Genomic DNA, 54443 nt, shown 5'->3' with positions numbered 1-54443 from the left:
CCAGGCTGGCCGCAAGACGCAGCACCTCATCGTTCGTAAAGCCGGGTGCTGCGACGACCTGATCGAAAGCAGGTCGGCCTTCGGTCAGGGTTCCTGTCTTGTCGATGACGAGGGTATCGACCTTGCGAAGATTCTCGATCGCCGCGGCATCGCGGAACAACACGCCCTGCGTGGCGCCACGGCCCGTTGCGACCATGATCGACATCGGCGTGGCCAGACCCAGCGCGCACGGGCAGGCGATGATCAGGACGGCCACCGCATTGATCAGTCCATAGACCCAGGTGGGCTGTGGCCCGAAGAATCCCCATACAAAGAGCGTCGTGACCGCAATGGCGACGACGGCCATCACGAAGTAGCCGGCAACGACATCGGCCATGCGTTGCATCGGTGCCTTGGAACGCTGCGCCTGGGCGACCATCTGGACGATCTGCGATAGAACGGTGTCCGAGCCGATCCGCTCCGAACGCATGACCAGCGCGCCGTTGGTGTTGAGTGTGGCCCCGATGACCTTGTCGCCCGCGCGCTTGCTGACGGGCAGCGGTTCGCCGGTCAGCATGGATTCGTCAATCGAGCTGCTGCCCTCGTGCACGATGCCATCCACCGGCACCTTCTCGCCGGGTCGGATGCGCAGCAGGTCGCCGACGTGCACATGGCTGAGCGGCACGTCTTCCTCGCTGCCGTCCGCATTGATGCGCCGCGCGGTCTTGGGCGCCAGCCCCAGCAGCGACTTGATGGCCGCCGAAGTCTGGGAGCGGGCCTTGAGTTCCAGCACCTGGCCGAGCAGTGTCAGCGAGATGATGACGGCGGCGGCCTCGAAATACACGCCGACCCGTCCCATGGACATGAAGGAGGCTGGAAACACTTCCGGCGCAACGGTTGCCACGACGCTGTAGATGAATGCCGCACCCGTTCCCAGGCCGATCAGTGTCCACATGTTCGGGCTGCGGTTGACCACGGACAGCCAGCCGCGGGAGAAGAAGGGCCAGCCGGCCCACAGCACGATCGGCAACGACAGCACCAACTCGACCCAGCTCTGCGTAGCCATGTCCATCAGGTGCAGCCGCTCGCCCAGCATCGCCAGCGCCAGGACCACGAGCGTCAACGGCAAGGTCCACCAGAAGCGACGCGAGAAGTCACGCAACTCCGGGTTGTCGTCGTCGAGGTCGGGCAGCAGGGGCTCCAGCGTCATCCCGCACTTGGGGCAGGTTCCCGGATGATCCTGGCGGATCTCCGGGTGCATCGGGCAGGTGTAGATCGTTCCGGGTGCGGTTGGCGATGCCGCCGGGGCCGGTGAAACTGCGGTGCTGGCATGGTGATGCGGCGCATGGCCGCTGCCTGTGCCTATGCCCGCGCCACCGCTGGCATATCGCGCCGGATCGGTGTCGAATTTGGCCTTGCATCCGGTGCTGCAAAACAAGTACGTGTTCCCCAAGTGCGTGGAGCGGTGCTCCGACGCCGCCGTGACCGCCATGCCACACACCGGATCGCGCGTCGCGGCATCGGGCTGCGAGTGGCTTGAGGACCCGCCCGCGTCGTCACTGCCGGCATGGCTGGCGTGATGGTGGTGCGTATGCGGGCCGGACGTTGTGGCACCCGCCGCCATGCCTGCGTGCTCATGTCCTGAAGACTTGCTGGGTGAATTCATAGTGACAAGTGCCCTCCGCCGTTAACCGTTGGTGTCTGGTGATCGCAGCAGGCCGCAGGCGCGCAAGGAGACAAGCGCGGCGTCGCGTGCTCGCACGGTGCGAGCACGCGACTCATTGCTTCTGCTCCTTGGCGGGTGCGGCACCTTCCTCACCCTGACGCGCGGCATGATCGTGTCCGCCGTGGCCGTGACCACGGTGCATGAACAGGTGCATCAGCGGACAAGCCGCCAGCAGCAGGAAGGGGAGATAGCCGGCAACATGTGCCGTGTGCTCCTTGAGCAGGAAATACGCGGCGACAGCGGCGATGATGAGGAACGCCACGCCGTAGCGCGATCGCCAGAACCGGGGACGATCGCTGGGGGTCTGTGTGTGCTGATGCTGCATGGCATATCTCCACGGAAAAGGGTTGATGGATGGTCAGCGATGCGACTGATAGACCGTGCTACTACCGTTTTTCCCGATCAGCAGCACGTCGTAGGCGTCCTTGCGTCCACCATAGGCCGGACCATCCATGCCGGGCGAACCGACCGGCATGCCCGGCGCCGCGAGGCCGATGGCCTGCGGGGCTTCGCGCAGCAAGCGTTGAATGTCCGAGGCAGGCACATGACCCTCGATGGCATAGCCGCCGATCTGCGCCGTGTGGCACGAACCGTACTTCTGCGGGATGCCCAGCCGCGTGCGCGCTGCCGTGTTCCCGGTGTCAAGAACCTGCACATCGAAGCCTGCGCCTTGCAGGTGTGAGACCCAGTCCTTGCAGCAACCGCAGCTCGGGTCCTTCCACACCTTGGCGATCGGTCGGCTCTGCGCCAGGCTCGGTCCTGCGAGTGCCATCACCAACAAGCCAGCGATCAATGCTTGGCGTCTCGGCACTTTGCCCTGGCTTCTGTCGTAGTGCATGTTCATAGATTGCCTCTCATCAGATGATCAAACCCACAAGGTTCTAGAACCAGAATCGCACGCCAGCCACCCAGCGCGTCTGCTGCGCGCGGCCACCTTCGGCGCGCACATAGTCCGCGGTGCGTCCGAAGCTGCCCGCCCGTTCCACGCCGATGTAGGGGGCGAACTGGCGACTGAATTCATAGCGCAGGCGCAAGCCAGCAGACGCTTCGGCCAAGCCCTTGCCGATACCGCGTTCCGGGTCGTCCTTGCCATAGAACTGCAATTCGGCACGAGGCTCCAGAATCAGTCGCTGGGTCAGCAGCAGCTCGTAGCTTCCTTCGACACGCAGCGCCGTACGTCCGCCACTTCCCACGTAGCCCGTCGCCTCCAGCTCGAACCAGTAGGGGGCGAGGCCCTGGATGCCGAAAGCCAACCATTGACGGCTCGGGCCTTCTCCGTTATCCACCCGAACGCCGAGCTGGGTGTCCCAGTACGGTGCGACGGCGTGCCCCCAGAGAAGCTCGGTACGCGATTCTTCGAGCTTTCCTTTGGCGATATCGCCTTCGGCCTTCACGACGGCCTTGTTGTAGGTCGTCCCATACCAAGCCTGGAGGTCGTAGGCCGTGGAATCGTCCCCTTTGCGCGTGAAGCGGCGTTCCAGGGTTTCGCCGCGCAACGAGAAGAACCTGTGTTCGTCGGCCAGCATCAGCCGCGGCACACCGGGTACGGCGTAGTCGCCCGATCCCAATGTCAGGCCATTGGAGTAGCCATGCGGATCGCGGGCGTCAGGAGGCGCCGACCCGCCCTGCATCTGCATGTTGCCGTGATCCATGGCCGGGGCCGCGGTCGAGCCGCTCGCCGACGTCGCGTGACCCGCGTGCGGGTCGGCGGCAGGAGCCACGGTCTGAGTGGATGGCGCGGCCGTTTGAGCGTCGGCCTGGCCGTGCGCTGCATGGTCGTTCTGTGCTTGTGCCTGGGCGGCGACGCTTACCAGGGCCAGAAGCGTCGTGGCCAGTGCGCGAGTGGGGAGTGCTTTGGACATTCTTGGTCTTCCTTGTGCGCTGGGTTCAAGACACCACGACTTCGCGGAACATGCCGGCATCCATGTGGAACATCAGGTGGCAGTGCCACGCCCAGCGGCCGAGCGCGTCGGCTGTCACCAGGAAGCTGATGCGTTGTGCCGGCTGCACCGGCAGGGTGTGGCGGCGCGCAAGGAAGCGACCGTCGGGGCTTTCCAGCTCGCTCCACATGCCGTGCAGGTGCATGGGATGGGTCATCATGGTGTCGTTGTGCAGAATGACCCGCAGCCGCTCGCCGTGTTTGAAGTGCACCGGCGTGGACTTTCCGAACTCCAGCCCGTCCAGGGACCATGCGTAGCGTTCCATGTTGCCCGTGAGGTGCAGTTCGACCTCCCGGCCAGGGCCTCTCTTGTCCAGCGGCCCCGACGGGGTATGCAGATCCGCGAGGGTCAACACGCGCCGACCGTTGTTGCGCAGTCCGATGCCGGGGTCATCGAGGTTGGTGCGCGCCATGTCAACGCGCATGTCCGTGCTGGCACCATACTCGGTGCGAGCGTGGCGAGCAGTAGTGCTGGGCACGGCCAGTCCCCCCGCAGCCGCGGCGTGTTGGCTGTGATCCATCGCCATGCCACCGTGGTTCATGGCGCCGTGATTCATGCCAGCCATCGCCCCATGATCCATCCCGGTCATCCCGGTCATCCCGGTCATGCCCGTCATCTCCATGGCTTGGCCGGACCCGCCGTGGTCCATGCCCCCCATCATGCTGCCCATCATGTCGTTCATGGTCAGCCATTCGACCGGATCGAGGGCAGGCACGGGAGCTTGAAGACCTTCACGCACGGCCAGCGTGGCCCGCGCGTAGCCTGTCCGGTCCATCGCCTGGGCGAAGATCGTGTAAGCGTCATCCCGTGGCTGGACGATCACATCGACGGTTTCGCCCGGACCGAATCGGAACTCATCGACCGTCACCGGCTCCACGTCAACACCATCGACGTGCACCACCGTGAGTTTCAGTCCGGGAATGCGTACGTCGTAGAAGGTGTTGCCCGCACCGTTGACCATGCGCAGCCGCACGCGCTCACCCGGTCGGAACAGCGCCGTCCAATTGCCGGCGGGGGTGACGCCGTTGGCCAGATAGGTCAGCGTGGCGGCGGACAGATCGGCGAGATCCGTCGGATTCATCCGCATCTCGTTCCACATCTTGCGCTTGTCGATCGCAGCGGCCATGCCGTCGCGCGAGGCGTCCCGGAAGAAGTCGAAGACGGTAGGTTGGTTGTAGTTGTAGTAGTCGCTTTGGGACTTGAGCTTGGTGAACACCCGCATCGGGTCTTCGTCGGTCCAATCCGAGAACAGCAGCACGTGGTCACGGTCGGCGCGGATGGTCTCGGCACCAGCGGGGTCGATGATGATCGCCCCGTACATGCCCGTGAGTTCCTGGAAGCCGGAGTGCGAGTGGTACCAGTAGGAGCCGCTTTGCTGAACCTTGAAGCGGTACGTGAAGGTCTCGCCGGGAGCGATGCCATTGAAGCTGATGCCCGGCACGCCATCCATCTGATACGGCAGGATGATCCCGTGCCAGTGGATGGATGTGGCTTCACGCAGCTTGTTGGTCACACGGATTGTGACGGTGTCACCCTCGCGCCAACGCAATGTCGGTGCCGGCAGCGAGCCGTTGATGGTCGTAGCCACGCCTGGCTTGCCCGTGAAGTTCACGGGCGATTCGGCGATCACCAAGTCGAACTCGGTGCCCTTCAGCACAGGGGCGGCACCGCGCGTCGCGGAGCCTTGTTGGGCAAATGCCCTGAGCGCCGGGGTGGACAGCCCGGCCAGGACGCCGCCAGCGGCCAGCCCCTGAACAAAACGCCGACGAGACAGGCCCAGTGGGGGCGCGATTACAAAGGGCGAACGAGGCGGCATGGCCTGAAATCCTCCATAGATAACTTGAAAGTCGTCTTTAGAGCCGCCTTTGGTCTTGGGCGGCACGGTTCGACGCATGGAGGTCATGCTATGGAGTGACCACTTTCGGATGAATGACCCTTGGATTACATTCATGTAATGGTCGCGTCATCTTCGTGGCAGGAAGCGACTATTACATTGCCCCTAAGAAGCAGATGAATGGGGCATCGTGGGCGGCAAAATTCCTTACGCCGCAGCGATTTCATGGGGCATGCGATGAAGCTGTTGGTCGTTGAAGACGAGAACAAGACGGCGGATTACGTCCGCCAAGGTCTCATGGAGGCAGGGTTCGTCGTGGATCTGGCGCGTAACGGATTGGACGGACACCACTTGGCCATGAGCGAGACCTACGATTTGGTGGTCTTGGATGTCATGCTGCCGGATGTCGATGGCTGGCGCATCGTGCGTTCGCTGCGAGATGCTGGCAAACAAGTCCCTGTGCTATTTCTAACCGCACGTGGCAGCGTAGATGACCGCGTCAAGGGGTTGGAACTGGGGGCAGACGACTATCTCGTCAAGCCGTTCGCGTTCTCGGAATTGCTGGCGCGGGTGCGGACGCTGCTGCGACGCGGAAGCGCTCCGAGCCAGCCTGATCGCATCCAAGTTGCCGATTTGGTGCTGGACTTGCCGCGCCGACGTGCAACGCGCGCTGGTCAGCGCATCAATCTCACCAGCAAGGAGTTCGCGTTGCTCGAACTGCTGGCACGCCGACAGGGTGAAGTTCTGCCGCGTTCGTTGATTGCGTCTCAGGTATGGGACATGAATTTCGACAGCGACAGCAACGTCATTGATGTGGCCATCCGTCGTCTGCGCGCAAAGATCGACGATGCGTTCAATCCAAAGCTCATCCACACTGTACGTGGCATGGGATACACGCTCGATGCGCCTGATGATGACCTCGCGCCATAAGCCACGGCGAAGCCGTCCCGCGTCGCTTGCATTGAGGGTCACGGCCCTGGTTGGCATTGCCACTACCTTGGTATTTCTAGCGTTCAACTGGGTTGTCGTTAGATCCCTGGAGCACCACTTTGCCCAACAGGACGCCCATGAACTGGACGCAGTGGTCACGGCCTTGGCAGAGCCGTTGCGACAGATCGCTAATGACATGGACAAAGATGAGTTGCGGCAGCATTTAGCCAATGCAGTGGCAGGACATCATGGGATGACCTATGGTGTCTATGATCGGCCGGGCAATACCATCTATGCCACGCCGGGTCCTGACCTGTCGAAACTTGCCAGCAGCAAAAAGTTGGTCAACCGCATCACCGCCGACGATTTGACGGTGTGGCAAGAGAATCAGAGGTCTTATCGAGGTGTGGCGCTACAACTGCCTGCCGACGATTCGGCGGCACCTGGCTACCGCATCGTCGCTGCCATGGACATCGGCTTTCATCTCGATTTCTTGGCAGAGTTCAAGCGCATGCTCTGGTGGGCGACCTGCCTTGTTCTCTGCATTGCGCTCGGGGTGGCTTGGCTGGCCGTGCAATGGGGCCACCTTCCAATCCGCAAGGTCAACGAGGAGATTCGCACGATCCGCTCTTCAAAGCTAGATGTGAGACTTGATCCTCTGGACGTACCTATAGAACTGGCTGAACTTGTGGTCGCCTTCAACGACATGCTGGCCAGAATCGAGGAAGGGTTTGTCCGCCTGTCGCACTTTTCCGCCGACATTGCGCACGAGTTGCGTACACCCGTTACCAACCTGATTACGCAGTCCCATGTGGCGCTCGGGCAACCCCGCAGTGCAGAGGAATATCGGGAGATCCTCTACTCCAACTTGGAGGAGTTTGATCGCATGAGTCGCATGATCGGCGACATGTTGTTTCTAGCTCAAACGGAAAATGACCCTCGAAATCTCCGCCTCGGCGAAATCGACTTGGCTGAGTTGATCCGAGGTTTGTTTGACTACTTCGAGGCATTAGCTGAAGACCGCAACATCACACTTTACGCAAAGGGTGCTGCCGAACCAATACGAGCGGATCGTGAGATGTTGCTGCGGGCGCTCAACAATCTTCTTTCCAACGCAATCCGTCATACTCCCTATGGGTCGCGTATTACAGTCGCTTTGGCGCAAGATGAACGATGGACAACGATAAGTGTCGAAAATCCGGGCGAGCGAATTTCGGAGGCTGATCTGCCGAAGTTATTCGATCGCTTTTTCCGAGTAGATCCTGCCCGCCAACGAAAGAACGCAGGTGCAGGGCTAGGGCTGGCCATCGTCAAATCAATTGCCGAAGCTCATGGTGGACATGTGCAGGCAACGTCCAGCGATACAGCGACTAAATTTGATCTAACGCTGCCTCGCATCGCTTAAGTTGGCCTCTCGCCATTGCGGGAGAATGCAGATCGTGGATGGGCGCAGTTTCGACTCGTCGGAAGCAGGTTGCTCGTCAGATGATGGACATGCCTTTCTGCCGTCCAATCTCCCATGACACGCCACCGCCGCGTACAGTGGCAGCAAGTTGCTGACCTAGCCGTTGCTCGATCACTGGTTTCCACGGCACTAGGCTGAATCCCATGCCGTCATCGAGCATCGCGTAGCGCCCGCTGGCGAGCATGACGCTGCGCCGGTAGATGCCGGCCACGCGCTGCCCATCGGCCACCGGGCGATGCTCCAGGCCGGTTTCGCCGGCAATGTCCTTCGCGGCCTGTGCCAGTTCCCGGTTGCGCAGCGTGCCCAGCAGGTTGCGCGCCAGGATCACGCGCTGCCCGCGCCGCTCGGCCAGTCCCTGTTCGGCCAGGAAGTCGGCGCGCTGCTGCATCGCCTGCTTGGCCTCGCCGCCAAAGCCCAGGTCGCCCAGACCCGAGCCGCCGCCGATCAACTGCTGGTCGAGCCAGGTGGCCCCGATCACTCGGGCCTGCCGCTCGATGGGCAGGTGCGATTTCAGCTCCACGGCCACGCCGCCCAGGCGCTGCGCGTCGTAGCGGCGGCCCTGCTCGGGCAGATCGTCCGGCACCTTCCATAGACCTTCGGCCACGCGCTCCACAATGCCGGCGCGGCGCAAGGCTTCCAGCCGACGGACATGGGCTGCGACGACTTCCTGTGGATCGCGGCCGGGCATGGCCTGACCCTGCGCGATGGCGAGGTGGTGGTCGGTGCGGTACAGGCCATCGCTCGCCAGCGCGGCGATGTTCTTGTCGGCCGCGCGCACATCGGCCGATCCCTTCACCTCCACCACCGCGCCGGCCGGATAGTTCGCCAGTTCGTCGCGGGTGTTGAGCGCGACGTAGTGGGCCTTGCCGTCCACGCCGTCGATGACCAGATAGCCCCGGTCGCGCAGCTCGTCGGCCAGCCCCTTCGCGGCCACGCGGCCGAGGATGGTTCGGCCATCGTCGCCCGCCTCGAACACCGCCAGCTCGCGCGGCTCGCCGCGCATGGCCCGCTGCATGGTGCGGATGATGTCGCCACGCTCGCCCAGGGCGCGCAGCGTCTTTTCGGCATCGGCGTGGACGGCCCAGGTGCCCGGCTGCATCTCGTCGGCCAGGCCCAGGCGCTGCAAGCGTTGCAGGCGGCCGATCAGCAGCAGGCGCTGGCGTTGCAGCCGCGGTTCGTTGAACCGTTCGACATGCACCAAGCCATCGTCGCCCAGTTCGCGTTTGAGCGTGCGATCCAGGCTCGTCCATCGCTCCTGATCCACTTCACGCTGCAAGGTCTGCTGGATCTCCAGCTCGGTGCGTGGCCCCAGCCATTCGGTCGCCAGCTCGGACGCGCGATGCCGGAAGCCATCGGCGATGTAGTCGCCCGCGATGATGAGGTCTTTGCCGGTGTCGTCGCGTCCGCGCACGATCAAGTGGGTGTGCGGGTTGTCGGTGTTCCAGTGATCGACCGCCACCCATTCCAGCCGTGTGCCCAGGTCGGCTTCCATGCGGCCCATGAGATGCCGCGTGTAGGTGCGCAGGTCGTCCAGTTCCGCGCCATCCTCCGGCGAGAGGATGAAGCGGAAATGGTGCCGGTCGTCGGCGCAGCGTTCCTTGAAGGCGTCGAGGCCGGCAGCATCGGTCTGCGGCCCATAGGCTTGGCCTGGCTCGCCGTCGCGGCCGGCGCCGTCGCGCTCGATGTAGCGCAGGTGCTTGGCGAGCGACTGCGGACTGGCCCGCTGCTGATTGACCAGCAGCGTCTTGATGGTCACGCGCCGCGACATGGGCGTGAGCTTCGCGCCCGCGAAGCGCGCCGCCGTGTGGCCGCGTCCCAGCCGCGAGCCGGGCCGCTGGCCGATGCCGGCGCCCTTGCCACTGCCGCCAGGACGGCGCACCGCCGACTTGCCGCTGCTGGCCTTTCCTGCCTGTTTGAGCACCTTGGAAACGAAGCCCTGGCCCCGGTTCTTCGGGGCGCTGGGGCGGATGCGGAAATCGTCATCGCGGCGGTTGGTCATGGCTGGGCTCCCTGCAAGCTCTGGCGTGTCCGGGCGTGCGAAGCACGTGGACATGACTGCATCGGCGCGGGCTTCGCGCCCCAAGCGGCACGGCGGCAAAGCCGCTCCGTGCCGCGCCACCCCCACGTGCAGACAGGCTTTCGACGCGGCCCGGTGCCGCGTCCTTTTGTCTTGCCTTCCGCATTTGCCTCCCGCATCCGCTCCCGGCAATCGCGGCCCGGTGGCGCTGCTGCACCAGCAGCCAGCGCGCCGGCGAACGCGGATACGGCCGCAGGCCGGGCGCGTTCGAGGCAAGACGCCTGCACGTTGGACGGCTGCGCCGGAGACAGCGCGAAGTGCGGTGCGAATGCACCCGCACTGCACGCGCGACGACACGGCGACGACCAGCAGGACGACACGCCCGATGGCACGATGAGATGCATGGCAACGTGCAGCGAATCGACGGCCATCATGGGCGGGATTCCAGCCAGATCGGATGCGCGACGCCGATCACGGCGGATGCGCTGACCGGCCCGAAATACCGGCTGTCGAACGACGCCGGGTTGGTCACGCTCAAGAGGAACAGTTCGCCAGGCCGAAGCTGGCGGCACTGCCGCCAGGAAGGCAGCGGACGGCCCAGCCGGTCGGCGGGCAGCACGGCGGCCACCGGCACGCCGTCGATCCAGACCAGCGCATCAAACACGCACACCGTTTGCGGCGCGACGGCGCCCACGCGCTTGAGCAGCGGCACGCGCGCCGGCAGGTAGCGGCGCTGCGCGGCCAGCGCGGCGGTGTCTGCCGGCAACGTGGTCAAGACGATGCTGCCAACGGACAAAGGCTGGTGCAGCGAGTCGGTACGCTGGTGGAGCGGTTCCACGCGATACCAGCCGACCGCCACGCTGTCGGACGGGTTGTAGATGATGCGCGGCAGCGGATGCACGAAGGACGCCCAGGCCAGCGCAGCGAGGCCGCAGGCAGACAGGCACGCGAGCACGATGCGAGCGCGCAGGCGTGAGCGAGGACGCGGCGCGGTGCCGACAGTCGAAACGGCGGTCATGGCAGCGCCCTCCCGATGAGCCATCCGGCGTGCCGCTCGGCGGTGTATTCGGGCAGCGGCAGGCGCGCAGCGAGCCGGTTGGCGAGCGTGCGCCAGTACGCGGGTGAAGCGGCGGATGGCGCGATCCCCAGCGCCTCGATGGCGTCGATGCGCTCCAGCACGGCGCGCACCTGGTTCTCGCCCTCGGTGTGCAGCAGCAGGCGTGCGCCCGGCTGCACACCGGGGATGCGCTGCGCCGCGTCCAGCGGCGTGCAAGCCTGCATCACCATGAGCTGCCAGCGAACAGTGCCGTAGTCGGTGGACTGCCAGCGAATGCGGCAGAACATGGCATTCGGCATGAATACGGCGAGACTGCGCCAGCGGTCGAGCCGCAGCGTGCGCGCCGGTTCGCCGAAGCGCAGGTAGAGCTTGAAACGGTGCTCCAGGAAGGCCAGCGAAACGCGCGTTAGCGGCGTTGATGTTGGCCCCGTCGCGTGTGCTAGGAGTGGCGGCGACGGTGCAGCCGTGGCCGCGAAGGCAACAGGCGCGGGGGCAGACGAAGCGGATGCGGTCATGGTGTGTTCTCCCTGCGTTGTTCTGGAAACTCGCGCTCCAGCAGGCCGCGCAGCAGTTCGGCCACCGTCACGCCTTGCGTGAACGCCGACACCTTGATGCGCGCCCGCATTGCGGGCGTGATGTCGAGCGTCAGGCGTGCGGTGTAGAGGTCGCCCTTGCCCAGCGCATCGGCGTCGCCCTGGCGAATCCACGCCTCGGCGTGCGGATTCGCGGGCGGACGCGCGCCGATGCCGACGCGCTTTGTCGTGCGCTTGCTGGCGGGGCTGCTCATGTCGGCCACCGCAGCAGTTCGTCCACCAGTGCGGTGATTTCGCGCGCGGCGACGCTGTCCGGCGCCGTCTCGCGTGCCAGCCGGCCAGCAGCCACGCTGTCGGCGAACACGATGCGTTGATGCACTTCCGCGCGCAGCGCAGGAAGCGGCTGCTCGGCCAGCGCGCCGCGTGCTTCGCGTCCGATCACCGTGGTGCTCACGCGCCGGTTGATGACGAAGGCCGCGCGCAGCGCAGGCCGAAACACCTGCGCCTCGCGGATCAGCGCCACCATCTCGGCGCTGGCCCACAGGTCGTAGGGGCTGGGCTGCACCGGGATCAGCACGCGCTCGGCCGCCAGCAGCGAGGAGCGCGCCAAGGCGGCGATGCGCGGCGGCCCGTCGATGACGACGTGATCGGCCCGCCTGGCGAGTTCTGGCGCTTCCTGGTGCAGCGTTTCGCGTGCGAGGCCCACGGCGCTGAACAGCCTTGGCAAACCTTGCTGGCTGCGGCGCTGCGTCCAGTCCAGCGCGGAGCCTTGCGGGTCGGCGTCCAGCAACACGACGTGTTGGCCGCGCATCGCCAGCTCGCCAGCGATGTGGGTAGCCAGCGTGGTTTTGCCGACGCCGCCTTTCTGGTTGAGCAGCGCGACGATCATGGCCTGGCCCTCCCTGTTGGAAAGCCCGGTTGTTGCCGCTGTGCTTCGCGCCGCGTGGCGGTTTTCCACCGAGGTGCGGCGCTTCTACTACCAGTTAGATGTTTTAAGTTAGGGAAGTTAGGGGAGGCCGAAACCCGCGCCGTTATTGGCTTTGCGGCCGATCCGTACTCCTGATAGCACGAGAGTCGTACTCCCGATAGCACGATACCTCGTACTCCTGATAGCACGAGCCCGTCCACAAGCTGCGCACCGTTTATCCCCGTGCCGCGAACGGCACGGGCCGGAAGGTCAGCAGCTCGGCGCTGTTGTCCGGCATCCGCTCGATGCCTAGGACGTAGCCGGGCAGCGACTGCCGCGCGACCAGTGCGCGCAGGTCGTAGGCGAAGTCTGAGAAGCGCGTGGCACTGCCCGATTTCCGATACAGGTGTCGGAAATCGAATTGCCAACCACCCGGCTGTCGCCCGCCGTGTTTGCGCACCAGCCGGTACAGCCATCGCTCGATGCCGCCCGTGAGCCGGAAATACGCTGGGTCGATGGTCAGCACCAGCGCGGCATCCATGACGCCCGCGTAAAACCAGTCCGGCAGGATCAGCTCCAGCCCTAAGGGCGTGCCCTTGGTATCGGCCAGTTCCTTCCATTCGTTGATCCACGAGAAGCGGTGCAGCCGTCTTCCCGTGGTCTCCCGAATGGACGTGGCCACCGTCGTGGATTGCAGGCGATCCAAGGCCGCCTTGAGGCGCTGGTAGTCGCGCAGCGACGTACCGCGCCCAATGAATCGCTGGATCTCGTAGGGCGTGGCCTGCATGAGCCGCGATGGACGCAAGCCCGCGTCGCGCGCCTCCACAATCTGCGAAGCCGCCCAAATGAGCACATCTGCATCCCAAATCGTGGCGATGCCATGCTCCTGCGTTCCCTCCACGCGGATCGTGATGCCGCTGGCGCGGAAGTCGATCGGCGCCACGCGCCGCGACTTCGCCAGCGAGAAGAACGGAAAGGCCATCAAATCCTGGCTGTCGCGCGGCGCCATGTCGCCCGGCAGGGCACGGAACAGGTCGAGCTGTTCGCGCTCTGGCACGAGCCGCTGCCGGGACGGCAGCGCAGGGCTGGACATGGCGAAAGCCACCCGCGCGCCAGCGGTCAGCGCGCACGGCTGTCCGCCGAATGCTGCTCGGCGTACTCGGGATCGGATGTGCTCTCGAAGCTGCGCTCGGAAGCCCAGGCATCGAGATCGGCCACGGCGTACATGACGCGGCGGCCGAATTTGCGGAACTTGGGGCCGCCGCCCAGCACGCGCTGCTTTTCCAGCGTGCGCGGTGACAGTCGCAGGTAGTCGGCGGCTTCGTCGTTGGTGAGATAACGCTGCGGTTGCGCGACAGCGGCCGAGGTGGTTGCGGGAGCGGCGGCAGGCCGCAAGGGAGCAGGACGCATGGTGAGAACCTCCATCGGTTGCAGGGCTCCGGCCACACAGCGCAACCGGATGGAGGCAGTCTCAGAAAATGAAGCTCTCTTGCTCAGGGTCGTTTTGCGTGGCCTTCAAAACGACCCTTCTCAAGCGGCGCAAGCTGTGCTAGGCGGCGATAGCCGCCGCGCATCAGCGCATCGCCGCGCCGCGTCAGGCGGCGCACCTTGGAGCGCAGGCCGCCGTCGCTGTACCAACCGGCTGCGGCATCCACGCCGAACAAGCCTTCGGCCACATCGCGCAAGGACGCACCCGCCAGGGTTGCGTCGAGCGCCTGCAAGGTGTGCAGTTCCAGCAAGGCCGAATGCGATGGCCGGGGCCGAGCATTGGCCAGCGCCGCACCGGGCGCATGGCCGCGTGCAGGTGCGGCAGCACCGCCGTGATGGGCATAGGCGACAGCCATGCCGTCCTCCAGGCCGGGTGCCAGCGCGAAGCGCAGGCAATGGCCAGGGCTGCGCGCGATCAGCACCAGCCGCTTGCCATCGTGGATCAATTGCTTGTGACCAGGGATGCGCCAGAACGCGAAGGCGGTGGCATTCTGCGGTGGGTCGGCATCGGGGTAGAGCTGCACCACGCCGGCATGGCCGGGGAGCCAGGCCGGATGCGCGTCGCGCGCATCCAAGGCTGGGTCTTCCAGCAGGCGTAAGCCCCAGCGATGCGCCGCGTGCTGTGCCGCCTGCGGCCGGCGATGACGGTGCAGCCAGTCGAGCCGGTAGTCGGGATGGCGCCGCAGGTACTCCCAGGCCAGTGCGAGTGCATCGAGCCGCAGAACGTAGAGGTAGGCGGCGGTGGGATACCAGTGCGGGAAATGGTGAGGGCTGACCATGACGAAAGCTCCTGTCGAACAGCAGGAACGTCGCCACGGGCCGATCAAAACGAAGCTATCGCATCCAGATCAAAACCATCATCTGCATCAATTCAAGCATGTAACATGCGGTGTCAAGACTGATTGGCTCCGGTGTATTGCGAATCCCGTCCGAATGCGACGACCGCCCGACCCGACAACGTCATGCGGCACAAAACACCGTGCCCGTACCCGCATAAAAGATCGTGACTGATTGGGTCACACCAGCACGGGTTGAATGCAAGAGTGCGGATTCAGACCGGACAGGTCTGGAATAAGACTGAAATAGTCCCAATACGCCCCGCTTGGCCGCAGTGCGAACGGTTCAATCGAGGATGGAACCATTCTCCTGGGCCAGCCGCAGATATTCCGACAGCGGGCGTGCCGCCTGAAAATACCGATCCCGCATCACGGGCTGCTTGCGTGGCCCGACGATGGATTCCAGATCGGACAGCTTCACGGTGCCCAGCTCGGGCATTCCCAGCCCCAGGTCGATCAGGCCAAAGGCCGTATCGCCATCGGCCGGATCGAGCGCGGCCAGCAGCCAAGTGAGATGCGCGTCCGGCGTGAACAACCGCACCACGGGCAACGGGTCGATGGAGCCGCCAGCGGCGCGATTCTGGCCGTGGGCCAGCAACTGCCTGCGCTCGTCCTCGGTGATGAGTCGGTTCATGGGCAGCCCTTTCTTGGAACAAATCCACCGAAGCGTGAAAGCGTAAAGCCGTATCGGCGGATTTGAGGAAATGCACGGATTCGGTTTTGTGCTTCCGTGAAAAACCGCAAATGCGTATTTCTGTAAAGACGTAGAAGCACGAAAAAGGATTGATTCGGAATGAATGAGTTAAAGATAACGTGGTTTTAATTGTGCTGCGAATTGACGCTTCTGTCTATGCAGAAGCGAACCGTCCAGCGCGGCCGACCGGCCGGCTCCACCACCCATGACGCCGAGCTGGCCCACGCCTTCGGCGCGGCGGTGCGTGCTCTGCGGATGGAGCGCGGCATCGCGCAGGAATCGCTGGCACACCAGGCCGGCATCGAGCGTTCCCACATGGGGAAGATCGAGCGCGGCGAGCACATGCCCACGCTGGCGATCATTTTCAAGATCGCTGGCGCGCTCGAATGCAGCACGGCAGTGCTAATGAGCGAGGCTGAAAGCCAGCTCGCAGCGGCGGCCCCGCCGTAGGCGCTGGCCCGGCCGATCCGGCGCAAGCCGGTTCGGCGGTGTTCAAGGGGCGCCAAGTGCAGCGCGGCGGGGATGGGCCTTGCGCCGATCCCCTGGAGCAAGCGACGCGCGCAGCGCCGCAGGCGCGAAGGCGTGAGGGATTGGCGCCGAATGGCCGTGACGACAAAGACGGCACGGGGCGCAGCCAGCTAAGCCCGGCGGTGCAAGGCACCGACACGCCCGGCCGTTCTTGCAGCCGCAGACTCGCCCCATGCCTCAACAGAAGCGGCCCAACATGGGCCACGCTCCTGCAATGACCAGGCTTCCATGCAGCTCTGCGAAAGCGGCACGGCGCCCCGCCGCGTGGGCGGGGCGCTGGCGGCCATCAGGCCGCCTGGGGCTTGCTGCGCGACCAGATCAGCGTGTGCGTGCCGTCCTCTTCCTCGATCAGCCGGGCATAGACCGTTGCTGGGAACGAAGGATCGTCGAGGGTCACGGACACGTAGGGCCGTTCGGCCTTGCTGACTTTCTTCCACGCCGCGCCGATGTCGAAGCCCGCCGCCTGCACGCGGAAGTCGGGGGCGTGTTCGTTGTCCCCCTTGTCGTTGGGAACCAGCTTGGCCTTGACGTTGAGGGTCAGGGTGCGCAGCGTGCCGGTGAAGCCGTCTTTGTCCGCGGTGAAGGTGCCGATGGTTGCCATGATGAATCTCCTTACGATTGAACAAGGTTCGCGCCCATCGCGTCCTTGTTGTGATCCGACCGGCGGGAGACGGGCTGGCTGCACCGCTTGCGGTCGCAACGCAGTGGAGAACCGGGAGGCGAAAAGAATTTGTCCCGCGAGGAATGCGCGCAGCGCAGGGGGAAATTGTTTTCGCCGGACGGTTGCAGCCATAAAGCCCGAGGCGCAGCCGTGCCACCGCCAGGATTCACAACAAGACAAGGACGCCTTGGGCCGAACCGCTTCGAAAGGAGACAGGGCTGACTCGGCATCCCCGCGCGAACGCTGCACTGGCTCGCTCCCAGACGCGGGCCAGGTCAACACCCCAATGACGGGCGAGAACGCCCCGGTCACACCTTGCGGCGCCAGTCTTGAGGCGTGGCATGGAAGCTCCATAGCGATGCCGGGCGGGATGCCCGTGAACCGTCCTTCGTAACGTGATGGGCAGGAACCGTCAGCGTCGGGGACGGCACGCATCCGTACAACCTGCCGCAGCAAGCTCCAGCGTATTCGCCAGTTCCCCGCCCATCGCGGCGGGGGCGCCGGCTTGGCCGATCCGGCGTTGCCGGTTCGGCGGTATTCGACGGGCGTCAAGCACCGCGCGGCAGGGATGAGCCTTGCGCCGATCCTCAGGAGGCAAGCGCAGGCGCGAAGGCGTGAGGGATTGAAGCCGAATGGCCGTAATTCGGCACGAAGCACGGGACGCAGCTCGAAAGCCCGGCGGCGCTTCGCGCCGACACGCCCATGCCATTCAATATGCCCTCAGGAAAAACTAAAGATGCGGCATGAGCCAGAACCACAATGCCACCCCCATCACCAGCCACAGCGCCACGATCATCACTGCCCCGAACCGGCTCCGCGGCTTGGCGCCTTCCGCCAGCATCCATTCATCGGCCTGAATACGGCATTGCGCCAGCACATCGGATGGCAGCAGCTTCACAGTCAACCAGATCAGCACGGGCAACAAGATCACATCGTCCACATAACCCAGCACCGGAATGAAGTCTGGAATCAGGTCAATGGGACTGAGCGCATAGGCCACCACGAACAGCCCCAGCGCCTTGGCATACCAAGGCGTGCCGGGATGCTTGCCGGCAAACCACAGCGTCACGCCATCACGCTTGATCCGCCTGGCCCAAGCCTTCAAGGTGACGCCGATGCTCATGCGGCCCCGCGCTGCACTTCGATCGTGACATGCGACAGTTCGTGAATATGCGCGAGCAGTGCCTTGTAGTGCGCGGGCTCCTGGGGCTCCCGAGCCACCAGTGAGACGATGGCCGCGAAATGCCCTGGCCCCACCTGCCAGACATGCAGATCTGTAACCTCGCTTCCCGTCGGCTCCACGGCCTCCCGAATCTCCTGCCGCACTTCCTCGCCCTCGACTGCCGCATCGAGCAACACGCTGCCGGAGTCCCGGATCAGCCCCCATGACCAGCGGGCAATCACCAGCGCGCCCACCACACCCATGACCGGATCAGCCCACAGCCAGCCGTAGCTGCGGCCGAGCAGCAGCGCGACGATGGCGAATACGGATGTCAGCGCATCGGCCAACACATGGATGTACGCGGCGCGCAGATTGTTGTCGCGGCTCTTGCCTGGCACATGATGGTCGTGATCGTGGTGGTGATGTCCATGATTGTGACCGTGATGCGCATGGTCGTCCTTCAGCAGCCAAGCGCAGACCAGGTTGACGCCCAGGCCCACGACAGCCACGGCGATCGCCTGGTTAAAGTCGATATGGATGGGTTGGGTGAGCCGTACCAGACTTTCCCAAGCGATCAGCAGGGCAATCAAGGCCAGGACGATCGCGCTGGCGAAGCCGGCCAGATCGCCGAGCTTGCCCGTGCCGAAGGTAAAGCGCGGATTGCCCACATGCTGGCGCGCAAAGCGGTAGGCCAGCGCGGTAATCAGCATCGCGCCCGCATGGGTGGACATATGCCATCCATCGGCCACCAGCGCCATGGAGCCGTAGATCGAACCGGCCACGATTTCCACCAGCATCATGCTGGCCGTGAGAGCGATCACCAGCCACACCTTGCGCTCATTGCGCTGGTGGTCGCTGCCGAGAAAGAAATGGTCGTGGCCTGAGGCCGAGGGGGTATAGGTCATTGTCATCGGGGAGTCCCTGTCATCTGGAAAAGGTCGCCGGCGGGCGGCGGGTTTATTTCATGTAGGCTCGGATGACCTCGACCATTTCCTCGCCGCCCTGGCGGCGCTCCTTGTCCGTTTCAACTTCCAGGACGTGCTCGCGCAAATGGTCTTCCATCACCTCGGCGGTCAGGCCATTGACCGCGCCGCGCACTGACGCGATCTGGCGTAGCACTTCCACGCACGCCGCGTCTGATTCCAAAGCGCGCTCGATGCCTTCCAACTGCCCTTTGATGCGGCGAACACGGGCGACCAGCTTGTCTTTCTGGCGAGAGGTATGGGACATGACAGCCGACAATTAATATAGTCTAGGGGGCTATATTATAACAACAGCAAAGACGGCATGAGGCGCAGCCGGAAAACCCGACAGCGCGTTGCCGGGCGTGACGCCCGGCAATTTCAACGCCGCCGCCTGAGTGCCAGCGAAGGCGGCGGCGTTCTGATGGAGCTGTTGGGCCTTCAACACCGGGCGCGGCCACCGCCGCGCCCGGATTGGGCTTTTACCGCGCCCAGGACGGAACGGCCTGGGCGCGGTGCTGATCGCGGTTATTCCTTCGTTTTGATGAGCCACCACACGGCGCGCGGCAAGGCGCGTCCCGTGATGGGGTGAATGTCGGCGAGGTCGGCGCGCGTCGTCCAGCCCGAGGGCGGGAGGTAGCCGCACACGTCGCCATCGCCGCGCCAGCGGCGGGCGCGCACCGTGCCGGGCGCGTAGATCGCCTCCATGCGCGGGCGGCTGGTCGTGGTGCGGGTCATGGGGCGGTTCTCCTTCCAGCGAAGCGCCCCGGTCAAGGCCGGGGCGATTGCCATTGGCGCGGGTCAAGCAGCCAGCGCCTCGGCGGGTTCATCCGCCATTACCTCGGCATCCTCCGGGGCGTCCTGTTCCGGGCCTTCCTCCTGCGCAGCTCCCTGCGAGCCTATGGCCTTGAAGATGGCGGGCATCCAGCCCGTACCATCGGCCAGTCGTTCGGCTTCGCTGGCAATGTCGGCTTTCTTCAGCTTTGCCAACCGGGTGACGTGCTCGGGCGCGTACTCGCCCACGGCTCGCAGAATCACGGCCTTTGGAACATGCCGGAAATACCCCTCGGCAGTCGGCTGCCACCACGCGGCCATGTCCAGCCCCACGGCCTGCGCTAGTTCCGCGCCCGGCTGCTGCACCGTGGCACGCGGCGTCACCACGTCCACCGTCGAAGCCACGCACACGGCCAGCAGCTTGACCAGTTCGCCTTGCTCCATCGCCAGCAGCGCAGCGAACAGTTCGGCGCTGTCCTCGGGCAGCTTCTCGCCCCATGCCTGCTGCGCCTCGTGCAGAGCCACAGCAGCAGGCGATTCCGGCCAGTCCGGGGCCATGCCTTCCAGCCTGTCCTGCACCGTGAGGCGAACCCCCAGCGGCAGATCGTGGCCGTAGTGACTGCCCTGCAAGATGGTTTGCACCATGCCATGCACCAGCGCCGCCAGCGCCACCTGCGGATGCCGGGCGACTTCGGTTTGCAGCGCGGCGGTGCGGTGGGCGCTCAAGCGTTGGGCCAGCCGGTCGGACATGGCTGCGGCCTTGGGTGCTTCGTCGGCATCTTCGCCGTCGTCGTCGCCTTCGATTTCCGCGCCGCTAAAACCTTGGCGCAGCTTCTCCAGCGTGCGCAGCGCCTTGGCCTCGGCTTCGCGCAGCAACCCGCGATGAATGACGGCTTCGCCGTTGCGGTCGATGGTGACGATGGCACCGGCTGCGGCCTTCACGCTCGCGGCATAGTCCAGCAAGCCATCCTCCAATGCCTGCAACTGCTCGCCCAGGCGCTCGCCTTCTTCCTGCAAGGCTTCGGCCTTGTCCTCGTCGTCGGCGTCCATCGCGGCATCAATGGCTTCGGCCACTTCCTGCATCTTGGCCTGCAACTTCTCGATGCGCTGTGCGTCGCGCTTGCCCGGTGCGCGGCGCTCCCTCGGCGCACGCTGAAAGGCGTGCAGGTCGGCATGGGTCACGCCCGGCGTGGCATCCACCCATGCCCAGCCCTCGGTGCGGATTGTGTCGGCAATGCTCGCCAGCTTCTGGCGCACCAGCGTTTCCAGCAGAGCGGCATCGTTGAGGTACACGCCCGCATCGCCTTCCGCGAACAGGTCGCGGCGGATGCCTCCGCCTGCCTGCTCGTAGGTGTCCAACCCGACAAAGCGCACCAGCGGATGCGATGCCCCAATCTCGCGCTCGGTCAGCCGCTCGCGCAAGTTGGACGGGTTGCGCTGCCACTGTGGCGCATCATAGAACGCGGCCTCCTGCGCGGCGTGGTCGTCGGTGATGGACAGCGCCATCAACTGATCCAGCGTCACGGCATCGGCGCGATAGTCGGCCATCAGGCGGGGCGAGACATTCGCCAGCTTCAAGCGGCGCTGCACCACCAGCGGCGTGACGGAGAAATCCGCCGCAATGTCCTCGATGGGCCGGCCCTCGGCCACCAATGCCGCAAACGCTTCAAACTGATCTGCGGGGTGCATGGCTTCGCGCTGCACGTTTTCGGTGAGGCTGGCCGTGCGGGCCGTGCCATCGGCCACCTGCAGGCAAGGCACCTCCCAATCCTTGGCGATGCGGTGTTTCTTCGCCAGCAGCTTGAGGGCTGCAAGGCGTCGGCCACCGGCCACCACCTCGTAATGCTCGCCATCAGCGGCGGGAATCACGATCAGGTTTTGCAGCAGGCCAACGCGCTGGATGCTCGCGGCCAGTTCGGGGATGGACATGCGCGGGGTCTTGCGCACATTGCGGCCCGTGGGGCGCAGCACCAGCCGCGACAGCGGAACCAGAATCATGTGCTTGCTCGGGTCGGCGGCTTGCAGCACGTTCGCTGCGCTGCTGGCTGCGGTGTGGACGGCGCGGGCTTCGGTAGTGGTAACGGCGTTCATGGTGAATCTCCAATAAGTGAAACAAGGAAATGGAGGGGAACCGCCCCTCCGGCGGGGGAACGGTTCAAGCCTTAAGCTGGCGCATACCATCGGCCAGCAGCCACAGGGCACGGTTCAGCCGAATGTCGGAATCAATGCCCTGCACGGGGCGGGTCTGCTGCCTGCGTCCGTTGGTGCTGCGCCCGGACAGGCCGCCTTTGGTGAGGTTTTCTTGAGTGCGGTTGAACACGCTCCACAAGTCCGGGCGGCGGTCGTCGAAGCGGCGCGGCATCAGAATTTGCGATTCGGTGACAGGCGCTGGCTTGTCCGGGTCGTCGTACTTCAACGCCAGCGCAGCACGGGCGAACACCTCCGATTCGCCATCGTCCAAGGTGATGCCGCGCATCAGGTCGCGCGATTCCTTCACCCGCTCGAAGCCGCTCAACACCTCATAAGCGCCTTCGATGACGTGCCCGGCCACGTTGCCTTTGTGGGGTACGCGCACATCGGCCACGGTGTCACCGCACACCAGCCCATTGCTGCACACGAAGCGGAACATTCCGGCCAGCATCTGGTAGCTGCTCGTGCCGTCATGGGAGTTCAGCAGCACGATTTCGTTAGCTTCCGCGCCGTTGATCTGGCTGGCATGGCGCAGGCGCAGCATGTGTTTCGTGTGCTCGCGCTTGCCTTCATCGCGCACGCGGGTCTGCGTCACCATGAAGGGTTGAAACCCCTCTTTGCGCAGTTCGGTCAGCACGGCGGCGGTGGGGATATAGGCGTACCGCTCGGAACGGCTCTCATGCGGTGCATCCGCGAAGATGGACGGGGCCACCCTGCGAATCTGGTCATCGGACAGCGGGTAGCCGCTGCGCAGCGCCGGGGAGTGGGAAGCGAAACGGGTTGCAAGCATGTCGTTCTCCTGAACAAAAAGGCTGTTGAAGAAAACCGCACACCGGATTCCTAGATTCGGAGCCCAGCCTTTCGGCTGTTCGGTGCGGTCGGCACGAGGAACCCGGTTGGCCCTGTTGCCACCGTCCTTCCTGAGTTCATCGCCCGCGACGGTCAGGAGCGCGCGGACGGGGGCCGTCAAGGAGACAAGCGCAGGGTTGGTGCGGCCCGCAGGCGCAGCCGAGGACACGGCCCTGCGCGCCTTGACGGCACACAGCCGCGGGCTACAGTCGCGGTGAAGGTGATGAAGTCAGGGAAGACGGCTGGACATGGCAACGGCCGTCCCTACACACCGACCGCACGGCAAGCGAAGCGCGCAGGCCCGAAGCTGGAAGCCGGGCCGGAGGCGTCAGCCGAGCGGAGCGAGGGAACGATGGAAGCCCGAAGGGGCGAGACGCCGCAGGCGGCTCGATGCGCCACGCGCACGACAGCGCGACCGGCTATCTCCCAGGTGGCCGGGGACGCCCAGCCTTCAAAGTGGAATGAACAACTGGATCAGGATGAGCAAACGCGAGGCATCGTCGATCTGCGGCTGATGTTGTCTGGCCGATCCGGCGCAGCCGGTTCGGCGGTCTTTGAGGGGTGCCAAGCATCGCGCGGCGGGGATAGCCCGCAGGGCTTTCCCCTGGAGGCAAGCGAAGCGCGCAGCGCCCCGTCAGGGGCGCGTAGGCATCATGCCGAGTCGTCAGGACGCAGGCTGGATTCCGCAACCGGCATCCACGGCGATGACGAGTCCAGCAGGTATCGCGCACCGCGCGCGTACAGACCCGACAGCCCGGTGGGCTGGTAGAACCCGGTGACGCGGCGCCGGAACTGTGCGCCGTACTCGTTGGTGTAGATCACCGCGTCGCCGATCTTGAAGCGCAAGGGCTGGCCGTTCTCCGGCGCGAACGGCTTGAGCGCATCGTGCTGCGCCGTGATTTCGATGATGTAGTCGTGATGGCTGCTCATGGCATTGATCTCCTTCGATGGTCGAGAAAGCACAAGGAGCGCCTTGCGGCGCTCCCAAGGCCAGGTCAGACAGCGATCCGCCCGGCCAAGCGCGCATCGCGCGCATAGGCGCTCAACCGCTTCTCGGCGCGGAAAGACAGGTCACGCTCGATCGGCAACCCCAGCCGCCCGCGCACCGCTGCCAGCTCGCCCAGGCTGACCCAGCCGATTTCCGGCATCCCCAGGCCCAGGTCGCAAAGACCAAAGACGTGGTCGTGGTCGTCGGGATCAATCTCGGTCAGCAGCCAGGTCGCGCCCGCATCGGGCGTGAACAGCTTGACTACGGGCGCCGGATCGAAGTCCGGGTTCTCCAAGGATGCGCGGCCGTTGGCCAGCAGCAGCGCACGCTGCTCGTCGGTGATGAATGCGTAGTTCATGCTGAACTCCTGAAAGGATGCCGGGCGGAATTGCCCAGCCCCTGCGGGTCACGGCGCAGCGCAAGCCGTCAAGGGGCACGACGGCCGCAGGCCGCAAGCGCCCATGGCGCGCCGCCCTTTACGGCGCGAACGCCGTGGCACCATGGGGAGACAGCAAGCCGCCACACCCCACCATCCAGCTACACCCGGTCTTGGCAAGCGCAGCGCGCAGGCCCTGGTCAGCAAGTTGGGCCGGAGGTGTCAGCGATGAGAGCCCGCATGGGGCGAAACCCGCAGGGGTTCAATGCGCAGCACGACAGCGTGGCCGGCCATGCTCCAGTGGCCGGGATCGCCCTGCATCTGCGGTGAAACAGAAAAACGCCTTGGGTGACGATGCTGATCACCTTGATCAATTTGCAGGAAGGATGCGACTACGAAACGCGTGCGCGTTCACCGTAGTCGCAGGCTCACATCGTCTGCGGCGCGTTATTTGACCGAGGTCACGACGTAGCCGTCACCCTCTTTCTTGAACCCGACGTGGACTTTCGCGCCCACGGCGAGTTTGTCGTACAGGGCCTTGTCCTTGACGCCAAACGCCATGGTCATCGCGGGCCACCCCAGGCTCTTGACGGGGCCATGCGCAAGGGTGACCTTGCCCTGGACCGCGTCAAATTCCTTCACCACGGCATCGGCCTCATGGGCCGCGGACTTGGCGGTGCCTTTGGCGTCCATGCCTTTCATCATGTCCTGGCACTTCTTGGCATCCATGTCCTTCATGTCCATGCCCTTCATCCCCTTCATGTCCATGCACTCCTGCATGCCCTTACCCTCCATCTTCATGCTGCCCATGTCGCCGGATTGGGCGAAGGTGGCAGCAGAAAACGCCAAGGCGGCGATCAGCGTTGCGGTTGAGACGAGTTTCATGATGGATTTCCTTTTCTGAGCTTTAAAAATGGGGCCGGCCTTCTGGCAGGCCCCGGATGGAACGCGGCCACTGGGAATGGCCAGCGTTGGAGAGTCATGGGCTGGTGCTCACGACCCGGGGTTCGTGCATGCCTTGACCTGGGCCTCGTAACGCGCCTTGCGCATCCGGTTTTCTCCAGGCGTCGTTTGGGCACGCGGGCCGTGATCCAGCGGCAGCACCAGCGGGTCGGTCGGGCAGTTCACCCGCTGACCTGTGGTGCCGTCGACTCGGGTGGTACTGGCCGTTTGCGATGCTGCTGCCGCCTGTTTGGCTGCGCGTGCCTTCTCGATGGCCTGGAAGTCGGGGCCGGCCAGTGCAGGCAGAGAAGCGCCCAGCGCCAGGGCGGCGATGAGGGGGAGCAGTGATTTTTTCATGATGGTTTTCCAAGGTTGGTTGATCCAAAAAGTCCGAGAGGAGCCTCATCGGATCAATCCAGCCACCGGCAGAACGCTAGGCGTACAGGCCATCGCAGTCGACCGCCTCCCGCATCAAAGAACCAGGTCGGCGCCGGCGCCACCGTCGCAAGCGCGAGCCAGGCCACCGGAGCCTGCTCTCGCGCTTCGCCTTCGCCGGTGAATGCGTGAGCCGCTGGTGCCGGTGCGATGGCACAAGCCGGGCATACCTGGCAATCGTCGGCGCTGCTGGGCAACGGGCGCGAGGCCACCATTGCCGTCATCACCGGGCCGGCGTGCTGAATCTCCTGGGCGGAAACGGCAGCGCGTGTCGCTGTGCCCAGCAGCAGCGACAGGCAAAGCACCGCCGCACCCCATGCGCGGCCGCCACCGGAGCGTTCAAGTGGCCGCATGACGACGCCTCCAGAACATCCGCCGCGATGCCTTGCGCTCGCGCGGCCGCCGCATCAACAGGTAGGCCGCGGGAATGACGAACATCGACAGCAACGGGGCCGTGACCATCCCTCCCACCATCGGCGCGGCGATGCGCTGCATCACCTCGGAGCCGGTGCCCGTGCCCCACATGATCGGCAGCAGGCCGGCCAGGATGACGGCCACCGTCATCGCTTTGGGCCGCACGCGCAGCACGGCGCCCTCGCGAATGGCATTCAGCAGATCGGCCTCGCTGGTCGTGCCGCGGCCGACTCGCTCCTGCCAGGCGTTCTTGAGGTACAGCAGCATGATCACGCCGAATTCGGCGGACACGCCAGCCAGTGCGATGAAGCCCACCGCACCCGCGATCGACAGGTTGTAGCCCAGCAGGTACAGCAGCCAGATGCCGCCCACCAGCGCGAATGGGAGCGCAGCCATGATCAGAAGCGCTTCACCGAACGCGCCGAAGGTCAGGTACAGCAACACGAAGATGATGAGCAGCGTGAAGGGCACCACTACCTTGAGCTTGGCGGTGGCCCGCTCCAGGAACTCGAACTGTCCCGACCAGGAGATTGAGTAGCCCGGCGGCAGCTTTACCTGCTTGGCCACGGCCTGCTGCATGTCCTGCACCGCGGAGCGCAGGTCGCGGTCCCGGATGTCGACGTACACCCAGCCCGACAGGCGCGCGTTCTCGCTGCGCAGCATCGGCGGCCCGTCGGCAATGCGGATGTCGGCCACGTCGGACAGCACCAGGCGCTGGCCGCGCTCGGTCACGACGGGCAGGGAGCGCAGTTTTTCCAGCGAATCGCGCATCTCGCGCGGGTAGCGCAGGTTGATCGGGAAGCGCTGCAGGCCTTCCACCGTCTCGCCGATGTTCTCGCCGCCCACGGCGGACGAGACCACCGACTGCACGTCGGCGATGTTCAGGCCGTAGCGGGCCGCATCGTCGCGCCGGATGTTCACATCCACATAGCGCCCACCCGTGAGCCGCTCGGCCAAAGCGCTGCTGACGCCGGGCACGTCCTTGAGCGTGCGTTCGATCTCTGCGGTGATGCGATCGATGGTTGCTAGGTCGGTGCCCGCGACCTTAACCCCCACAGGGCTCTTGATGCCCGTGGCCAGCATGTCAATGCGGTTGCGGATCGGCGGCACCCAGATGTTGGACAGGCCCGGCACCTTGACGATGCGGTCAAGTTCCTCGACCAGCTTGTCGGTCGTCATGCCGGCGCGCCACTGGTCGCGCGGCTTGAACTGGATCGTCGTCTCGAACATCTCCAGCGGAGCGGGGTCGGTGGCGCTCTCCGCGCGGCCGGCCTTGCCGTAGACGCTCGCGACCTCCGGCACCGTCTTGATCAGGCGGTCGGTCTGCTGCAGCAGCTCTCCCGCCTTTCCTGCCGACAGTCCCGGCAGCGCCGAAGGCATGTACAGCAGGTCACCTTCGTCCAGCCGCGGCATGAACTCGCCGCCGATGTGCTGCAGCGGCCACAGGCTGGTGGCCAGCACCACGACCGCCACCACGAGCGTGAGCTTTGGGGCGCGCAGCACCCTGTCGAGCAGCGGCCGGTAGACCGCGATCAACAGGCGATTGAGTGGATTGTTTTTCTCATCGGGGATGCGGCCACGGATCAGGTAGCCCATGAGCACCGGAATCAAGGTCACCGACAGGCCGGCCGCAGCCGCCATGGCGTAGGTCTTGGTGAACGCCAGCGGCGAGAACAGGCGTCCCTCCTGCGCTTCCAGCGTGAACACAGGCACGAAGGACAGCGTGATGATCAGCAGCGAGAAAAACAACGCCGGCCCCACCTCCGCCGCCGAGTCACCGATGACCCGCCACCGGGCCGGCCCTTCGAGCACCTCGCCGGGGTGCTCATGGCTCCAGTGCTCCAGATGCTTGTGGGCGTTCTCGATCATCACCACCGCCGCGTCGACCATCGCACCGATGGCGATCGCGATACCCCCCAGCGACATGATGTTGGCGTTGACGCCCTGGTAGTGCATCACGATGAACGCCGCCAGGATGCCCAGGGGCAGAGAGATGATCGCGACCAGCGCCGAGCGCAGGTGGAACAGGAAGATGAAGCAGACCACCGCGACGACGATGAACTCCTCGATCAGCTTGTGCGTGAGGTTGTCGACCGCGCGTTCGATCAGCCCGGAGCGGTCGTACACCGGCACGATCTCCACGCCCCGCGGCAAGCTGGACGCCAGGCCCTTGAGCTTGTCCTTGACCGCGGCAATGGTCTGCAGCGCGTTCTTGCCTGAGCGCATGACGATCACGCCGCCGACGGCTTCGCCCTCGCCATTGAGTTCGCCGATACCGCGGCGCATCTCCGGACCGATCTGCACCCGGGCCACGTCGCCCAGGCGCACTGATACGCCGGCGGCTGTCGTCATCAGCGGCACCTTCCTAAAATCCTCAAGACTCCCCAGGTAGCCCGAGGCGCGCACCATGTATTCGGCCTCGCCGAGTTCGAGCACCGAGCCGCCGGTCTCCTGGTTCGCGCGCTGGATCGCCTCCACGACCTTGGTGTGCGGGATGCCGTAGGCCGCGAGCTTGTCCGGATCAAGCACGATCTGGTACTGGCGCACCATGCCGCCTACCGAGGCAACCTCGGCCACGTCGGGCACGGTCTTGAGCTCGTACTTGAGGAACCAGTCCTGCAGGGCGCGCAGTTGCGAGATGTCCATCTTGCCGCTGCGGTCGACCAGTGCGTACTCGTAGATCCAGCCCACGCCGGAAGCGTCCGGACCGAGCGAGGCCTTAGCCTGGGCCGGCAACCTCGACTGCACCTGGTTGAGGTATTCGAGGACGCGGGAGCGCGCCCAATATTGGTCGGTCCCGTCCTCGAACAGCACGTAGACGAAGGAGTCGCCAAAGAACGAGTAGCCGCGCACCGCCTTTGCGCCCGGCACCGAGAGCATCGTCGTCGTCAACGGGTACGTGACCTGGTTCTCGACGATGCGCGGCGCCTGGCCCGGATAGGTGGTGCGGATGATGACCTGCACGTCCGACAGGTCGGGCAGCGCGTCCAGCGGCGTTCGCTGTACCGCATAGATGCCCCAGGCGCTGAGTGCCAAGGTGGCCAGCAGCACGAGGAAGCGGTTGGCGATGGACCAGCGGATCAGCTTGGCGATCATGGCTTGCCTCCGGCCGCCATCGGCGTGACGTGCGTGAGCTGCGGCAGGTCGTCCGCGCCCATGAAGAACTCGAAGCGCACGCGATCACCGACCTGCACGTTGCGCGCCGCGCCGTCGGGCGGCAGTTTGAAGTCCATCGTCATCGGGCCCCACTTCATTGTGGGAATGGCGCCGTGCGACAGGGTCAACGCGTCCTTGCCGACGCTGACGACCTTGGCCTCACCGACATGCCGTGGCGCGCTGGCGGCCACCGGGGCCGAAGGCGAAGCTGGGGCAACCACGGCCGGCTCGCTGTTCAAGCGGGCCTCGACACCCTTGAGGCTGGCCTCCGAGTCGATCAGGAACTGCGAGGACACGACGACGCGCTGCCCCGCCGACAGGCCGCGCTTGATCTCGGTCTGGCCACTGTTCTCCAGGCCCGCCTCGACATCGACCGGACGGAAGCGCCCGTTGTCTTCGGCCACGATCACCACCGTGCGTTTGCCGGTCTGGATCACCGCCTCGGTGGGCACGAGCAGCGTCTTGTCGGGCCGCATGTCCACGAAGTTCATCGTGACGAACATCCCCGGTACCAGCCGGCTGCCAGGATTGGCGAGCTCCAGGCGAGCCTTCAGTGTGCGCGTGCTCGGATTCACCTCGGGCAGGATCGCCTGCACCTTGCCATCGAAGCTGCTGCCGGGCGCGGCCGGGCTACGGGCCTGCACCTTGGCGCCCGGGCGCAGCAGCGCGGCCTGGCTCTCGGGCACCTCGGCGTTGGCCCACACGGTGGACAAGCCGTTGATGCGGAACAGCGTCGCGCCCGGCATCACCGTCATGCCTTCACGCGCCAGCAATTCGACCACCACGCCGCCGATGGGCGCGCTCAGCGTGATGCGTGGCTGGGTCTTGCCGCTGCGCTCGACCAGCGCGATCTGGGCATCGTCCATGCCGACCTGGCGCATGCGCTGGCGCGCACCGTCGACCAGCCCACCCAGGTCCGTGCCTTTCATGCGCCGTACTGACAGGAACTCTTCCTGCGCAGCAACCCAGTCCGGGACATAGAGGCTGACCAGCGGTTGCCCCTTGGCGACCGGGTCCAGCGTGGCACGCACGTACAGGTGCTCGACGTACCCGGTGGCACGCGCTTGCACGATCGCCTGGTCACGCTCGTTGAAGGCGATGCTGCCCACCGCCGACACCTGCGGCGACAGCGTGCCTTCGGTCACTTCGGCGGTGCGAACGCCGAGGTTCTGCTGGATGCGCGAGCTGACAGTGACGTTTCCCTTATCTGCATCCCCGTCGGCATAGACCGGCGACATCATCATGTCCATGAAGGGTGACTTGCCCGGCTTGTCGAACTTGTTCGCCGGTACCATGGGATCGTTGTAGTACAGGATCTTCTTGCCATTGGCGGGATCGACGTCGCCGGCCTTGAGGCCGGCCGCGATATGCCGCCGCGTGGCGTCCTCGCCCGACTCATTGGCAGGCGCAGCAACAGCGGGAGTCGCCGCTTGCGGCGATGCCATGCCACTGGGATTCGAAGGCGTGGCCGGCATGTCGGCTCCGTGGCGCATGCCGAGGGTGTAGAGGCCGTAGCCGGCGGCGCCCAGCACGCCGGCGGCGACGAGGGCCATCACGAGGTTTTTGGTTTTCATGGGAGGTCTCTCGGTTGTGCTCAGGGGCGGGGTGCGGCCGTGTCGTGACCAGCCGGCACCAGGTAGTTCAGTTGTGCCCACAGGCGCGCCGCGCCCATTTCCAGGCGCAAGCGTTCGACGCGCGTGTCAATCTCGGCGCGGCGTGCCTCTAGCACCGCGGTCAAGGTGCCCGCGTTGCCGCGGTAGGCGGCGATCGAGGCGCGCGTGCGCTCGGTGGCCAGTGGCAGCAGCGAGCTGTCGTAGCGCGCCAGGCGCTCTCGGTCGCTGCGCCATTCCTGCAGCATCGCCAGTGCCTCGGCCACATGGGCGCGCGTGGCTTCCTCGCGCTCGGCGCGCTTTTGCTCGACACTGGCGAGCTTGGCGGCCAGCTCGCGGTCCTGGCGGTTTTTCTGGTCCCACTGCAGCGGGATCGAAACATTGAGCGAGACCATGTTCGAGTAGGCCGGGCCGCGCTGGCTGTACATCAGCTCGACGCTCACATCGGTCTTCTTGTTGGCTTGCGCGATGTCGGCTTCGGCCTGCGCGACCTCTTCCTGCTTTTGCATCACGGCGATTTCAGGGTGGTGGGCCAACTGGGCTTCCAAATCCTGCGGGCTCAGGCGAACCGTATCCAATGCCGGAACCGAGCCCAGGGGATCGCTTGCGACGGAGCCAATCCAGCGCGCCAGTTGCGTGCGGGCCGTGGCGACCTGGCGCTCGGCCTGCTCGATGCGGTCGTCGATCTGGGCGACCGCCGAACGGGCGGCGAACACATCGGCTTGCGTGCCGCGCCCGCCCCGGTAGGCGGCATCAGCGGCGTCGATCTGCAGGCGCGCTTCGTCGCGCTGGGTCACCAGCATGTCGCGCACACGCTCCTGGAAGAGACGGTCCAGCCAGGCCAAGGCGGTGTCGCGCTGCAGGTTGGCGAGCGCCAGGCTGCGCCCGGCCTCGGCGACTTCGGCCTCGCGCTCGTAGCGCCCGGCACGGGCCTTGAGTTTGTCTTCGCGTGTGAACTCCTGCATCACGCCGATGGAGCGCATGGTCATGAAGTCGCGCGTCGGGCTGAACCGATCCGCGCCGTTGACGGGCAGGTTGTTGATGCCGAGCTTGAGGGTGGGGTCTGGCCGCTGTCCGGCGGCGACCGCCATGTCCCGTGCGGCCGATGCCGTCGCATCCTGGGCCACGAGCGCGCGAGAACGGGTTTGTGCCAGGCGCAGCGCCTGATCCAGCGTCAGGCCGTCGGCGGCATGGGCTGCACCGGCGCCCATGGCGAATGCCGCAACGATGCCGGCAGCAAGCCTGCGCCATGGCACAGCGCCGCCCGGCGTGCGGAAAGAAAAAGAGTCGATGAACATGGGATCTCCAGTTGACGAATGCCATCAGGTCGAATGGAGCTTGGCGGGGGCGAGCGGAAACTCGCGGACACGCGCAAGCGCGACCGATCGGTCTGGTTCAGCCGGCTCAGGCCGGCCGCACCAGCGTCAGGAGATCAAATGCGAAAACAGCAGTGCAGGATGGCGTGCGGCGGAGACGCCGCGACGCGCCGGAATATCACGTCGGCCGAAGGCCAGCCATGCCCGAGAGGCTCGGGTTGCACCGGAAGGGTGTAGAGGGTCGTCAGCAGCGCCGCGGGTACGGTCGGGGCCGACGCATGGTCGGCGCTTTGCTGGCCGAAACGGCAGTGCTCTACGCACAAGTTGGCGGCGTTGTCGTCGATTTGGTCGCAGCTCGCCATGGCGGCCATGTCTGACGTTGCGACCATGTCGGGCGACACGGCCATCGCAGCACCGGCCTCATCACCGGGCATCGCCGCGGCCGACGCATTCAGGGCCATCGTCGGAAGCGACTGCGGCATGCCCGACAGTGCGGGGCAGGCGTAGGCAGCGATGGCCAACTGGCCGAAGACCAGCACACCGAGCATCAGCCGGCAGACGAATCGCCTGAACATGCGCGTCATCGTCATGCGGCCACCCCATCAGTGCGGTGATAGGCTTCAGCGCCCGGCCGCACGGATCTGCGTCGGCCGGCAACGCTTGCCTGCGCAACGAGGCTCGGATCGGCGATGGCCGGATCTAAGTCCTGCTCCCCGGTCAGCGCGGCGATGATCGAACAGGCCGAACCTTCTGGCGCTTTGGCGCAGCAATCGGCCAGATTTTCCAGCGCCGAGGCCATCGACTGCAGGTCGGCCACGCGCTCCCGGATCTCCGCGATGCGTTCGCGGGTGATTTCCCGCACGCGCAGCCGATCACGCTTGGTACTCAAGGACATCAGTTCGGCGATGTCCTCCAGCGAGTACCCCAATGCCTGAGCCCGCTTGATGAAGCGCAGACGACGGACATCGTCCTCCGAATACTGCCGGAAGCCGCCGTCCACGCGATCCGGCGCAGCCAGCAATCCACCGCGCTGGTAATAGCGCACCGCCTCCACGCCAACGCCTGCCGCGTCGGCGAGTTTGCGTATGGTGAATGCATGGGTCGGCATGGGGAAAAGAATGGCTCAGGCGATCGAACGACGAAAAGACTCTATGTCTGTTGTTTGGTACGTAGTTTAGGCGGTCTTGCCGGCGCATGTCAACACAGCCTTCGCCTGCTGCCAGTGCTTGCGCACAGGCGTCTTGCCCTGCGCCATCGATAGATCTGTTTGACTACGCTTCCCGCTGCGCTGCAGAGACCAGCTCGCCAAGGATGCCGCACTCTTTCGCTTGATGTCCTGCGGAGCAGCGGGCGCGCAGCGTCGTCAGTTGCCTTTCCAGTGCTTTCAAGCTGGTCAGGCGGGCACGCACCCTCGCAATCTGCTCGTCGACCAGCCGGTTGATGTCCGCGCAATCCTCATCCGGACGGGATGTGAAGTTCAGGAGCCGCCTGACATCGGCCAGAGGAATGTCCAAGGCCCGGCAGTGGCGGACAAAGGACAGTCCATCGATGTGTTCCGTCCCGTATACCCGGTATCCATTGGTCTGCCGAGCTGGCGGCGGCAACACCCCCGTCCTCTCGTAGAACCGGATCGTGTCGGTGTCCACGCCGGTGGCGTGGCTCAACTCGCCAATTTTCATCGCAGAACACTCACATGTTGTCAGGACATGCATCGTAGCCGCTTGACCTTGGAGCTACTCCAAGGTGTGAAATAGCCCTTGTAAATGAAAGCACAAGGGGAACGGCACCTGTCGCAACGCTGTCGGCGTCTGCGCTTTGGCTCTCCTGCGCGGAGACTGGCAAAGCTGGCCCGTCTCACCACCTGACTCTTGAAGAAGAACGGATCGATCCATGAAAGCAGACACCGAAACCTCCTGCACCACGGCGTGCTGTTCAGCGAGCGCCATGAGCGCAGCGGCGACCGTTGAGCCACTCGTGACCCACTTCGGGATAGCCAACATGGATTGCCCCAGCGAGGAGGCTCAGATTCGCAAGCGCTTGGCGCAGGTCGATGGCGTCCGGGATATGGCTTTCGACTTGACCCGTCGCCGCCTTGAGGTCACACACGAACCAGCTGGACAGAACGCCATCCTGCGCGCGCTGCACGACATCGGCATGCGGGCGGTCGTGGAACCCGCGCCGCAGCAGGTCATCTACTTCATCAAGGAGATGGACTGTCCCAGCGAAGAGCGCCAGTTGCGCTCGATGCTGGAGCCACTGGCGGGCGTGCAGGCGGTGGACTTCGATCTGAAGGCCCACACGCTGACGGTGACCCATTCGCTGACCGATACAGCCCCGATTGCCAGGACCATCGAAGGCCTGGGAATGAAGCCGGTGGAAAAGACGGCGGGCAGCATGCCAATCGCTGTCGAAGCCCTCATCCCCAGCACGGCGGCGTCGCAAACCCCGGCACCGGCGACAGGGAACGGTACACGCTTCCTTATTCCGAACATGGATTGCCCTACCGAAGAGGCAACGATCCGCAAGCGCCTTGGTGCGGTCGATGGCATCGAACGGCTGGATTTCGACCTGATGGGGCGACGGCTCGATGTCCAGCACCGTCTGCCCGACCCCGCGCCGATCCTCAAGGCCCTGAACGATGTAGGCATGAAGGCCAGCATTGAGCACGCTGACGACACCGGGCCGCAGGGCCAGGCCGTGTACCTGATCGAAAAAATGGACTGCCCGACCGAGGAGGGCCTGCTGCGCAAGGCGCTCGAAGGCATGCCTGGGGTGAAGGCCCTGGATTTCAACCTGATGGGCCGCACGCTGACCGTGAGCCACGAGCTTGTCGATCTGGCTCCGGTGACCAGCGCGATCGAGCGGCTCGGCATGGCTCCAGTGCTCCAAAGCGCCTCCGACCCGGCGCCATCCGCTCCCCGTGAGTTCGGCACCGGCATCTCGCGCGGGCAATGGATTCGGATGGCGGTCTCCGGCGTGCTGGCGCTCGGCGCGGAGGCCATGGTCTTCGCGGGTGCTCCCGAGGCCTCCTGGCCCATCATTCTTGCTTGCCTCGCGGCCATCGGCCTGGGTGGGGTCGAGACCCTCAAGAAGGGCTGGATCGCGCTGAAGACGCGTTCGCTGAACATGAACCTGTTGATGACGGTCGCCGTCATCGGCGCGGCGCTGATCGGCCAGTGGCCCGAGGCGGCGGTGGTCATCTGGCTCTTCGGCATCGCCGAGATGATCGAGGCCTTGAGCCTGGATCGGGCCCGCAATGCCATCCGCAAGCTGATGGACCTGGCGCCAGAGAACGCATTGGTGCGCCAGCCCGACGGTCAATGGCGCGAGGTCAAGGCGGATACCGTGCCACTCGGAAGTGTTGTGCGGGTGCGTCCGGGCGAACGCATCGCACTGGATGGCGAAGTCGTCGCGGGACAGTCGTCGGTGAACCAGGCGCCGATCACCGGCGAAAGCATGCCGGTGGAGAAGACCGCCGGTGCCACGGTCTTCGCCGGCACCATCAACGAGCGCGGCACGCTGGAGTTCCGCGTTACCTCGCGCAAGGGCGAAACCACCCTCGACCGCATTGCACGATCGGTCCAGGAAGCGCAGGGACAACGCGCGCCCACGCAACGCTTCGTGGACAAGTTCGCCGGCATCTATACACCCGCGGTGTTTGCGCTTGCCCTTGCCGTGGCGGTCATTCCTCCGCTCGCTTTCGGGCAGCCCTGGTTCGAATGGGTCTACAAGGCGCTGGTGATGCTGGTCATTGCCTGCCCCTGCGCATTGGTGATCTCCACGCCGGTTACCGTGGTCAGCGGCCTGGCAGCTGCCGCACGCCGAGGCATCCTGGTCAAGGGCGGTCTTTACCTCGAACAAGGGCGGCACCTGAAATCGGTGGCCCTGGACAAGACCGGGACCCTGACCCATGGGCGCCCCGCACTGACCGATGTCATATCGCTGCGCGGCCTGCCGAAGGAAGAAGTTCTGCGCATTGCAGCGAGCATCGATGCTCTGTCGGAGCATCCTGTGGCCACCGCCATCGTGGCGGGCTACAACCAACCGCATGCCCAGGTGGACAAGTTCGAGGCGATCCCTGGACGCGGCGTCAAAGGCAACGTCGATGGAGATGTCTATTACGTCGGCAACCACCGGCTGATCAAAGAGCTGGGACTTTCAACACTTGAGGTCGAGACTCAGCTCGATGCGTTGGAGTACCAGGCCAAGACCGTTGTGCTCCTCGCCACGGACCAGCAAGTACTCGCCCTGCTGGCCGTGGCCGACACAGTGCGCGACACCAGCCGGCAAGCGATCGCCGAACTCAAGTCGCTGGGAATCGAACCAGTCATGTTGACTGGCGATAACGCGAAAACCGCGCAAGCCGTGGCTGCCCAGGTCGGCATCACCAGCGCCAAGGGCGAGTTGCTGCCGCAGGACAAGCTGCAGGCAATCGAAGAACTGCTCTCACGCGGGCCAGTCGGCATGGTGGGCGACGGCGTCAACGACGCACCGGCATTGGCCAAGTCGAGCATAGGCTTCGCAATGGGCGCAGCTGGCACCGACACGGCAATCGAAACGGCCGACGTCGCATTGATGCAGGACAACCTGCGCAAGCTTCCAGAGTTCATCCGGCTGTCACAGCGCGTAGCCGGCATCCTGACGGCCAACATCGTCTTTGCGCTTGGAACAAAGGCGGTGTTCATGGCCTTGGCCTTTACTGGACATGCAAGTCTGTGGCTGGCGATTCTGGCCGACATGGGTGCCAGTCTGGCGGTCGTTTTCAATGGGATGCGCTTGCTGCGGTCGTCTGAGGACATCAAGCCACATGGCCATTGATAGGGCTGTCTTGCGGATGTACCTGTTGGCCGTGACGGTGCTTGCCGCCGACGTAGCGACCAAGGCGGCCATCGTCGCGTGGATTCCCTTGTATGGCTCCCATGAAATCACGCCATGGTTCAACATCGGGCATTGGCTGAATCCAGGCGCGGCCTTCAGCTTCTTGGCGCAGGCGGGTGGGTGGCAACGCGGCTTTTTTATTGTTATTGGCGTCGCTGCTTCTGCCTTTCTCACCTGGCTCATTGCCCGCGAGAAGACTGCAACACCTGAGGCCGTGGGCTATGCAGCAATTCTCGGCGGCGCGCTCGGCAATGTTCTTGATCGAGTGCGGCATGGGGCCGTGGTGGACTGGCTCGATTTTCATTGGGGCGATTGGCACTGGCCTGCGTTCAATGCAGCCGACGTTGGCATCACCCTGGGAGCGGGGCTTCTGCTGATCGCCGCGTTTCGCGGCCGCGGCCGAAACGGCGCAGATTCCCATTCGCCAGCACGATGATCCAGATTTTCATTGACACATGCGGAGCCGTGAGCACGGCTTCGGAGAAACCGATGTCCCACTCGGCGCTACCACTGCCGCCTGCAAATGCACGCTGAACTCGTTCTCAAGACGCTAATGATGGGCGTCGTCGAAGGCATCACGGAATTCTTGCCAGTCTCCTCGACGGGGCATTTGATCCTAGCGGGCAATGCGCTCTCATTCCTTGCGAAAGAGAAGCGCGACGTCTTTGAAGTGTTCATCCAGTTCGGCGCGATGCTCGCGGTCATCTGGGAATATAGGGCTCGTCTGGCAAGCGTTGTTGTCTCAGCGCATGCCGACCAAGGCTCCCGCCGGTTTTTAGTGAACCTTGCCATTGCATTTATGCCCGCGGCAGTGCTCGGACTGCTGATTGGATCTCATGTGCAGAGGCTGCTTTTCAGTCCGGGGCCGGTGGCCGTCGCACTCGTTGTCGGTGGCATCGCGATCCTGTGGGCTGAGCGACGCCCCGTGCAAGTGAAGGCTGAGCGTGCCGAACAGATCAGCCGAATCGACGCACTGAAGATTGGTTTCGTGCAGTGCCTTGCGCTCTGGCCGGGTACTTCGCGCTCAGGCGCGACGATTATCGGCGGGCTATGGTTCGGGGCTTCGCGGCAGGCTGCGACGGAGTTTTCGTTTTTCCTCGGCATTCCAATCTTGGGGGCCGCCTCGGTATACAACCTCTTCAAGCACTGGGGCGCATTGTCGAGCGACGACATCGGCGTTTTTGCAATGGGTTTCATTGCTTCTTTCGCATTTGCGCTGCTTGCGATACGCCTTCTGATGCGTTATTTGACCGGACATGGATTTGGAGTTTTTGCGTGGTATCGCATTGCACTGGGAACGCTAATCTTGGTAGCGGTCGCCACGTAACCTTTCACTGGCGATGACGACGACCCATGTGGACGCTGTTGAAGGCCTTCTGCACAACAGGCCGTGGCGCAGGGCCATACGTGCAGCGAAAGGTGCGCGGCGTAGTTAGCCCCATCATTTTTCGCCGGCAACAGGCAAATCTTCGTTTTAGAACCTTCGCTCGCACTGCATCGTGCAACGCCCAGTGGTCCGAGTCATCGATAAAATGAGAATCAATAACATTTATACATCATGAAAATGCTTTCTCTTTGCGCCAGGCGATTCCTGGCAATAGCCGCGTTGTTCGCACTCTGGTCGGCTTCTCCCGCCTGGGCTGCCGCCCCTGCCGCCAGCGACCAGGCCAAGCAGACCTGGCAATTGCTGGACTACCTCGCGGTTGACTACGGCGGCGCGGTGAGCAACGGCCAGATTCAAAGTGCCAGCGAGTACGAGGAGATGAAGGAGTTCGCGGCAACCGCCGCACAGCAGCTTGCCGCACTGCCGAGCACTGCGGCGCTGCCCGAGTTGCAGCGGCAGGCCAAAGCGCTCGGAGACCTCATCGCCGCAAAGGCGGACGCCAAGGCCGTGGCCGACAGCGCCCATTCGCTGGCCGCAGCGCTGGTCAAAGCCTATCCGTTTCCGCTCTCGCCGACCCAGCCGCCGGATCTCGCACGCGCCAAGGTGCTGTTTGAAGCCAACTGCGCGGCATGCCACGGGGCAACCGGTGCAGGCGACGGCCCGCTCGGCGCCAAGCTCGAACCGCCGCCGATCGCCTTCACCGATCGTGATCGTGCCCGTTCGCGCAGCGTGCTCGCGCTGTACCAGGTCATTTCTCAAGGCGTGACCAGCACGTCGATGCCCAGCTTCGCCACGCTCTCCGACGAGGATCGGTGGGCATTGGCATTTTTCGCCGGCACACTGTCGCATGACGATGCCATGCGCGCACGCGGCGAACAGTCCTGGGGGCGAGACGCCAGCGCCAAGGCTGTCTTTCCCGACCTGGCTGCTGCCGCCACCTTGACCGAAGCCGCCTTGTCCGAGCGGATGCCCCCGGACGCAGCCCGCGACCTCACCGCCTATGTTCGCCGCCACCCGGAAGTCACCGCTGCCGCGAGCGGCTCGGGCGGACTGGCCTTGGCCCGCACACGCCTTCAGGAGAGCCTTGCCGCGGCGCGCGCGGGCGACCGGGCCAGCGCAACGCGCCTGGGCCTGTCGGCCTACCTGGATGGATTTGAGCCTCTGGAGCCGGCATTGCGCGCACGCAACCAGACACTTCTCACGGAAGTCGAAAACGCCATGCTGGCCTATCGCGGCGCGCTCGCCGGCGGGAAACTGGAACAAGCCGATGCCACGGCGCAGAAGCTGGACTATCTCTTTGCCCAGGTGGACGCCGAACTCGGCGCGGACAAGGCAGACCCGCTGACCACGTTCATCGCCTCCCTCACCATCCTGCTGCGCGAAGGGGTTGAAGCGCTGTTGATCGTCGTGGGCATGCTGGCCTTCCTGAAGAAGGCAGAACGGCGCGATGTGCTGGGCTATGTGCATGGCGGCTGGATGGCCGCACTGGCTTGCGGTGGCCTGACCTGGGCGGTGGCCACCTACTTCGTGAGCATCAGCGGCGCAAGCCGTGAGGTGACCGAGGGGGTTTCATCCCTGTTTGCGGCCGTTGTGCTGCTGAGCGTCGGGCTCTGGATGCACCAGAAAAGCACGGCGGGCAAGTGGCAGGCCTACCTGAAGGAAAAACTCTCCGCAGCCATGACGCGGCGTTCGGCATGGGCATTGTTCGCCTTGTCGTTCATTGCGGTCTACCGCGAAGTTTTCGAGACGGTGCTTTTCTATTCGGCCCTGGCCGGCGACGGCAACAATGGAGCCCTGCTCGGTGGATTGGTGGGCGGAGTGGCCGTTCTGGCCGTCCTCGCATGGTTCATGCTGCGCACCAGCGCCCGCATGCCGATCGGCAAATTCTTCAGTCTCAGCTCGATCCTGGTAGCGGTGCTCGCGGTCGTGCTCGCCGGCAAGGGGGTTGCCGGCCTCCAGGAGGCCGGCCGGTTGAGCGCCAGCCCGATCCATTGGCCGCGCATCGAAGTGCTTGGCATCTATCCGTCAGCGGAAACCGCCATTGCGCAAGCCGTGGTGCTTGCCGTTGCTCTGGCAGGCTTTGCCATGAACGCCGTGAAGGCGCGAAATCCCCGGCCCGCGTGAAACAAGCCGGCGTCACTGCCGAGCGTGACTCCTGGAAAAAATCGCGCTCAGCAAGAGATGACGCTATCCGGCACAGCAGGACAGCTGCTTCACGTCCTTGCTGAAGGTCTGCGCCGCGAGCTTCAGGCCCTCGACCATCGTCAGGTAGGGGAATAGCTGATCGGCCAGCTCCTGCACGGTCATCCGGTTGCGGATCGCCAGCGCCGCCGTCTGGATCAGTTCGCCCGCTTCCGGCGCGACCGCCTGCACGCCGATCAGCCGTCCGGTGCCGGCCTCGGCAACCAGCTTGATGAAGCCGCGCGTGTCGAAGTTGGCCAGCGCCCTCGGCACGTTGTCGAGCGTGAGCGTGCGGCTGTCGGTCTCGACGCCGTCGTGGCGCGCTTGCGCCTCGCTGTAGCCCACCGTCGCCACCTGCGGATCGGTGAACACCACGGCCGGCATCGCCGTCAGGTCCAGCGTCGCGTCGCCGCCGGTCATGTTGATGGCGGCGCGCGTGCCGGCCGCCGCCGCGACGTAGACGAATTGCGGCTGGTCGGTGCAGTCGCCGGCCGCGTAGATGTGCGGCGCGCTGGTACGCATGGTGTGGCTGACGAGGATGGCCCCCTGGGGATTGACCTCGATGCCCGCCGCTTCGAGGTTCAGCGTGCGGGTGTTCGGCGCGCGCCCCGTGGCAATGAGCAGCTTGTCGGCGCGCAGCTCGCCGCGATCCGTCGTCAAGATGAACTCTTCCTCTGCATGGGCGACTCGACTGGCCTGGACATGCTCCAGCACCTCGATGCCCTCGGCACGGAACGCGGCCGTGACGGCTTCGGCGACGGCGGGGTCTTCGCGAAAGAGCAGTGTGCTGCGCGCGAGGATCGTGACCTGGCTGCCCAGCCGGGCAAAGGCTTGCGCCAATTCGACTGCCACCACCGACGAACCGATCACGGCCAGCCGCGAGGGAATGGCATCGCTCGCCAGCGCCTCGGTGGAGGTCCAGTAGGGAGTGCCCTTCAAGCCAGGAATCGGCGGGAGCGCGGGGCTCGCACCAGTGGCGATGAGACAGCGGTCGAAGGCCACCGTGCGCTCACCGCCTTCCGCCAGTTGCACGGTCAGGCAGTTTTCATTCATGAAACGGGCCTCGCCATGCAGCACGGTGATAGCCGGGGTGCTCTGCAGGATGCCTTCGTACTTGGCATGGCGCAGCGCATCGACGCGGCCTTGTTGCTGGGCCAGCAGCCGCTCGCGCAGAATGGACGGCGGCGTGGGCGGCAGGCCGGCATCGAACGGGCTTTCCCGGCGCAGATGCGCAATGTGCGCGGCGCGGATCATGATTTTGGACGGCACGCAGCCGACATTGACGCAGGTGCCGCCGATGGTGCTCCGCTCGATTAGCGTCACGCGCGCGCCTCGCTCGACCGCCTTGAGTGCCGCCGCCATCGCCGCGCCGCCACTGCCGATCACGGCCACATGCAGCGCCCGCTCGCCACCACCGTGACTCGGTTCGCTGCCCAGCCAGCCCAGCGCCTTGCCCAACAAGCCCGCAGCCTTGTTCGGCGTGTCGGACACCCGTGCGCGGTAACCGAGCGCGGCCATCGCCGCGACCAGCGGACCATGGTTCATGTCCGCATCCGCCTCGACCTCGGCCCGTCGCCGCGGATAGGACACCGAGGCCGAGCGCACCCCGGGCACCTTCTCCAGCGCCTCTCTGACGTGCTCGGCGCACGACGCGCAGGTCATGCCGTCGATGTGCAAGGCGATCGCTTCGGCCATGGCGGGCAACCTCACTGCTTGACGGTGGCGGGGTAGCCCGCGTTTGCGGTGGCCTTGGCCAAGGCCCCGGCGTTGGTCTTGGCATCGTCGAAGGTCACGACGGCTTCCCGCTTTTCATAGCTGACCTCGGTCTTCTGGACCCCGGCCACCTTGAACAGGGCCATCTTGACCGTGATCGGACACGACGCGCAGGTCATATCGGGCACCGACAGTGTGACGGTCTTGGTGGCGGCCCACGCCGGAGCGCCCAGGGTAACGGCCAGGGCAATAGCGGTGGCAAGTTTCTTCACGGTGGATTCCTCTCAATAGAACAACGGCAGGACGTACGGAAAAGCGAGGGCAATCAAGACCAGCGCGACCACGATCCAGAAAATGATCTTGTAGGCCGTCCGCACGCGGGGCACGGCGCAGACCTCATCCGGCTTGCAGGCGTGAACCGGCCGGAAGATGCTGCGCCAGGCGAAAAACAGCGCCATCAGGGCCGCGCCGATGAAAATCGGCCGGTAGGGTTCCAACACGGCCAGGTTGGCGATCCAGGCGCCCGAGAAACCGAGCAAGACCAAGATGAGGGGGCCGAGGCAACAGGCCGACGCAAGAATGGCGGCGAGGCCGCCAGCGGCCAGGGCGCCACGCCCGCTCTTGGGTTCCGACATATGGTTTTCCTTCCGGGACTTCGCTTGATGCTGTAAGGTTACTTCCGTAGTCAACTACGGAGTCAAGCGTCATGGAAAGCGCCTCGGACAATCTGACCATCGGCGCCTTTGCCAAGGCGGCCACAGTCAATGTGGAGACGATCCGGTTCTATCAGCTCAAGGGCTTGTTGCCCCAGCCGGAGCGGGCCTACGGCCGCATCCGCCGCTACGGGCCGGCAGATGTGGCGCGGGTGAAGTTCGTGAAGTCAGCCCAGCGCCTGGGGTTCAGCCTGGATGAAATCGGCCAGCTTCTGAAACTTGAGGACGGCACCCATTGCAATGAGGCGGCGGAGCTGGCCTCGCTGCGGCTGGCCGATGTGCGCGCCCGCCTGGTGGACCTCACACGGATTGAGGCGGCATTGTCGAAATTGGTGGGTGAATGCGACGCGCACCATGGCAATGTGTCCTGCCCGCTGATCGCGGCATTGCACTGCTGTTGAGCGGAGAAGTTCGGCCGTTCACCTCGCGGCGAAGGGGCGGACAGGCAAGCGCGGCGCGCGAACCAGATTTAAGGTATTGAGCCGGAGGCGCGATGGGATCAAGACCGGATGGCCACAATTCGGCGCGATAGTGCCCTTTTGCACATTAATTCAATAAATGTTGTATTATCGAAATATGAAAGAGACCCAAGCCGTTTCCGCCCTCGGCGCCCTGGCCCACACCCAGCGCCTGCGGGTTTTCCGCGCCCTGGTGGTCGCCGGCCCCGAAGGGCTGACACCCAGCGCCCTCGCCGACCAGCTCGACGTGGCCCGCAATTCCCTGTCCTTCCACCTGAAGGAGCTGGCCCATGCCGGCCTGGTCACCATCGAGCAGCAGGGCCGCAACCTGATCTACCGCGCCGACTTCACCCAGATGAACGGACTGCTCGGCTACCTGACCGAGCACTGCTGCCAAGGCAGCACATGCGAGGTCAGTGATTCCTCCTCTGCCTGTACTTCCTGCTGAAAGGATCTCCCCATGAAGCGCTTTCACGTTCACCTGCACGTCGATGACCTGAACCGCAGCATCGGCTTCTATTCCCAACTGTTCGCCGCGCAGCCCGCGCGTGTCGAGGGCGACTACGCCAAGTGGATGCTCGAAGACCCGCCGGTCAACTTCGCTATCTCCACACGGGGCAACAAACCAGGCATCGACCATCTGGGCATCCAGACCGACGATGCGGAGGAATTGGCCGTGCTGAAGGCACGCGCCGAGGCGGCCGACATGGCGCTGCTCGACGAAGGCACCACCACCTGCTGCTACGCGCGCAGCGAGAAGCACTGGATCACCGATCCGCAGGGCGTGGCCTGGGAACACTTTCATACGCTGGGCAGCATCCCGGTCTTCAACGAAGCGGCGCCTGCAACGGGTTCTGCCGCAGCCTGCTGCGCCCCGGCGCGCGGCAAGCCGGTGGGCGTTGCGGTGAAGCCGGCTTCGTCCTGCTGCTGATGTGAGACATCCATGACCACCAACAAGACCTACAACGCCCTGTTCATCTGCACGGGTAACTCGGCCCGCTCCATCCTGGCCGAAGGCATCCTCAATGAATTGGGCCAGGGGCGCTTTCGCGCCTACTCGGCGGGCAGCCACCCCAAGGGCGAAGTCCACCCGCTGGCGCTTGCCACGCTGGAACGGCTGCATATGCCGATCGTCGGCTACCGCAGCAAGAACTGGGACGAGTTCGCGGCGCCCGGTGCACCGGAGCTGGATTTCATCTTCACGGTGTGCGACAACGCCGCCGGCGAGGTCTGCCCCGTATGGCCTGGGCGCCCGATGTCAGCGCATTGGGGTGTGCCTGATCCTGCAGCCGTTGAAGGCACCGACGAGCAGAAGCGCAAGGCGTTCACGGATGCGGCGCTGACCTTGCGCCGGCGCATTGAGCTGTTCCTGTCGCTGCCATTGCAGCGGCTCGATGCCATGTCGCTGCAGCACGAGCTGCGCAGCATTGGTACGAAGTGAGGTCTGCGCGATGAGTGTTGGAACCCAAACGGCCGGCCGCGTGCCGGCCACCTCCACCATGAGCGTCTTCGAGCGCTACCTGAGCGTGTGGGTGCTGCTGTGCATCGTCGCCGGCATCGCGCTGGGCCAGTTCGCACCCAACGTATTTCAGGCCATTGGCCGCATGGAGATCGCCCAGGTTAATCTGCCGGTCGGTCTGCTGATCTGGATCATGATCGTGCCGATGCTGCTGAAGGTGGACTTCGGTGCGCTGGGCCAGGTCAAGCAGCACTGGCGCGGCATCGGCGTGACGCTGTTCGTCAACTGGGCGGTCAAACCGTTCTCGATGGCGCTGCTGGCCTGGATCTTCGTCCGCCAGGTCTTCGCTCAGTGGCTGCCGGCCGACCAGCTCGACAGCTACGTTGCCGGCCTCATCCTGCTGGCCGCCGCGCCCTGCACGGCGATGGTGTTCGTCTGGAGCCGGCTGACCGGGGGCGATCCGGTATTCACGCTGTCGCAGGTGGCGCTGAACGACACCATCATGGTGTTTGCCTTCGCGCCCATTGTCGGCCTGCTGCTGGGCCTGTCGTCCATCACGGTGCCGTGGGCCACGCTGCTGGTATCGGTCGGCCTGTACATCGTGATTCCGGTCATCCTGGCCCAGCTCTGGCGCCGTGCTCTGCTGAACAAGGGCCAAGCCGCCTTCGACCGGGCGCTGGAGCGCATCGGCCCGCTGTCGATCGCGGCGCTGCTGCTCACGCTGGTGCTGCTGTTCGCCTTCCAGGGCGAGGCCATCATCCGCCAGCCGCTGGTCATCGCCATGCTGGCGGTGCCGATCCTGATTCAGGTGTTCTTCAACTCCGGCCTGGCCTATTGGCTCAGCCGCAAGGCCGGCGAGCAGCACAGCATCGCTTGCCCCTCGGCGTTGATCGGCGCCTCCAACTTCTTCGAGCTGGCTGTAGCGGCCGCCATCAGCCTGTTCGGCTTCCAGTCCGGCGCGGCGCTGGCCACCGTGGTCGGCGTGCTGATCGAGGTGCCGGTGATGCTGCTGGTCGTTCGGATCGTCAACCAAAGCAAGGGCTGGTATGAGTGCGGCCCGAACCCTGCCCGCAGATAAGCAAGGCATTTCCCATGAGCAGTATCACGATATATCACAACCCCGTCTGCGGCACGTCGCGCAACGTGCTGGCCCTGATCCGCAACAGCGGCGAGGAACCCACGGTCATCGAATACCTGAAGACACCGCCCGACCGCGAAACCCTGCAACGCCTGATCACGGACATGGGCGTGCCGGTGCGCGCGGTATTGCGCGAGAAGGGCACGCCCTACGCGGAACTCGGCCTCGATGACCCGAAGTGGAGCGATGCGCAGTTGATCGACTGCATGCTCCAGCATCCCATTCTGATCAACCGCCCTATCGTGGTGACGCCGCTGGGCACGCGGCTGTGCCGGCCTTCGGAGGCCGTGCTGGACATCCTGCCGCAATCACAGCGCGGCGCGTTCAACAAGGAAGACGGCGAAGCGGTCGTGGACGCGGAAGGCCGCCGTGTCTGAATCCAGAATCGACCTACCCAATATCGACACCGCGCTATTCCAACTGCCCGATACCCAACGGCTGCTGACACCCGAGCGCGCCACGCACGCGCCGCGCTTCCTATTGCTCTATGGCTCGCTACGCGAGCGCTCGTTCAGTCGCTTGGCCGCTGAGGAAGCGGCTCGCATCCTGCGCGCGCTCGGCGGTGAGACGCGCATGTTCAATCCCTCGGGCCTGCCACTGGTGGACGATGCACCCGCCGACCATCCCAAGGTCAAGGAACTGCACGAGCTGGCCCAGTGGGCCGAAGGCATGGTGTGGAGTTCGCCCGAGCGCCATGGGGCCATGACGGGGTTGATGAAGACGCAGATCGACTGGATTCCGCTGTCGGCCGGCGCAGTGCGCCCGACGCAGGGCAAGACGCTGGCGGTGATGCAGGTCTCGGGCGGCTCGCAGTCCTTCAACGCCGTCAACCAGATGCGCGTGCTGGGCCGCTGGATGCGGATGCTGACCATCCCCAACCAGTCCTCGGTCGCCAAGGCGTACCAGGAGTTCGACGAGGCCGGGCGCATGAAGCCCTCGGCCTACTATGACCGCATCGCGGACGTGATGGAGGAGCTGATGAAGTTCACCCTGCTCACGCGCGATGCGGCGCCGTACCTCGTGGACCGCTACAGCGAGCGCAAGGAAAGTGCGGAAGCACTGAGCCGGCGCGTCCAGCAGACGGCTATCTGAACACTCCCCCTAAAAAACAAGCACTTCACTCACCAATCCGTCGTGACGCTAATCTGATGCGCCATCGCAGCGACAGAAACGGATCGGAGAACAGAATGGGAATTTCCAGCAGCAAGGTCTACAAGCAGGCCGATGAGGCCGCTGCGTTTGCGCATATCAGGGAGCTCGCAGAAAAGGAACCCGTCGATGACGAGACGGCTTCGGAATTGTGGCTTGAGGCAGAAGCCATCGTGGACACCTACATCGAGGCCGCTGAGTCGCGGTCCATAGAGGACTTGCCCTCCAGGCAGGAACTGGGCGAGTCCTGCTTTTGGCTGTTGTTCCAGACGAAAGTTTTGCGGGAGGACGAGCATTACCGGCTGATCGTCGAACTGCTGTCGCCACAGCTCGGGCTGTCCCTGTTCGATTTGCTGCCCCGCGTCCGAAAGCTCCGCGAAGCGGCCCTTGACGCACTGGAGGCCATGGTCAAGAAGCCATCAATGGATCGTCCGACAGCGCCGCAAGCGTGCGAGGACGACCTTTTCTGATGGGAAGCTGGTGGCACCTCCGAGCCGAAATTCTCGTATCAGCGATACGAGAATTCATCGGCTGCGGAAGATCGAGCGTCAGCACCGAACGTCCGCGCCATCTGGCGCAGCACAGTCGGCAGTTCGGCCTGGTCGCCGTCCTCCAGAACACCGTTGATGACTTCGAGCGCGAGCGCCGGGTCGCTGCGGTACAGCTCGGCCATCGCTTCGTCATGGGGTCTGCTTTTCATCAGCCCACCAGCGCTTCCAGTTCCTCGAACGCCAGGCGCGGCAAGCGCCGGCCTTCCTTGGCCACGTTGACCTGCAGGGCGGCCCGCGCCACGTCCAGCACCTCCCGCGCCAGGGCATAACCGCCCTTGGCCTGCATCCAGCCCAGCACATCCGCCAGATGCCAGATCGACGCGCTGCCCTCATGCACCGGCGCCGGGAAGCTACCCGGATGGGCCAGCATCAGCTTGCGCATATTCTGCCGCGACACGCCCACGATGTCGGCCACATCGGTCAGCCCAACCAGATCAGGCGCCACTTCGATCAGCCGGGCCGAGGGTGCGGCACGGCGCACATCGGCCAGCGCGCTGCGCACTGCCTCATCTGCATCCACCGCCTCGCGGGTAAATTCCAGCGCCAGCCGCCCCGGCTGCCCGATGCCGACCAGGGCATCGTCGCAGCCGGCTTCACCCAGGCGCTCGACCAGTGTCTGCGAATCGCGGTCGTCATCGGTGAGCTGGTATTTGAGGGTAAAGGTGTATTCCATCGCGCTATTCCTGGGTGCCATCGTCATCCGCCTCGCGCTGCTGGCGGTCCATGGTGCAGTTGTCCACGGCGCGCCGTAAGGCGCGGGCATGGTTGCCGGGGTTCTTCGGCGTGCTCCATACACTGGTAATGCAGAACTCGCCGCAACGGCATTCCTCATCGTTGTACGGGCAGTACATCCGCCCCCAGGCATGGCTACCGCCGACTTCGACACGCCAGCCTTGCCCTTCGGCGTGTCGCAGCGCATCCTCGACCTCTTTCTTCGGGTGAGAGGAACGGGCCATCAGCGACCTCCAGTATGGGGATGATGCGCAAGGTTGTCAAGTGACAACCTTGCTGCAAGGCTTGGTGACCCACGCTCGAATTGTCGCGACAGCGTCGCGACAATTCGGCGGGCCTGATTTCCGACACGAAAGGCTGGCAACGCCGCGCCTGCCGCAGCCGACGGCATCTTGCCGTTCATGCGGACGCCTGCTCGGTGCGTTGCGCCCCGGTGATCGTCTTGCGCCGGTTCGCCACCAGCTCGGCGGCCTGCCGCACCGGATCGTCCTCCGTGTGGACGTACCGCATGAACATCGCCACGGTCTTGTGCGCCGTCAGCGCCATGCCCACCTTCACCGGAATCCCCGAGTTGGCGATGTCAGTGGCCGAACGGTGGCGGATGCCATGCGTGCCCACGTGCGTAGCGCCCGCCGCCTTCAGGATGCGGCACCAGGCACCGTAATACTCGCCCTCGGTGAGATGCTTGGCCGGGTCGTTCGGCGACGGCAGCACGTAGGGGCAGCCGTCCCGGCGCGGCGCGGTGGACAGCAGCCGGTAGGCTTCCTCGCTCAAGGGCTTGGACATGCCACCTGTCTTGCTATCGGGCCAGACCACGCGGCGGTTGTCCAGATCCACCCATGCCCATTCCAGCGAGATGATCTCGGAGCGCCGCCCGGCAAACTCGAATTGCAGGCGGATCGCCAGCGGGATGACGTAGTTCTCCAGCCCTTCGGCCTCGATACCGTCAAGGTGCCGGAACAGCTTGCCCATGTCCTCGTCGCTGATGAGGTGGGTGGCCTTGCCGTCGGGGTACACCGGGACGTGGCGGCATGGGTTGGTGCCGTCCGGCCGATAACCCCAGACCTCGGCCAGGTTGAACATCTTGCGCATGACGCTGAAAGCGCGGTTCGCCTCGGCGGGCTTGTGCGCCATCTTCTTCATCGCCCCGGCCACGTCCGGGCGCTTCACGTCCTGAACCTTGATGCGGCCCAGGAAGGGGACGATGCAGCGGTCGATGACGCCCTGGTAGCCCCGGCGGGTGCTGGGCTTGTTGCGTTGCTTGGAGTGATCCTCCATGAACTTCACGCACAGTTCCGTGACCGTGGGCGCCTTGCGCGCCGCCGCCTTGTCGGCGGCCGGGTCGCCGCCCCGGCGTACCTGGGCCAGCCATTCCTGGGCCAGCGAGCGGGCCTGCTCGACGGTCAGTTCGCCATACAGGCCCAAAGCGGGTTTGCGGCGCTCGCCGGCGTTCGTGCGGTACTGGAGCATGAACACCTTGCGGCCCGCTGGTGTAATCTTGCACAGGAAGCCGGGCACCAGCGTGTCCCGCAGTTCGACGGCCTGCGCCTGGGGTTGTGCCGCATCCACTGCGGACTTGGTGAGCTTGATTTTTGCCACGATGACTCCTCGGAAAGACCCGGTTTCCAGGGGCCACATGGGAGCCACGAGGCAGGAAGCCGGATCAGGTTTCAGAAAGCACCGGCATATGATGAACGCGCCTAAGTTATTGATAAACCTGCTGTATCTGGCTTCGGCGTAGTCCAGCGAATTACGGTACTGAAGTCAGTGTGAAATGAAAAATGGCCCCCACGCTTGCCGCTTCGCGGCGGCGCTGCCCCCCAAGGGGGTGTTTTTCATCTTGGGGCGGCCCGGCGATGAAAAAACGGCGCTTTCCGGTGGAAGCGCCGTTTCGTGGTGGTTCAGGGCTGTTGCCGCGCGAGGCGCTCGCGCCAGTGGTCGCCACGCAGCCAGGGTTCCAGCGGCGCGGGCTGGCCATCCACGGCCGAGACGCCCATCCAGGCCAGACACAGCATGCACGACAGCACCGGCACGCGCGACCGGGCGTTCGCCGCCAGCAGCGGGGTCAGGGTGGGCATGCCCGTGCCCAGCATCAGGATGGCGTCGGTGTCGTCGCGGGCCAGGTCATCGAGCAGCGCGCCGGCGGTGTCCGCCTTCATCGAATAGATGGGATGGAACTGCGTGTGGTCCATGGCGGCCGACGCCACGCGCACGACCGTGAACCCCTGGGATTCCCAATAGGCCTTGCTGGCGGCGGTCAGCCCGGCGGGGTAGGGCGAGGCCAGCGCGATCCGGCGGGCGCCCAATTGCTTCAATGAAGCGACCACCGCGGTGGCCGCCGTGAAGGCCGGGACGCCGCGCTCGCGCTCGATGCCTGCCAGTACCCGTTCCTCGCGTTCGCGGCCCACCAGGTAGGAGGCGCCGGTGCAGCCCACCGCGACTGCCTTGATGGGCGCGTTGGCGAACTGGTCGCAGGCGGTGTCCAGCCTGTCCACGTAGTCGACCAGCCGCGCCTCGATCGTGGACTTGTCGCTCATCAACCGGGCATTGATGTGGGCGTAGCCGGCCGGCAGCAGGATGAAGTATTCGGGCTCGACCGTGGTGTTGGCCTGCGGGGTCAGCAGGCCGATGAGCCCCCGGGGTGCGTATTCGACGGCCATGCGGGCATCAATCCAGCTTGATGTTGGCGGCCTTGATGATGGGCGCCCACTTGCGGTCTTCGTCGTGCAGGAATTTCACGAACTCGGCCTGCGGCGCGCCGACGGGGGTAAGTCCCAAGTCCGACAGCTTGGCGCGGATGTCGGCGTTGGCCATGACCTTGCCCAGCGCGGCCTGCAGCCGGTCGACGACCGCGGCTGGCGTGCCGGCGGGCGCCGAGACGCCGAACCAGGCCTCGCCCACCGTGCCCGGCACGATTTCGTCCATGGTGGGCACGTCCGGGAAGGCGGCGACGCGCTTGGGGCCGCTGACGGCCAGGATGCGCACGTTGCCCGCCTTGGCCTGGGTCGAGGCGACCGACATGTTGTTGAAGATGGCGTCGAGCTGTCCGCCCAGCAGGTCGTTCATGGCGGGCCCGGTGCCCTTGTAGGGTACGTGGGTCATGTCCAGGCGGGCCTTCTGCTTCAGCATTTCGCCGGTCAGGAAGCCGGCCGAGCCTACGCCCGCCGAACCGTAGTTGTACTTGCCGCCGGCCTGGCGGGCCAGCTCGACGAATTCCTTGAAGTTCTTCGCCGGGTGGCTGGTGCGCACGATGAGGCCATTGGGAAAGGTCCCCAGCAGCATGATGTGCGTGAAGTCGCGGAACGGATCGTAGGGAATCTTCTGGCCGAGCAGCGGCCCGGTGGTGATGGCCGCGCCGTTGGTGATGACCAGCGTGTAGCCGTCGGCCGGCGCCTTGGCGCCGAGGTCGGTCCCGAGGATGGAGCCGGCGCCGCCCTTGTTGTCGACGATGACGGACTGGCCGACCTGTTCGGCCAGTGCGCTGGCGACGAGGCGGCCGATGACGTCGGTCGAGCCGCCCGGGCTGAATGGCACGATCAGCTTGATGGGGCGGTCCGGATAGGTTTGCGCGTGGACCGTGATCGAAGCCGCGGCCAGGCCCAGGGCCAGAAATGCACGGCGGCAGATATTCAGCGCGCGGGGGTGGGCGCGGTGTTCCCCTGTACTATGATGGCGCATGGCAGGACCTGAAAGAATATGGACAACGCATGTGGATATTCCGCCAGGTTTCGCTATCGAGTCAAGCTAAATTGTTCTATTGGACAGACAATAAGACAGAACCCCAGTCTATGCAGCAAACCTTGCCCCTGCCGAAGTACCACAGCGTATACCTGGTGTTGAAAGAAAGGCTGCGCGATGGCCTGTACGACCAGCGCGTGCCCGGCGAGCTGGAACTGATGGAAGAGTTCGGCGTCTCGCGGGCGACCGTTCGCAAGGCCCTGGAGAACCTGACCCAGGAAGGATTGATCGAGCGATCGGCCGGCCGGGGGACGCGGCGTTTGCAGCCTCCGGGCCAGGCGGGGCAGCAAGCCTCGTCCACCCACCGGATGGCGGGGCTGCTGGACAACATCATCGCCGCCAGCCTGGACACCACGGTCAAGGTCATCGAGCACGAATACGTGTCCGCCACCGAGCCGGTGGCGCAGATGCTGCAGATCGAACCGCGCGCGCAGGTGCTGCGGGCGGTGCGCGTGCGCAGCACCAAGGCGGGCCCCGTCTCCTGCATCACCACCTGGGTGCCGCGCGAGTTCGCGGGCAACCTCGGCCGCCGGCAACTGGGCCGCAAGGCCATGCTGGTGCTGATCGAGGAGTCGGGCGTGGAGATCGGCCGGGCCCGGCAAAGCATTTCTGCGCGCCAGGCCGATGCCACCGTCGCGGGCCTGCTCGGCATGCCGCTGGGATCGGCCCTGCTGTCGGTCAGCCGGGTGGTCTACGACGTGAACGATCGGCCCGTGCTCTGGCTGCAGGGCCTGTACTGCCCCGACCGCTACGAGTACGAGATGGAGCTGTCGCGGGTGGGCGACATCGACGCCAAGGTCTGGGTCAGCAAGGATTTCAACGCCTACATGCGCTAAGGCGCCGCGCCGGGTATCCGGCGCGCCACAAATAAGAACACAAGAACCCGAATCAAATGTACTATTGTTAGGACAATAGATTGGAAGGGCCCGGCCGGGACCTTCGAGGATATCGGGTGACAGCTTGATTACATCGCCGGATGAAGGCCGGACGCTGGCGCAGAAGCTCATCGCGCGCGCGTCGGGGCGCGCCAGCGTGCGCGTGGGCGAGATCGTGACCTGCAAGGTCGATCTCGCGATGTTCCATGATTCTTCGGGACCGAGGCGCCTCAAGCCCATGCTGGAAGAGCTGGGCGCGGGCATCTGGGACAAGTCGCGCGTGGTGCTGGTGATGGACCACTACGTGCCCGAGCGCGACGAGGAGTCCCGCAGGATCGTCCGCATCGCGCGCGAATGGGCCCGCGAGCAGGATCTGCCCCACGTCTACGACAGCCAGGGCATCTGCCACGTCGTGGTGCCGCAGGGCGGCCATATCCTGCCCGGCATGTTCTGCGTGGGCGGGGATTCGCATTCGCCGACGGGCGGCGCGTTCGGCGCCTACATGTTCGGCATAGGCTCGACCGAGATGCTGGGCGTGGTCGTGACGGGCGAGATCTGGCTGCGCGTGCCGGACACCCTGCGCATGCACTGGTCCGGCACCCTGTCCGGGGGCGTCACCGCCAAGGACATGATGCTGCACATGCTGGGCCGCTTCGGCATGAACGGCGGCGCCTACCAGGCCGTGGAGTTCTGCGGGCCGGCGGTACGGGCGCTCGGCATGCAGGAACGCATGACGCTGTCGAACATGAGCGCCGAGCTGGGCGCCCAGGCCGGCCTGATCGCACCCGACGAGATCACGGCCGAATGGCTGTCCGCCATCGGCGCCAGGGTGCCCGACCTGGGGGAATGGCATACGGACGAAGGGGCCGCCTGCACCCGCTACGACTTCGATGCCAGCGCGCTGTCGCCCATGGTGGCCGCGCCGCACAGCCCCGCGAATTCGCGGCCGGTGGACGATTATCACGGCGTTCCGGTCCACGTCGCCTATGTCGGCGCCTGCACGGGTGCCAAGCTCGATGACCTGCGCGCCGCCGCATCGGTGCTCAAGGGACACCGCGTCGCGCCGGGCGTGCGGCTGATCGTCGCCCCGGCCAGCCTGCGCGACCAGGATGCCGCGCGCGACGAAGGCGTGCTGCAGGTCCTGATGGATGCCGGCGCGGAACTCTTTCCCACATCCTGCGGCGCCTGCTCGGGCTATGGCAGTCCCATGGGCGACGACGTCACGGTCATCTCGACCACCGCGCGCAACTTCAAGGGGCGCATGGGCTCGCCCACCGCCCAGGTGTACCTGGGGTCGCCCTATACCGTGGCCGCCTCGGCATTGCGCGGCGTCATCAGCGATCCCCGGGAGGTACTGGCATGAGCGGGACCACGCACCGCGTCTGGAAGCTGGGGCCGGACATCGATACCGACCTGCTGGCGCCCGGCTACGTCATGAAGCACGGCATCGATGTCATCGCCACGCACTGCCTGGAGTCGGTCCGGCCCGAGTTCGCCGCCACGGTGCGGCCGGGCGACGTCGTGGCGGCGGGACCGGGTTTCGGCATCGGATCCTCGCGCGAACAGGCGGCGGCGGCGCTGGTACGCCTGGGCGTGGCGGCGGTGATCGCGCCGTCCTATGGCGGGCTGTTCTTCCGCAACGCCTTCAACGTCGGGCTGATGCTGCTGACCTGCCCGCAGGCGGAGACGCTGGACGAGGCCGAGC

Annotated in this window: 57 protein-coding genes and 1 pseudogene (2 of these 58 only partly in view); 18 read left to right on the top strand and 40 right to left on the bottom strand. The window is 65.1% G+C overall.

Annotated features, from left to right (window positions below; genetic code table 11):
• The 5 genes from CDO46_RS10660 to CDO46_RS10640 form a co-directional block, all read right to left on the bottom strand.
• A protein-coding gene (locus tag CDO46_RS10660; RefSeq protein ID WP_232357027.1) for a heavy metal translocating P-type ATPase crosses the window boundary here: on the bottom strand, nt 1–1471 show its 5' portion. The gene continues 836 nt to the left of window position 1, outside the view; 1471 of the gene's 2307 nt are visible here — the first part of the coding sequence; its start codon is at nt 1469–1471; its stop codon lies off the left edge, out of view.
• Between the two features lie 286 nt (nt 1472–1757).
• Nucleotides 1758–2030, bottom strand: a complete 273-nt coding sequence (locus CDO46_RS10655) for a DUF2933 domain-containing protein (protein ID WP_008063316.1) — start codon at nt 2028–2030, stop codon at nt 1758–1760.
• Nucleotides 2031–2063: 33 nt separating this feature from the next.
• Complete coding sequence (locus tag CDO46_RS10650; RefSeq protein ID WP_003090303.1) at nt 2064–2549, bottom strand: DUF411 domain-containing protein; 486 nt, start codon at nt 2547–2549, stop codon at nt 2064–2066.
• A 37-nt stretch (nt 2550–2586) separates the two neighbouring features.
• A complete protein-coding gene (locus CDO46_RS10645) occupies nt 2587–3567 on the bottom strand; it encodes a copper resistance protein B (protein ID WP_005408883.1) in 981 nt (326 codons plus the stop codon).
• Between the two features lie 25 nt (nt 3568–3592).
• On the bottom strand, nt 3593–5461 hold the full coding sequence (locus CDO46_RS10640) for a copper resistance system multicopper oxidase (RefSeq protein WP_016451566.1): 1869 nt from the start codon (nt 5459–5461) through the stop codon (nt 3593–3595).
• A 255-nt stretch (nt 5462–5716) separates the two neighbouring features.
• On the opposite strand from CDO46_RS10640, the gene CDO46_RS10635 reads away from it, so the two are divergent.
• Together CDO46_RS10635 and CDO46_RS10630 are read left to right on the top strand one after the other, a co-directional pair.
• The gene (locus CDO46_RS10635; protein WP_012202383.1) at nt 5717–6409 is read left to right on the top strand and encodes a heavy metal response regulator transcription factor; all 693 of its coding nucleotides are present in this window, start codon (nt 5717–5719) and stop codon (nt 6407–6409) included.
• Nucleotides 6381–7814, top strand: coding sequence for a heavy metal sensor histidine kinase (locus tag CDO46_RS10630; RefSeq protein WP_012202384.1), 1434 nt, complete (start codon nt 6381–6383; stop codon nt 7812–7814). The genes CDO46_RS10635 and CDO46_RS10630 overlap by 29 nt, the downstream gene beginning before the upstream one ends.
• 76 nt (nt 7815–7890) lie before the next feature.
• Here CDO46_RS10630 and CDO46_RS10625 read toward each other — a convergent pair whose 3' ends face one another.
• From CDO46_RS10625 to CDO46_RS10575, 9 genes are all read right to left on the bottom strand, one after another.
• Nucleotides 7891–9873 (bottom strand): relaxase/mobilization nuclease and DUF3363 domain-containing protein, encoded by a 1983-nt coding sequence (locus CDO46_RS10625; RefSeq protein WP_016451568.1) that lies wholly within the window; start codon nt 9871–9873, stop codon nt 7891–7893.
• Nucleotides 9874–10321: 448 nt separating this feature from the next.
• Nucleotides 10322–10909, bottom strand: a complete 588-nt coding sequence (locus CDO46_RS10615; protein ID WP_012202386.1) for a S26 family signal peptidase — start codon at nt 10907–10909, stop codon at nt 10322–10324.
• A complete protein-coding gene (locus CDO46_RS10610) occupies nt 10906–11463 on the bottom strand; it encodes a DUF2840 domain-containing protein (protein WP_012202387.1) in 558 nt (185 codons plus the stop codon). Before CDO46_RS10610 ends, CDO46_RS10615 begins: the two co-directional genes overlap by 4 nt.
• Nucleotides 11460–11735 (bottom strand): hypothetical protein, encoded by a 276-nt coding sequence (locus CDO46_RS10605; protein ID WP_012202388.1) that lies wholly within the window; start codon nt 11733–11735, stop codon nt 11460–11462. The genes CDO46_RS10610 and CDO46_RS10605 overlap by 4 nt, the downstream gene beginning before the upstream one ends.
• A complete protein-coding gene (gene parA / locus CDO46_RS10600; protein ID WP_012202389.1) occupies nt 11732–12370 on the bottom strand; it encodes a ParA family partition ATPase in 639 nt (212 codons plus the stop codon). The genes CDO46_RS10605 and parA overlap by 4 nt, the downstream gene beginning before the upstream one ends.
• 253 nt (nt 12371–12623) lie before the next feature.
• Nucleotides 12624–13481 carry a replication initiator protein A gene (locus CDO46_RS10590; RefSeq protein WP_012202390.1) on the bottom strand — a complete coding sequence of 286 codons (858 nt, stop codon included), beginning with the start codon at nt 13479–13481 and terminating at the stop codon, nt 12624–12626.
• 26 nt (nt 13482–13507) lie between these two features.
• Nucleotides 13508–13798 (bottom strand): AlpA family transcriptional regulator, encoded by a 291-nt coding sequence (locus CDO46_RS10585; RefSeq protein WP_016451569.1) that lies wholly within the window; start codon nt 13796–13798, stop codon nt 13508–13510.
• Nucleotides 13799–13881: 83 nt separating this feature from the next.
• Entirely contained in the window at nt 13882–14655 is a 774-nt protein-coding gene (locus CDO46_RS10580) for a DUF2285 domain-containing protein (protein ID WP_016451570.1), read from the bottom strand.
• A 343-nt stretch (nt 14656–14998) separates the two neighbouring features.
• Entirely contained in the window at nt 14999–15346 is a 348-nt protein-coding gene (locus CDO46_RS10575) for a DUF2958 domain-containing protein (RefSeq protein WP_012202392.1), read from the bottom strand.
• Between the two features lie 216 nt (nt 15347–15562).
• On the opposite strand from CDO46_RS10575, the gene CDO46_RS10570 reads away from it, so the two are divergent.
• Nucleotides 15563–15856, top strand: coding sequence for a helix-turn-helix domain-containing protein (locus CDO46_RS10570; RefSeq protein WP_012202393.1), 294 nt, complete (start codon nt 15563–15565; stop codon nt 15854–15856).
• A 364-nt stretch (nt 15857–16220) separates the two neighbouring features.
• Here the strand turns inward: CDO46_RS10570 and CDO46_RS10565 are convergent, their stop codons facing one another.
• The 17 genes from CDO46_RS10565 to cadR form a co-directional block, all read right to left on the bottom strand.
• Nucleotides 16221–16535: a DUF736 domain-containing protein gene (locus tag CDO46_RS10565; RefSeq protein WP_016451571.1), complete on the bottom strand. Its 315-nt coding sequence runs from the start codon at nt 16533–16535 to the stop codon at nt 16221–16223.
• A 790-nt stretch (nt 16536–17325) separates the two neighbouring features.
• On the bottom strand, nt 17326–17718 hold the full coding sequence (locus tag CDO46_RS10555; RefSeq protein ID WP_012202395.1) for a YkvA family protein: 393 nt from the start codon (nt 17716–17718) through the stop codon (nt 17326–17328).
• Nucleotides 17715–18668: a CDF family Co(II)/Ni(II) efflux transporter DmeF gene (dmeF, locus tag CDO46_RS10550; protein ID WP_012202396.1), complete on the bottom strand. Its 954-nt coding sequence runs from the start codon at nt 18666–18668 to the stop codon at nt 17715–17717. Before dmeF ends, CDO46_RS10555 begins: the two co-directional genes overlap by 4 nt.
• 46 nt (nt 18669–18714) lie before the next feature.
• Nucleotides 18715–18987 (bottom strand): metal/formaldehyde-sensitive transcriptional repressor, encoded by a 273-nt coding sequence (locus tag CDO46_RS10545; protein WP_012202397.1) that lies wholly within the window; start codon nt 18985–18987, stop codon nt 18715–18717.
• A gap of 260 nt (nt 18988–19247) precedes the next feature.
• A complete protein-coding gene (locus CDO46_RS10540; RefSeq protein WP_016451572.1) occupies nt 19248–19457 on the bottom strand; it encodes a hypothetical protein in 210 nt (69 codons plus the stop codon).
• A gap of 63 nt (nt 19458–19520) precedes the next feature.
• Nucleotides 19521–21584, bottom strand: coding sequence for a ParB/RepB/Spo0J family partition protein (locus CDO46_RS10535; protein ID WP_016451573.1), 2064 nt, complete (start codon nt 21582–21584; stop codon nt 19521–19523).
• 64 nt (nt 21585–21648) lie between these two features.
• On the bottom strand, nt 21649–22473 hold the full coding sequence (locus tag CDO46_RS10530; RefSeq protein WP_012202400.1) for a DUF932 domain-containing protein: 825 nt from the start codon (nt 22471–22473) through the stop codon (nt 21649–21651).
• A gap of 710 nt (nt 22474–23183) precedes the next feature.
• Nucleotides 23184–23462, bottom strand: a complete 279-nt coding sequence (locus tag CDO46_RS10520) for a hypothetical protein (RefSeq protein WP_012202401.1) — start codon at nt 23460–23462, stop codon at nt 23184–23186.
• Between the two features lie 65 nt (nt 23463–23527).
• Nucleotides 23528–23878 carry a DUF2958 domain-containing protein gene (locus CDO46_RS10515; RefSeq protein WP_012202402.1) on the bottom strand — a complete coding sequence of 117 codons (351 nt, stop codon included), beginning with the start codon at nt 23876–23878 and terminating at the stop codon, nt 23528–23530.
• 465 nt (nt 23879–24343) lie between these two features.
• Entirely contained in the window at nt 24344–24781 is a 438-nt protein-coding gene (locus tag CDO46_RS10510) for a copper-binding protein (protein ID WP_016451574.1), read from the bottom strand.
• A 108-nt stretch (nt 24782–24889) separates the two neighbouring features.
• Nucleotides 24890–25195, bottom strand: a complete 306-nt coding sequence (locus CDO46_RS10505) for a hypothetical protein (RefSeq protein ID WP_016451575.1) — start codon at nt 25193–25195, stop codon at nt 24890–24892.
• 417 nt (nt 25196–25612) lie between these two features.
• Nucleotides 25613–28783: an efflux RND transporter permease subunit gene (locus tag CDO46_RS10500; RefSeq protein WP_016451576.1), complete on the bottom strand. Its 3171-nt coding sequence runs from the start codon at nt 28781–28783 to the stop codon at nt 25613–25615.
• Nucleotides 28780–30417: an efflux RND transporter periplasmic adaptor subunit gene (locus CDO46_RS10495; protein ID WP_016451577.1), complete on the bottom strand. Its 1638-nt coding sequence runs from the start codon at nt 30415–30417 to the stop codon at nt 28780–28782. The genes CDO46_RS10500 and CDO46_RS10495 overlap by 4 nt, the downstream gene beginning before the upstream one ends.
• 20 nt (nt 30418–30437) lie before the next feature.
• A complete protein-coding gene (locus tag CDO46_RS10490; RefSeq protein ID WP_016451578.1) occupies nt 30438–31751 on the bottom strand; it encodes a TolC family protein in 1314 nt (437 codons plus the stop codon).
• A 134-nt stretch (nt 31752–31885) separates the two neighbouring features.
• Nucleotides 31886–32359 (bottom strand): hypothetical protein, encoded by a 474-nt coding sequence (locus tag CDO46_RS10485; protein ID WP_012202408.1) that lies wholly within the window; start codon nt 32357–32359, stop codon nt 31886–31888.
• Nucleotides 32356–32877, bottom strand: a complete 522-nt coding sequence (locus tag CDO46_RS10480; protein ID WP_012202409.1) for a MerR family transcriptional regulator — start codon at nt 32875–32877, stop codon at nt 32356–32358. Before CDO46_RS10480 ends, CDO46_RS10485 begins: the two co-directional genes overlap by 4 nt.
• 163 nt (nt 32878–33040) lie before the next feature.
• Nucleotides 33041–33448: a Cd(II)/Pb(II)-responsive transcriptional regulator gene (cadR, locus tag CDO46_RS10475; protein WP_016451579.1), complete on the bottom strand. Its 408-nt coding sequence runs from the start codon at nt 33446–33448 to the stop codon at nt 33041–33043.
• 265 nt (nt 33449–33713) lie between these two features.
• On the opposite strand from cadR, the gene CDO46_RS10470 reads away from it, so the two are divergent.
• From CDO46_RS10470 to CDO46_RS10455, 4 genes are all read left to right on the top strand, one after another.
• The gene (locus CDO46_RS10470; RefSeq protein ID WP_174484806.1) at nt 33714–36587 is read left to right on the top strand and encodes a heavy metal translocating P-type ATPase; all 2874 of its coding nucleotides are present in this window, start codon (nt 33714–33716) and stop codon (nt 36585–36587) included.
• Complete coding sequence (lspA, locus tag CDO46_RS10465) at nt 36577–37083, top strand: signal peptidase II (RefSeq protein WP_016451581.1); 507 nt, start codon at nt 36577–36579, stop codon at nt 37081–37083. The genes CDO46_RS10470 and lspA overlap by 11 nt, the downstream gene beginning before the upstream one ends.
• Before the next feature lie 87 nt (nt 37084–37170).
• Nucleotides 37171–37974, top strand: a complete 804-nt coding sequence (locus CDO46_RS10460) for an undecaprenyl-diphosphate phosphatase (protein ID WP_012202413.1) — start codon at nt 37171–37173, stop codon at nt 37972–37974.
• 231 nt (nt 37975–38205) lie between these two features.
• The gene (locus CDO46_RS10455) at nt 38206–40155 is read left to right on the top strand and encodes a cytochrome c/FTR1 family iron permease (RefSeq protein WP_012202414.1); all 1950 of its coding nucleotides are present in this window, start codon (nt 38206–38208) and stop codon (nt 40153–40155) included.
• A 63-nt stretch (nt 40156–40218) separates the two neighbouring features.
• On the opposite strand, the gene merA is transcribed toward CDO46_RS10455, so the two are convergent.
• Genes merA through merT form a run of 3 tightly spaced genes read right to left on the bottom strand, consistent with a single transcriptional unit; the run spans nt 40219 to nt 42560 of the window.
• A complete protein-coding gene (gene merA, locus CDO46_RS10450; protein WP_012202415.1) occupies nt 40219–41907 on the bottom strand; it encodes a mercury(II) reductase in 1689 nt (562 codons plus the stop codon).
• A gap of 11 nt (nt 41908–41918) precedes the next feature.
• Entirely contained in the window at nt 41919–42197 is a 279-nt protein-coding gene (merP, locus tag CDO46_RS10445; protein WP_012202416.1) for a mercury resistance system periplasmic binding protein MerP, read from the bottom strand.
• A gap of 12 nt (nt 42198–42209) precedes the next feature.
• Nucleotides 42210–42560, bottom strand: a complete 351-nt coding sequence (gene merT / locus CDO46_RS10440) for a mercuric ion transporter MerT (protein ID WP_012202417.1) — start codon at nt 42558–42560, stop codon at nt 42210–42212.
• 71 nt (nt 42561–42631) lie between these two features.
• Between merT and merR the strand changes: the two genes are divergently transcribed.
• The 8 genes from merR (at nt 42632) to CDO46_RS10400 (ending at nt 47312) form a co-directional block, all read left to right on the top strand.
• Nucleotides 42632–43039, top strand: coding sequence for an Hg(II)-responsive transcriptional regulator (gene merR, locus CDO46_RS10435; protein WP_012202418.1), 408 nt, complete (start codon nt 42632–42634; stop codon nt 43037–43039).
• Nucleotides 43040–43214: 175 nt separating this feature from the next.
• Nucleotides 43215–43544 (top strand): helix-turn-helix transcriptional regulator, encoded by a 330-nt coding sequence (locus tag CDO46_RS10430; RefSeq protein ID WP_016451582.1) that lies wholly within the window; start codon nt 43215–43217, stop codon nt 43542–43544.
• Between the two features lie 12 nt (nt 43545–43556).
• Nucleotides 43557–44027: an ArsI/CadI family heavy metal resistance metalloenzyme gene (locus CDO46_RS10425; RefSeq protein ID WP_012202420.1), complete on the top strand. Its 471-nt coding sequence runs from the start codon at nt 43557–43559 to the stop codon at nt 44025–44027.
• 12 nt (nt 44028–44039) lie between these two features.
• Nucleotides 44040–44537, top strand: coding sequence for an arsenate reductase ArsC (locus CDO46_RS10420; protein WP_012202421.1), 498 nt, complete (start codon nt 44040–44042; stop codon nt 44535–44537).
• Between the two features lie 10 nt (nt 44538–44547).
• On the top strand, nt 44548–45633 hold the full coding sequence (gene arsB, locus CDO46_RS10415) for an ACR3 family arsenite efflux transporter (protein ID WP_012202422.1): 1086 nt from the start codon (nt 44548–44550) through the stop codon (nt 45631–45633).
• A gap of 14 nt (nt 45634–45647) precedes the next feature.
• On the top strand, nt 45648–46070 hold the full coding sequence (gene arsC / locus CDO46_RS10410) for an arsenate reductase (glutaredoxin) (protein ID WP_012202423.1): 423 nt from the start codon (nt 45648–45650) through the stop codon (nt 46068–46070).
• On the top strand, nt 46063–46785 hold the full coding sequence (gene arsH, locus CDO46_RS10405; protein ID WP_012202424.1) for an arsenical resistance protein ArsH: 723 nt from the start codon (nt 46063–46065) through the stop codon (nt 46783–46785). The genes arsC and arsH overlap by 8 nt, the downstream gene beginning before the upstream one ends.
• A 95-nt stretch (nt 46786–46880) precedes the next feature.
• On the top strand, nt 46881–47312 hold the full coding sequence (locus CDO46_RS10400; protein ID WP_012202425.1) for a hypothetical protein: 432 nt from the start codon (nt 46881–46883) through the stop codon (nt 47310–47312).
• An 89-nt stretch (nt 47313–47401) separates the two neighbouring features.
• On the opposite strand, the pseudogene CDO46_RS10395 reads toward CDO46_RS10400, so the two are convergent.
• The 6 genes and pseudogenes from CDO46_RS10395 to CDO46_RS10370 form a co-directional block, all read right to left on the bottom strand.
• Nucleotides 47402–47542, bottom strand: a pseudogene (locus CDO46_RS10395) (transcriptional regulator); the annotation flags it as partial.
• Nucleotides 47542–48066 carry an AlpA family transcriptional regulator gene (locus CDO46_RS10390; RefSeq protein ID WP_012202427.1) on the bottom strand — a complete coding sequence of 175 codons (525 nt, stop codon included), beginning with the start codon at nt 48064–48066 and terminating at the stop codon, nt 47542–47544. The pseudogene CDO46_RS10395 and the gene CDO46_RS10390, both read right to left, overlap by 1 nt.
• Nucleotides 48067–48070: 4 nt before the next feature.
• Entirely contained in the window at nt 48071–48349 is a 279-nt protein-coding gene (locus CDO46_RS10385; protein WP_012202428.1) for a hypothetical protein, read from the bottom strand.
• A gap of 175 nt (nt 48350–48524) precedes the next feature.
• A complete protein-coding gene (locus CDO46_RS10380) occupies nt 48525–49724 on the bottom strand; it encodes a site-specific integrase (protein WP_016451583.1) in 1200 nt (399 codons plus the stop codon).
• 302 nt (nt 49725–50026) lie between these two features.
• Complete coding sequence (locus CDO46_RS10375; protein ID WP_087838450.1) at nt 50027–50785, bottom strand: aspartate/glutamate racemase family protein; 759 nt, start codon at nt 50783–50785, stop codon at nt 50027–50029.
• 7 nt (nt 50786–50792) lie between these two features.
• A complete protein-coding gene (locus tag CDO46_RS10370) occupies nt 50793–51803 on the bottom strand; it encodes a tripartite tricarboxylate transporter substrate binding protein (protein WP_087838449.1) in 1011 nt (336 codons plus the stop codon).
• Between the two features lie 110 nt (nt 51804–51913).
• Here CDO46_RS10370 and CDO46_RS10365 point away from each other — a divergent pair, with 110 nt between their 5' ends.
• From CDO46_RS10365 to CDO46_RS10355, 3 genes are all read left to right on the top strand, one after another.
• Nucleotides 51914–52699, top strand: a complete 786-nt coding sequence (locus tag CDO46_RS10365; RefSeq protein ID WP_087838448.1) for a GntR family transcriptional regulator — start codon at nt 51914–51916, stop codon at nt 52697–52699.
• A 124-nt stretch (nt 52700–52823) separates the two neighbouring features.
• The gene (locus CDO46_RS10360) at nt 52824–54101 is read left to right on the top strand and encodes a 3-isopropylmalate dehydratase large subunit (RefSeq protein WP_087838447.1); all 1278 of its coding nucleotides are present in this window, start codon (nt 52824–52826) and stop codon (nt 54099–54101) included.
• A protein-coding gene (locus tag CDO46_RS10355; RefSeq protein WP_087838446.1) for a 3-isopropylmalate dehydratase crosses the window boundary here: on the top strand, nt 54098–54443 show its 5' portion. It continues 185 nt past the right edge of the window; the window shows 346 of its 531 coding nt (coding positions 1–346); the start codon lies at nt 54098–54100; the stop codon falls past the right edge of the window. The genes CDO46_RS10360 and CDO46_RS10355 overlap by 4 nt, the downstream gene beginning before the upstream one ends.

The sequence above is a fragment of the Pigmentiphaga sp. NML030171 genome, assembly GCF_002188635.1.
In the GTDB taxonomy this organism is placed as follows: domain Bacteria; phylum Pseudomonadota; class Gammaproteobacteria; order Burkholderiales; family Burkholderiaceae_B; genus Pigmentiphaga; species Pigmentiphaga daeguensis.
This window is presented reverse-complemented; position numbering and strand designations above follow the sequence as displayed.

What these genes read in the sequence shown, in the direction of transcription:
- CDO46_RS10655 (WP_008063316.1), bottom strand. Translation starts at nt 2,030, where the DNA reads ATGCAGCATCAGCACACACAGACCCCCAGCGATCGTCCCCGGTTCTGG.
- CDO46_RS10650 (WP_003090303.1), bottom strand. Translation starts at nt 2,549, where the DNA reads ATGAACATGCACTACGACAGAAGCCAGGGCAAAGTGCCGAGACGCCAA.
- CDO46_RS10645 (WP_005408883.1), bottom strand. Translation starts at nt 3,567, where the DNA reads ATGTCCAAAGCACTCCCCACTCGCGCACTGGCCACGACGCTTCTGGCC.
- CDO46_RS10640 (WP_016451566.1), bottom strand. Translation starts at nt 5,461, where the DNA reads ATGCCGCCTCGTTCGCCCTTTGTAATCGCGCCCCCACTGGGCCTGTCT.
- CDO46_RS10635 (WP_012202383.1), top strand. Translation starts at nt 5,717, where the DNA reads ATGAAGCTGTTGGTCGTTGAAGACGAGAACAAGACGGCGGATTACGTC.
- CDO46_RS10630 (WP_012202384.1), top strand. Translation starts at nt 6,381, where the DNA reads ATGCGCCTGATGATGACCTCGCGCCATAAGCCACGGCGAAGCCGTCCC.
- CDO46_RS10625 (WP_016451568.1), bottom strand. Translation starts at nt 9,873, where the DNA reads ATGACCAACCGCCGCGATGACGATTTCCGCATCCGCCCCAGCGCCCCG.
- CDO46_RS10615 (WP_012202386.1), bottom strand. Translation starts at nt 10,909, where the DNA reads ATGACCGCCGTTTCGACTGTCGGCACCGCGCCGCGTCCTCGCTCACGC.
- CDO46_RS10610 (WP_012202387.1), bottom strand. Translation starts at nt 11,463, where the DNA reads ATGACCGCATCCGCTTCGTCTGCCCCCGCGCCTGTTGCCTTCGCGGCC.
- CDO46_RS10605 (WP_012202388.1), bottom strand. Translation starts at nt 11,735, where the DNA reads ATGAGCAGCCCCGCCAGCAAGCGCACGACAAAGCGCGTCGGCATCGGC.
- parA (WP_012202389.1), bottom strand. Translation starts at nt 12,370, where the DNA reads ATGATCGTCGCGCTGCTCAACCAGAAAGGCGGCGTCGGCAAAACCACG.
- CDO46_RS10590 (WP_012202390.1), bottom strand. Translation starts at nt 13,481, where the DNA reads ATGTCCAGCCCTGCGCTGCCGTCCCGGCAGCGGCTCGTGCCAGAGCGC.
- CDO46_RS10585 (WP_016451569.1), bottom strand. Translation starts at nt 13,798, where the DNA reads ATGCGTCCTGCTCCCTTGCGGCCTGCCGCCGCTCCCGCAACCACCTCG.
- CDO46_RS10580 (WP_016451570.1), bottom strand. Translation starts at nt 14,655, where the DNA reads ATGGTCAGCCCTCACCATTTCCCGCACTGGTATCCCACCGCCGCCTAC.
- CDO46_RS10575 (WP_012202392.1), bottom strand. Translation starts at nt 15,346, where the DNA reads ATGAACCGACTCATCACCGAGGACGAGCGCAGGCAGTTGCTGGCCCAC.
- CDO46_RS10570 (WP_012202393.1), top strand. Translation starts at nt 15,563, where the DNA reads ATGCAGAAGCGAACCGTCCAGCGCGGCCGACCGGCCGGCTCCACCACC.
- CDO46_RS10565 (WP_016451571.1), bottom strand. Translation starts at nt 16,535, where the DNA reads ATGGCAACCATCGGCACCTTCACCGCGGACAAAGACGGCTTCACCGGC.
- CDO46_RS10555 (WP_012202395.1), bottom strand. Translation starts at nt 17,718, where the DNA reads ATGAGCATCGGCGTCACCTTGAAGGCTTGGGCCAGGCGGATCAAGCGT.
- dmeF (WP_012202396.1), bottom strand. Translation starts at nt 18,668, where the DNA reads ATGACAATGACCTATACCCCCTCGGCCTCAGGCCACGACCATTTCTTT.
- CDO46_RS10545 (WP_012202397.1), bottom strand. Translation starts at nt 18,987, where the DNA reads ATGTCCCATACCTCTCGCCAGAAAGACAAGCTGGTCGCCCGTGTTCGC.
- CDO46_RS10540 (WP_016451572.1), bottom strand. Translation starts at nt 19,457, where the DNA reads ATGACCCGCACCACGACCAGCCGCCCGCGCATGGAGGCGATCTACGCG.
- CDO46_RS10535 (WP_016451573.1), bottom strand. Translation starts at nt 21,584, where the DNA reads ATGAACGCCGTTACCACTACCGAAGCCCGCGCCGTCCACACCGCAGCC.
- CDO46_RS10530 (WP_012202400.1), bottom strand. Translation starts at nt 22,473, where the DNA reads ATGCTTGCAACCCGTTTCGCTTCCCACTCCCCGGCGCTGCGCAGCGGC.
- CDO46_RS10520 (WP_012202401.1), bottom strand. Translation starts at nt 23,462, where the DNA reads ATGAGCAGCCATCACGACTACATCATCGAAATCACGGCGCAGCACGAT.
- CDO46_RS10515 (WP_012202402.1), bottom strand. Translation starts at nt 23,878, where the DNA reads ATGAACTACGCATTCATCACCGACGAGCAGCGTGCGCTGCTGCTGGCC.
- CDO46_RS10510 (WP_016451574.1), bottom strand. Translation starts at nt 24,781, where the DNA reads ATGAAACTCGTCTCAACCGCAACGCTGATCGCCGCCTTGGCGTTTTCT.
- CDO46_RS10505 (WP_016451575.1), bottom strand. Translation starts at nt 25,195, where the DNA reads ATGAAAAAATCACTGCTCCCCCTCATCGCCGCCCTGGCGCTGGGCGCT.
- CDO46_RS10500 (WP_016451576.1), bottom strand. Translation starts at nt 28,783, where the DNA reads ATGATCGCCAAGCTGATCCGCTGGTCCATCGCCAACCGCTTCCTCGTG.
- CDO46_RS10495 (WP_016451577.1), bottom strand. Translation starts at nt 30,417, where the DNA reads ATGAAAACCAAAAACCTCGTGATGGCCCTCGTCGCCGCCGGCGTGCTG.
- CDO46_RS10490 (WP_016451578.1), bottom strand. Translation starts at nt 31,751, where the DNA reads ATGTTCATCGACTCTTTTTCTTTCCGCACGCCGGGCGGCGCTGTGCCA.
- CDO46_RS10485 (WP_012202408.1), bottom strand. Translation starts at nt 32,359, where the DNA reads ATGACGATGACGCGCATGTTCAGGCGATTCGTCTGCCGGCTGATGCTC.
- CDO46_RS10480 (WP_012202409.1), bottom strand. Translation starts at nt 32,877, where the DNA reads ATGCCGACCCATGCATTCACCATACGCAAACTCGCCGACGCGGCAGGC.
- cadR (WP_016451579.1), bottom strand. Translation starts at nt 33,448, where the DNA reads ATGAAAATTGGCGAGTTGAGCCACGCCACCGGCGTGGACACCGACACG.
- CDO46_RS10470 (WP_174484806.1), top strand. Translation starts at nt 33,714, where the DNA reads ATGAGCGCAGCGGCGACCGTTGAGCCACTCGTGACCCACTTCGGGATA.
- lspA (WP_016451581.1), top strand. Translation starts at nt 36,577, where the DNA reads ATGGCCATTGATAGGGCTGTCTTGCGGATGTACCTGTTGGCCGTGACG.
- CDO46_RS10460 (WP_012202413.1), top strand. Translation starts at nt 37,171, where the DNA reads ATGCACGCTGAACTCGTTCTCAAGACGCTAATGATGGGCGTCGTCGAA.
- CDO46_RS10455 (WP_012202414.1), top strand. Translation starts at nt 38,206, where the DNA reads ATGAAAATGCTTTCTCTTTGCGCCAGGCGATTCCTGGCAATAGCCGCG.
- merA (WP_012202415.1), bottom strand. Translation starts at nt 41,907, where the DNA reads ATGGCCGAAGCGATCGCCTTGCACATCGACGGCATGACCTGCGCGTCG.
- merT (WP_012202417.1), bottom strand. Translation starts at nt 42,560, where the DNA reads ATGTCGGAACCCAAGAGCGGGCGTGGCGCCCTGGCCGCTGGCGGCCTC.
- merR (WP_012202418.1), top strand. Translation starts at nt 42,632, where the DNA reads ATGGAAAGCGCCTCGGACAATCTGACCATCGGCGCCTTTGCCAAGGCG.
- CDO46_RS10430 (WP_016451582.1), top strand. Translation starts at nt 43,215, where the DNA reads ATGAAAGAGACCCAAGCCGTTTCCGCCCTCGGCGCCCTGGCCCACACC.
- CDO46_RS10425 (WP_012202420.1), top strand. Translation starts at nt 43,557, where the DNA reads ATGAAGCGCTTTCACGTTCACCTGCACGTCGATGACCTGAACCGCAGC.
- CDO46_RS10420 (WP_012202421.1), top strand. Translation starts at nt 44,040, where the DNA reads ATGACCACCAACAAGACCTACAACGCCCTGTTCATCTGCACGGGTAAC.
- arsB (WP_012202422.1), top strand. Translation starts at nt 44,548, where the DNA reads ATGAGTGTTGGAACCCAAACGGCCGGCCGCGTGCCGGCCACCTCCACC.
- arsC (WP_012202423.1), top strand. Translation starts at nt 45,648, where the DNA reads ATGAGCAGTATCACGATATATCACAACCCCGTCTGCGGCACGTCGCGC.
- CDO46_RS10400 (WP_012202425.1), top strand. Translation starts at nt 46,881, where the DNA reads ATGGGAATTTCCAGCAGCAAGGTCTACAAGCAGGCCGATGAGGCCGCT.
- CDO46_RS10390 (WP_012202427.1), bottom strand. Translation starts at nt 48,066, where the DNA reads ATGGAATACACCTTTACCCTCAAATACCAGCTCACCGATGACGACCGC.
- CDO46_RS10385 (WP_012202428.1), bottom strand. Translation starts at nt 48,349, where the DNA reads ATGGCCCGTTCCTCTCACCCGAAGAAAGAGGTCGAGGATGCGCTGCGA.
- CDO46_RS10375 (WP_087838450.1), bottom strand. Translation starts at nt 50,785, where the DNA reads ATGGCCGTCGAATACGCACCCCGGGGGCTCATCGGCCTGCTGACCCCG.
- CDO46_RS10370 (WP_087838449.1), bottom strand. Translation starts at nt 51,803, where the DNA reads ATGCGCCATCATAGTACAGGGGAACACCGCGCCCACCCCCGCGCGCTG.
- CDO46_RS10365 (WP_087838448.1), top strand. Translation starts at nt 51,914, where the DNA reads ATGCAGCAAACCTTGCCCCTGCCGAAGTACCACAGCGTATACCTGGTG.